Below are 54504 nucleotides of genomic sequence, written 5' to 3'. Positions count from 1 at the left end.
TACCCTAGTCGACGAAGCTGCTTCTCGCCACTGCTTTACGTCGGACTTCCATTTCCCCAGATGCCCGTAGCGCCAGTGCGCTGTACGTAGTCGCTAAAGTCGCGTGCCGGCCGACCCAGTGCCCGTTGTACGCCATCGGTCACGGGCGTGTTGCGGCCATCGAGCACAGACGTGAACAGGTACAGCACCAGATCGATCAACTCCGCGGGAAGTTGTTCCTGTTCCAATGCTTGTCGATAGGCATCCGCTGGTACGGCCACGAATTCGATGTTGCGACGGGTGGAGCGGGCGATCTCGGTCACGGCTTCGGCAAAGGTCAGCGCCCGAGGGCCGGTCAATTCATAGAGCTGGTTGGTGTGTCCGGGTTGGGTCAGTGCGGCGACGGCACATTCGGCAATGTCTTCTGCATCGACAAAGGGTTCGGCGATATTGCCGACGGGGAGTGCGAGTTCGCCTTGCAGAATGGGTTCAAGAAAGTGCGCTTCGCTGAAATTCTGGCAGAACCAACTGGCCCGCAGAATCGTCCAGTCAATCCCGCTGTTTTGTACGACACGCTCGGCCTGTTCCGCTTCGATCTCTCCGCGCCCGGATAACAAAACCAGTTTGCGGACTCTGCTTTTCATTGCCAGGTCGGTGAACGCCTGAATGGTTTCAAGGGCGCCTGGAACGGCGAGATCAGGTTGGAAGGAAATGTAGACCGCATGAGCGCCATCTATCGCCGCGTCCCAGGTTGACCGATCTTCCCAGTCGAAAGGGGGATTCGCGTCACGGGAGCCTCGGCGAACGGCCAAGCCGGCAGCCTCGAGTCGTTGGGTGATTCGCCGCCCGGTTTTGCCCGTGGCGCCAAGGACCAGTGTGATTGGTTGATCGGTTTTCATCGCGTTCATCTCCATCGGTTAATGTGAGTGATACTCACGTTTAAAAGATGATAGATGCTCATGTTTTGTCGTCAACCCAGCGGATCGAATTCCCCGACGTGTGGCATCCGTTATTGGGCGCGGCGAGCGGCGATGCTAAGGTGAGTACATATCACGTTATTGATCGGGAATTCGCTCGTGCGCAAAAAGCCCTCTGAAACCCTCGAACAGCCTGCTGCGCAAGCGGTTCGACGCAATCCCACACAACAACGCAGCCGCGAGCGTCAAGAGCTGATTCTGACCGTGGCGACTCAATTGATTGCGGACAAGGGCTGCGACCAACTCAAGATGAGTGAAATTGCCGAGCATTCCGGGATTTCGATCGGTTCCCTTTATCAGTATTTCCCCGACAAGAGTTCCGTCATCCGCACGCTGGCCGAACGCTACAACGCTGAAAGTCGTCGTTGCATTACGCAGTCGATGGAGGCTGTCGAGGATGCCCAGGGCTTGCAGGTAGCCTATTCGCAGTTGCTCGATCTGTATTATGAGATCGTGATGGCGACACCGGTGATGCGTGACATCTGGTCCGGCATGCAGGCCGACAAGCAGTTGTTGCGACTGGAGCTGGAGGAGAGCCGGGTGGCCGGAGCACTGCTGTCCCAGGCCATGCTTCGCGTATATCCCGATATCGATGTACAGCAGGTTCAGGAATCGGCGTTTTTGATCTGGCACCTGGGTGAGGCGACCATTCGCCTGGCGGTCACTTGTGCACCCGAGGAAGGGCGAGCACTGGTCGAGGCGTTCAAGCGTATGTCCCTGCGCGAGATTATGGAACCCGTGCCCGATTGAGCCCTCGCACTAGTTGATTGGTTTTGTGCAACAAAAATCCCGGCACCAGGCCGGGTCGTGGAAGCGGATAAAAGTCAATCAGGCAGCCAGACACACGGCGACGTCAACGTCACCGTTCGTGCGGCTAGTCAGGCCTGTCCTCGCACCGCAAATCCGTGACGGATCATCTGAACCTGGGCAGAGGCGGGTCGACAGGTTTGAGTGACGACAGCGTGTGCCGAATCAGCGGCGTGTCCTTCTCGATGTCGTTCAGGCGATCACGAATTCTGAGGGCGGTGGGGTGTCCGCCTTGATGATCGACCCAGTCGGCAATTTCCTTGCAGGCCGCGGCCAAGCGGGCCTGACGGGAGTCCAGCAAGGTGAGCAGGGTGGTGATGGACTCTTTTTCGGACATGGGTGACACCTCCGTTCAAGAAACCTGGGTGTGGCAGCAAAAAGCCCGCCAGGAGCGAGCTATCTGCCGTTGGGGTCGCTGATCCTTCAACCCATTCAGTATAGACCCATTAAAAAATGGTAACAGGCCGTCAACTTTGTCGGGCTGTCACTTGTGATTTGGCGTTCAACTGCCGGCAAATGCGCTGGGCGTCTTCTTCAATATCGTAGCCGTCTCCGATGAAGCCTTGGGTTCGGGTATCGGCGATGCGGTACCAGACCGCGGCATCCGGTGGCAGGTGGTCATATTCGCCCGCACGGCGGCCATGGATGATGATCCTGTTGCAACGCTTCACGACGAAAATGTCTTCCATGGCGTCTCCGCCGCTGATTCGTGTACAGATCAACTATAGAAGCCATTGGTGATCGTGCAAAAAATAGGCAGGTCAATTCGTCGGCTCAGGTGCCGCCGGATTTACGCGAGCACCGCGACCGCTTTGATTTGTGCCCAGAGTTGCTGACCAGAATGGACGTTCAATTGGTCGCGGGAATAACGCGTGATCCGTGCCAGCAGCGGCGAGCCTGCGGCGTCCAGGCGAATCAGCACATGGGCGGCGTTGTCGGCATTCATTTCGCTGACCACAGTAACCGGCAAGCGATTGAGAATGCTGCTTTGCTCGGCACTGTGCAGGCTCAGGCTCACATCCCGCGCCTGGACCTTGCAGCGCAGTGTCTGACCCGTATCCATCGGTGTGTGAGGCACACGGATGTTCAGAGTGGTGTCGGGCAATTGCAGGCTGAGCAGTTGATAGTCGGCGTCATAGGCGCTCACGCGACCTTCGATCACCACACCGGCGTCATCCCCCATCGCCAGCGGCAAGTCGAGGCGCGCCAGGGTCTGGCCGGTCGGGCCGCTGGCCAGTGCCTTGCCGTTGCTCAGCAACACGATATGGTCGGCCAGCCGCGCGACCTCATCCTGGGAGTGGCTGACGTACAGCACCGGGATGTCGAGTTCGTCGTGCAGACGTTGTAAGTACGGCAGGATTTCACTTTTGCGCTGGGTATCCAGCGCGGCCAGAGGCTCGTCCATCAACAGCAATCTCGGGCTGGTGAGCAGCGCGCGGGCCATGCCGACGCGCTGTCGCTCACCACCCGAAAGGTGTTGCGGGTGTCGGTCCAGCAGATGGCTGATGCCCAGCAACTCGGTGGCGTGGGCCATGTCGACCCGACGTTGCGACTTGGGAATGCGCTTGAGGCCGAACTGCAGGTTGGCCAGCACCGACAGATGAGGAAACAGGCTGGCTTCCTGGAACACGTAGCCGAGCGCGCGTTTGTGCGGCGCGACGAAGAGCTCGTTTTCGCTGTCTTGCCAGACTTCATCGTTGACCTGGATAAAGCCTTGATCGGCCCGTTCCAGGCCGGCAATGCAGCGCAGGCAAGTGGTCTTGCCGGAGCCTGAGTGACCGTAAAGCGCAGTGACGCCACGCCCCGGCAGTTGCAGGTCGACGTCCAGGGTGAAGCCTGGGTAGCGTAATTTCAGGCGCATTTGAATCATCGATCAGCTCCAGCCCGCTTTGGTTTTTCGGCTGGAATACAGCGCCAGCAAGACGACAAACGAGAACACCAGCATCGCCCCGGCCAGCCAATGGGCCTGGGCATATTCCATGGCTTCGACGTGATCGTAGATCTGCACCGAGACCACGCGGGTCTTCTCGGGAATGTTGCCGCCGATCATCAGCACTACGCCGAACTCGCCGACGGTGTGGGCGAAGCCGAGAATGGCTGCGGTAATGAAGCCGGGGCGGGCCAGGGGCAGCGTCACACTGAAAAAGGTGTCCCAGGGATTGGCCCGCAGCGTCGCGGCCACTTCGAGCGGGCGCGTGCCGATTGCGGAAAATGCGTTTTGCAGCGGCTGAACCACGAACGGCATCGAATACAGGACAGAACCGATGACCAACCCCGCAAAACTGAAGGTGAGGGTGCCAAGGCCGAGTGATTGGCTGAGCTGGCCGATGTACCCGTGAGGGCCGAGCGCCAACAACAGATAAAAACCAATCACTGTCGGCGGCAGCACCAGGGGCAGGGCGACAATCGCCCCGACCGGGCCGCGCAACCAGGAGCGAGTACGCGAGAGCCATAACGCAATCGGAGTGCCGACAATCAGCAAGATGACCGTCGTCAGGGACGCGAGTTTCAGGGTCAGCCAAATGGCGGAATAATCGGCACTCGATAGCGACATTTAGATTTCGTAACCGTAGGACTTGATGACAGCTGCCGCTTTCGGCCCCTTGAGGTAGTCAACCAATGCCTTGGCGGCCGGGTTGTCCTTGCCCTTGTTGAGAATCACCGCGTCCTGTTTGATCGGGTCGTGAAGGCTGGCCGGAACGATCCAGGCCGAACCGCTGGTGATCTTGCCGTCCTTGTAGATCTGCGACAGGGCGACAAAACCCAACTCGGCGTTGCCGGTGGAGACGAACTGATAGGCCTGGGTGATGTTCTGGCCTTCAACGACCTTGTCTTTGACCTTGTCGGTCAGCTCCTCCTTGGCCAGTACCTGGGTCGCCGCCAGGCCATACGGTGCAGCTTTCGGGTTGGCGATGGACAGGTGCTGGTATTCGTTCTTTTTCAGCACATCGCCCTTGGCATCGACGTAGCCTTCTTTGGCCGACCACAGTGCCAGCGTGCCGACCGCGTAAGTGAAGCGCGACCCCTTGACGGTGTCACCTTCGGTTTCAAGTTTTTTCGGGGTGCTGTCGTCTGCCGAGAGGAACACTTCGAACGGCGCGCCGTTTTTGATCTGGGTGTAGAACTGGCCGGTGGCGCCAAAGGATGCGACCAGTTTATGCCCGGTGTCTTTTTCGAAGTCAGCGGCGATGGCCTGGATGGGCGCGGTGAAGTTGGCGGCGACAGCCACCTGGACTTCGTCCGCCTGGGCTGAGCCGAAGGCGAAGATGGCGAGAAAGCTCGCGAGGCAGACAGGGGTAGCGCGTGAGACGCAAATGGCCATGAAACAGCTCCGTTAAAGGCAATTGCAGAAGGTTAGTCGTTATGTACAAAAATATATAGCGAATTACCTTTAAACGGAATGTGCTGTCAAAAAATTGTATACAATTTTAACGCAAGTGCTACTCAGGCGTGACCTAGCAGTCTCGCTAATCCTTCTTCAGCCAGTTGTCGAGTCAGTGCCTCGCTGGTCAGTTCGACCCCGAGGGTAAAGGCCTGGCCGGCCCAGAGGTTGCTGAAGTCCGCCTCACCTTTGGCCCGCAATGGCATCAGCGCGCCACCGGCAAGAGGGAAGGCCGGGGCCTTGGCGCTCATGGGCCCCAGTTCACGCATCACCCGATTGAGGATGCCCCGGGCCGGGCGACCGGTGAACACGTTGGTGACGGCCGTCTCGCTTTCTTTGGCGGTGCGCAACGCTTTGTGATGGGACGGGCTGACCTTGGCCTCTGGCGTGAACAGGTATGCCGTCCCCACCTGCACCGCCGATGCGCCCAGCATGAAGGCGGCGGCGACGCCTCGTGCGTCAGCGATGCCGCCGGCGGCAATCACCGGCACTTTCACCGCATCGACGACTTGTGGCACCAGAGCGAAAGTCCCCACCTGACTGCTCAGGTCATCGCTGAGAAACATCCCGCGATGGCCTCCGGCCTCGTAGCCCATGGCAATGATTGCATCGCAACCATGCTGCTCCAGCCACACGGCTTCTGCGACGGTGGTGGCCGAGGACAGCACTTTCGCACCGGTCGCTTTCACCCGGTCGAGCAGGGATTTTTCCGGCAGGCCAAAGTGAAAGCTCACCACTTCAGGGCGAAACGCTTCAACCACTTCGCAGGCCGCGTTATCGAACGGTGCCCGGTTCGACACCGGGGTTGGCGCATCGAAATCGGCGCCGAGTTCCTGGTAGTAGGGTTGCAGCAGGTTTTTCCAGTCCTGCGCGCGTTGTTCATCAGGGGCTGGAGGCTGATGACAGAAGAAGTTGACGTTGATCGGGCGCTGGGTGTGTTGGCGGATGGTTTTCAGCTCTTCGCGCAGTTGATCGGTGCTGAGCATCGCCGCCGGCATCGAACCCAGGCCGCCGGCGTTGCAGGCTGCAATCACCATGGACGAGTTTGTGGCACCGGCCATCGGCCCCTGAATGATCGGCAGCTCGATCCCGAGCAGGTCAAGAATGCGGGTATCTGGCCATTGGTTCATGTGCTGTGTTCTCCGACGTAGAAGCAGGGCAGGGACGGTAGAACAGGATTTTTAACGCAACGACTGGCGCAAGGCCAGTCGTCATTTCTGCGGGTGAGGCTTTTTTCAGGTTCTTCACGGAATTCCGGGGGAACACCTATAACGAAATATCTGTAGGGGCTGCCGAAGGTTCGGGCCGCGTTCGGACGATCTTTTTGATCTTGATCTTCAGCAATCTCCAGATCGCAAAAGCAAGATCAAAAGATCGCAGCCTTCGGCAGCTCCTGCAGGGGAACGCGTGCACCACCAAACAACGAGGTCGAGCGTTAGCTCGCCTCGCGGTGCTGTTGCGGTGCACGCCCCCTCGTGAGGCCGCGCACGGCCATGGATGGCCGATCGCGGCGGGCCCTGTAGGAGCGAGCTTGCTCGCGAAAAACCTGAGAGCACCGCGGGGTGTCAGGCTCCCCGCTTCATCGTTGACCTCCATCGCGAGCAATCGAGCGTCGACCGGCTGCTCCTACAGGCCGGGCGGCGTTCCGCTCTTCCAAGTGACCCGCCGTCAGGGCGGAACCCTAAGTGGCCGTTACCGCAGCAATGGATATGTACACCAGGAAGAAAATGCTCGGCCGAAAGGTCACCATCGATGGCAAGTCGGATCGCCGCACCGTAGCTTCTACAGGTATCGGTGTTCCCCGGAATTCCGTGAAGAACCTTTTTTCAGCGTCGGTGCAAGCCTCCAGCCCCCACCACCGAAGGAGTGATTCATCGCTTGGGAAGCGTTATGGAATTGGCAGATTGGCTTAAAGTCGAGTACGCCAATCTGCTGTCATGTGTTATTTCAATTGCACCACCACCAGACTGATTCCATTGAGAGGCCGTAATGTTCAAAGGTATTTTGATCGACAAAGACGACAGCGGTTACCGGGCCACGCTGCAAGACATCCAGGACGATCAGTTACCCGAAGGCGATGTCACGGTGCGTGTTGCCTACAGCACGCTGAACTTCAAGGATGGCCTGGCGATCACCGGCAGCAGTCCGGTGGTGCGTAAATTCCCGATGGTGCCGGGCATCGACCTGGCCGGTGTCGTCGAAGTCAGCGGGCATCCGGACTACAAGGTCGGTGACCAGGTCCTGCTCAATGGCTGGGGCGTGGGCGAAGGGCATTGGGGTGGACTGGCGCAGAAGGCTCGCCTTAATGGTGATTGGCTGATTCCGTTGCCCAAGGCTTTCACCGCCGCCCAGGCGATGGCCATCGGTACGGCGGGCTACACGGCCATGCTGTGCATCCTGGCCCTTGAGCACAATGGCGTGACGCCTGAACAGGGTGAAGTCCTGGTCACTGGTGCCAACGGTGGCGTCGGCAGTTTCGCCATCGCGTTACTGAGCAAGCTCGGCTACCGGGTGGTCGCGTCCACCGGACGGACCTCGGAGCACGACTACCTGAAGCAACTGGGCGCTGGCGAAATCATCGACCGGGCCACGCTGTCCGAGCCAGGCAAGCCGTTGGCCAAGGAGCGTTGGGCGGCCGTCATCGACTCGGTCGGCAGCCACACTCTGGCCAACGCTTGCGCCAGCACCAAGGCCAATGGCACGGTCGCGGCCTGCGGTCTGGCGCAAGGCATGGACTTTCCGGCATCCGTTGCACCGTTCATTTTGCGCGGTGTGACCCTGGCCGGTATCAACAGCGTGACCCGGCCCAAAGCCAAACGGGTGGAAGCCTGGAGTCGCCTGGCCAGGGATCTGGATTTCAACCTGTTGCCGCTGATCAGTCACGAAATCGGCTTGAGCGAAGCCATCGACGCCGCGCCGCGCTTGCTGGCCGGGCAGTTTCGCGGGCGCGTGGTGGTGGATGTGAATCGCTGATCACGGCGACTCGCGCTCCAGCAACTGCCGTTTGCGCTCGACACCCCAGCGATAGCCCGACAGATTGCCGTCGCTGCGCACCACGCGATGGCACGGGATCGCCACGGCCAGGCTGTTCGCGCCGCAGGCCTGGGCCACGGCGCGAACGGCTTTCGGCGAGCCGATGCGTTGAGCGACATCGGCGTAGCTGGCAGTGCTGCCAACGGGAATCTCTCGCAGCGCTTGCCAGACACGCTCCTGAAACGCCGTGCCGCGTACGTCCAGCGGCAAATCAAGGCCAATGGCCGGCGCCTCGATAAAGCCGACGACCCTGGCAATCAATTGCTCGAATTCATGATCGGCGCCAATCAGGTTGGCGCGCCGGAACTTGTCTTGCAGATCACAGACCAGTTGGTGCGGATCATCGCCGAGCAGGATTGCGCAGACCCCGCGCTCACTCTGCGCCACCAGAATCGCGCCCAACGAACACTGGCCAACGGCAAAACGAATGTCGTTGTTTTGACCGGCCGCGCGGTAGTCCCCGGGTTTCATCCCGAGCAGTTGGTCTGCCGCTTCATAGAAACGGCTGTTGGAGTTGAAGCCAGCGTCATACAGGGCATCGGTCACCGAGCCGCCGTCTGCCAGTCGCTCGCGAACCTTGCGTGAACGATGGGCATCGGCGTAACCCTTGGGCGTCAGGCCGGTGACGGCTTTGAACACGCGATGGAAGTGAAAGCTGCTCAGGCCCGCCGCCTCGGCCAATTCGCCCAGGGCAGGCAGCGTTTCGGCGGCCTCGATCTGGCGGCAGGCGGCGGCCGCGGTGGCGGCATGTTGCGCGGCGAGTTCGCTCTGATCCTTTGTCGCGCGTTTGCTCGGACGATAACCCGCGGCCCGGGCCTGTTCGGCGCTATCGAAGAATTCGACGTTCTGCGGCTTGGGCAAGCGCGCAAGGCTGCTGGGGTTGCAATAGATGCCTGTGGTCTTCACGGCATAGACAAACTGACCGTCAGCCTTGGGATCGCGCGCGACCACGGCGGCCCAGCGCGGATCGTTTTCGATGGAGATCTTGGTCGATTGGATAGTCATGGCGTCACGTCCATTGAGAGGTTGCCTGCACATTAACCATGGGGCAATTCCCACACACTCCGACGCTTGCGGTCAAATTCGAAGTCTTTATCCGGCGGTACGGAAGGTGAAGTTGATGCGTTGCTCGCCCAGTTTCGGATGATGACCATCCTTGATCGGCAACACACCGTGATAACGCAGGCGATCCACGCCACCCCAGACCACGATGTCGCCATGCAGCAGGGGGATGCGCTGGCTTTTGTCGCCGCGTGCAAAACCACCGAACAGGAACATCGCCGGTAAGCCCAGGGATACCGAAACGATGGGGGCGGTGTAGCAGTGTACGTCTTTATCCTGATGCAATGACATTTTTGCTCCGGGGACGTAGCGGTTGATCAGGCAGGAATCCGGCGCAAAATCGGTGAAACCCGCTGCCAGTGCCGCCGCTTGCGCCAGTTGCAGAAACACCTCGGGCATCATTGGCCAGGGCCGGCCGGTCTGTGGATCATCGCGGGTGTACCGATAACCATTGCGGTCAGTGGTCCAGCCTAATTGGCCGCAGCTGCTCAGGGCGACCGACATGGTAAAGCCGCCGGGCGTGACCATCTGCCGAAACGGCGCGGCCACCAGCACCGCCTCCAGGGCGGGCAGCAAGCGTTCCAGCCAGGGCAGGGCGAAACCTCTCAGTACGTAGGACTGTTCACCGATCTGCTCGCGCCTGGTTTGTTGCTCGGGTTCTGCATCGGCAAACAGATCGAAAGTCAGCGGGTTCATGGGCTCATGACGCATCGTGAAAGATGATTCCAAGGGTATGCCGTTTGCCGCTGTGCAGGCGGCTCACGCCGTGGCGCAGTGTCACGCGATAGTAACCGCGAACGCCTTTGACTGGCCTCTGGTTGACGGCAAAGATCAAGCCGTCGCCTTTCTTCAGGCTGATGACCATCGGGCGTGACTGCATTCGCGGGCGCTGTTCGGTCAGGACAAACTCGCCACCGGTGAAGTCTTCATCGGGTTCCGACAGCAGAATCGCTACTTGTAGTGGGAAAACATGCTCACCGTATAAATCCTGATGCAAACAGTTGTAGTCCTGCGGACCATATTGCAGCAATAAAGGTGTCGGACGGTTCTGACCAGCGGCATGACAACGTTCGAGGAAGGCTTGATGGGTTTGGGGAAAACGGTCGGGCAAACCCATTTGTTCCTGCCAGCGATTGGCGATGAGCACCAGGCGCGAGTAGAGCGCGCTGCGCAAGCGGGCCACAAGTTCCGGTAACGGGTAGCTGAAATACTTGTATTCGCCTCGGCCGAAACCGTGGCGAGCCATCACCACGTGCGAGCGAAAGGGCTCGGTTCGAGGGTACAAGGCGCTGACCTGATCACAAGCCTTGTGGCTCAACAGTGAAGGGATGACGGCGCAACCGTCCTGATCAAGTTGCTGTTCCAGCCGGGGCCAGTCCAGCCTGTCCAGATATTGCTCGCTCATTGCCGGGCCTCTTGTTGTTGAGGTCGCCAGTCTGCAAGGCAAGGATGAAGCAGGCACTCCGCTGCTTGCGGTCGAATTGCGAGTGGGAGCTGACGTCCATTGTCGCTCCGGATCGCGTTACAGCGCTTTGCTGACGCTGATTTCGCTGATGACGTCGTCTTGTCCATGCATGGCATCCAGCGCCGCTTTGGCTTCTTCCGGGGTGCCGTTTTCAAGCTGGGCAAACTCGAAGCGGCGCTCACCGTTGAGTTTGTATTTGATGACGTACTTGGTCGTTTGGGCCACGGTTGTCTCTGCCTGTCTTGTGTTTCGGGTTCGCTGATCAGCTCAGTTTCGTGCTGGAACGGCGAATGATTTTGATCGAGTGGGTCAGGGTGGGTTTGCGCGTCACGCTGATAGCGCGGCGGTTGACGGTGTCGATCGTGATGTTCCAGAAGCCGGTGCTCGGGGCCGTGATGCGGGCCGGGAACGTGTCGAATGCGCCGCCGTGATAGGTGTGACGGCCGCCATTCTTGAAGCTGCGGAAGTTGGCGTCGTTCATCAAGCGGATGTTGCACATTTGGGAGCATTGAATGACGACGATGTCGTCTTCGTTGAGGTGCTCGCGCTGATGGATATATTTCATGAGGCGCCTCCAGAAGGGCTTTTTCTACAAAATCAAAACGATAGCATGGGCGATTGGCGCAGTTTATCAGCCAGAAGGCCTTATTATCCGGCCACTTTGACAATTAAAAACGCTAATTTCACGTTTGATGAGCGATAAAGCAGTTTGTCTCGGAGAAAAAACGCATCTGCGCTGTCCGACCCTCTTTATCGGAGGTTTTGTATGAAGTGGGGTTTTTTGGTTCTTACGCTGGCGGTATTGGTGAGTGGTTGTGCGAATGTCTCGGAAATCAACGAGTCGCTGCCGACCATGAACGTGATTTCTGGCAAGAAGCCCCATGAATATGCGCAATGCCTGAGCGAAAAACTGGCCGACAGTCGTGGCGCCTTGCAAATCGAGCCGCACAAGGATGGGTTGCGTGTCATCGTGCCACTCAAGTATTCCTCGGGCCCGTCTGCCGTATTCGACATTGAAGAGCGCTCGGGTGGCAGCAGCATCAAGCTGCACGAGAGCATGTCCAATGTCCCGGTGCGTCCAATGGACGTACAGAATGCTGCCAACGCGTGCATTTCCGGCTGATAGACTGTCGACCATCAGCACCGATGCCGCCAAAGCCATGCTTTGGCGGCATCGCCATTTCTGGAGTCGAACATGAAGCGAGAGCAGGTCCGGGAGCGCCATGCAGAGGGTTTAATCTCTGCCACCCATGTGATTCAGAATCCGGCGGAGCTGGGGGAATGGATCGTGTTTTTCAAGAAAAGCGCCGGGCGCAGCTATTTCCTGGTGGATGACAATGATGAAGTCGAGTCTTTCAGTCGCCTTGATGATCTGATCGATACCCTGCGCGGGCTTGGCATCAAATTCGCTGAAATTCATCTGTAGGGCGCGGCGCCTTACCTGCAGATCACTACGACATTGCGGCTCTTGTAGTTGCCGATATCGGCGCCGAGGGTCTTGTCGCTCTCCTCGAGCGAGGGCGTGCCATCGGTTCCGACAATCTTGTAGCCGGTGCCGGCACAGGACGCATCGGCCTTTTCGTAGCACGCAGCCCAGGAATTGATTTCCCCTGAGCAATCAATCGACAGGCCTTTTTCTCCGTTGCCCAGGTAGGTTTCTTTCGACGTTGCGCAGCCGCTCAGGGCCAGTATTGCAATCAGGGGCAAAAATTTCTTCATGGAGTGGTCGTCGTCAGGGGGGGGCTAACGCTGAGACAGCGTCATACGCAAAAGGTTATAGCCAAGGGCCACGACTTTCGCATGCGCCCACAAAAAAGCCCTGCGCAATGGCAGGGCTTTTCACCTTGGACGTCGATCAGTTCTTGTCCTTGCCGCGTCGCTTGGGCTCCGGGTGCTCAAGCTCCAGTACCGAGGCCACTTCGATTGCCAGGGCTTCGGAAGGGAAAGGTCCGGCGATATTTTCACCGGTGACACTGGCAACCCACCATTGACCGTCTTTCACCTGATTGATCAGGAACCCGTTGACGCTTTTTGCTTCCGACATCTATTTGCCTCGTTGTCTGGTTCAATCGCGCCATGATACCGCCAAACGCACTCAACGGGTGTCGATGGGCGTATGGTGGTTCGTTCCGGGCGGTTGAATGCCGTGCAATTGCGCAAGTCTGTGCTATGCATAAGGGCTTGCGCAGGGAACTATCGGCAAGATTATTTCTCTATGTTGGCATCGGTTGGCCAGCGCGGGGGCATTGTAAGGTGCACGCCGCCTGATTAGACTGCGCCGAAACTCGTACACGCACAGCCCTTACAAGGACTTATATGATCAAGAAATGCTTGTTCCCAGCAGCCGGCTACGGCACTCGCTTCCTGCCAGCGACTAAAGCCATGCCCAAAGAAATGCTGCCGGTGGTGAACAAGCCACTGATCCAGTACGGCGTTGAAGAAGCACTGGACGCTGGCTTGAACGAAATCTCCATCGTCACCGGTCGCGGCAAACGCGCCCTGGAAGACCACTTCGACATCAGCTACGAGCTGGAAAACCAGATCAAAGGCACCGACAAGGAAAAATACCTGGTCGGCATCCGCCGCCTGTTGGATGAGTGCTCGTTCTCCTACACTCGCCAGACTGAAATGAAAGGTTTGGGCCATGCGATCCTGACCGGTCGGCCGCTGATCGGTGACGAGCCGTTCGCCGTGGTACTGGCGGACGACCTGTGCGTTAACCTGGAAGGTGACGGCGTACTGAAGCAGATGGTCAAGCTGTACAAGCAGTATCGCTGCACCATCGTCGCGATCATGGAAGTCGACCCGCAAGAAACCAGCAAGTACGGTGTGATTGCCGGCGACCTGATTGGTGACGACCTGTACCGCGTACGCAACATGGTCGAGAAGCCAAAGCCGGAAGATGCCCCGTCGAACCTGGCGATCATCGGTCGTTACATCATGACGCCGGACATCTTCAGTCTGATCGAACAAACCGACCCAGGCAAAGGTGGCGAGATCCAGATCACTGACGCCCTGATGAAACAGGCGCAGGATGGTTGCGTGATTGCCTACAAGTTCAAGGGCAAGCGTTTCGACTGCGGTGGCGCCGAAGGCTACATCGACGCAACCAACTTCTGCTTCGAGAACTTCTACAAGACGGGCAAGGCGTACTGATAGCGCTTGAGCTGCTTGTATTGAATTCACCTTCTCAGGTTGTGTAACAACAAACAGATGAAGGCCCAGGCAAACGCCCCGACTTGTTCGGGGCGTTTGCTTTTGTGCGGGCTCAGGTACGCAGGGGAGCGAGAATGTGGGTATCGCCTGACATCCATCGGTAGGCGTTGCGAAAGAAAATTCTGATTTGTTGATTGCCGGCGCAAACGATGATTGTTGCGGCTAAAAACCTCTGTATTAAATGGGATATACCAGAGCCGTGTTGCTTGGCGTGACTAATGTCACGTCAAGGACGCGCTTAAAGTCGCTGGGGTTTTATGAGGAAATGGAGTTTCGTGAATGGCGATAACAGGAAGCGTGACTCTAAAACGGTGGTTGGCTCTAAGCGTCCTGATGCTACCTGTACTTCTGGTAACAATTGACAACACGGTGCTTGGATTCGCATTACCAAAAATTGCCGAGGCCCTGCGTCCAAGCGCTAGCCAGCAGTTGTGGATGATCGATGCTTATTCGCTGGTATTGGCGGGGTTGCTGGTGTCGATGGGTAGTCTGGGAGATCGAGTCGGTCATCGTAAGTTGTTGTTGGCCGGGTCCTTGGGTTTTGCGATTGTGTCGGTGCTAACCGCGTACTCCGATACCGCCGCGCAACTGATTGCCGGGCGAGCCTGTATGGGTATTTTCGGTGCAATGCTGATGCCTTCGACATTGGCGTTGATACGTTCGGTGTTCGAAGATCGAGAGGAGCGCAGGTTGGCAGTCGCGATCTGGGCAACGACATTGACGGTAGGTTCGGCACTCGGTCCATTGGTGGGCGGTGTATTACTGGAATTCTTCAGTTGGGGGTCGATTTTTCTGTTGGCGGTGCCCGTGTTGGTGCCACTGCTGGTGTTGGGGCCTCTGTTGTTGCCCGAATCCGAGCGAGATGCTTCAGGACCGCTGGATCCGATTAGCATCTTGCAATCGATGCTTGCCCTTGGTGCCATCGTTTATGGCATTAAACACAGCGCCAGTAATGGTATCGACTGGATGACGCTGTCAGCGTTTGCAGTAGGCGCAGTTGCGGGCGGGATGTTTGTGCGTCGACAGTTACGTCTGCCAGTGCCGCTGATGGACCTGAGTCTGTTCCGCAGTGGCACCTTTAGCGGCTCTGTCGCGATCAATTTGATGAGTCTCGCGTTTCTCGTCGGCTTCGTATTCTTTACCACTCAGTTCCTGCAGATCGTTCTTCAGATGTCGCCCTTGAGTGCTAGCCTCGCGTTGATTCCTGGTCAGGTCATGGCGATTGTAGTGGGGATGGCGGTCATGCCTGTCGCACGGCGATTACAGGTGCATGTGCTGATACCGATTTTGATGGCGTTTGCTGGAGCGGCGTTTTTGCTGGTCGCCAGCATGGGCGGTAGCCTGACCGTTCTAGTGGTGGCTTTTGCCTTGCTGAACATTGGCGTGGGCGCGATCGCGACGGTGTCCAATGATGTGATTTTATCAGCCGCACCACCGGCAAAGGCGGGCGCCGCGTCGGCCATTAGCGAAACGGCCTATGAAGTGGGCGTAGTTTTGGGGACGACAGTGCTCGGCGGAGTCGTCACCGCCTACTATCGCGGTGCATTGCAGCTTCCGGGATTCCTGAGCGAAGTGCAGATGAAGCTGGCGAGTGAGACGCTGTCAGGCGCCTATCATGTGGCGGCAGGCTTGTCGGGTGATCAAGCAAGGGAATTGATGGCGCAGGCGGGAAGGGCATTCGAAGGTGGAATCGGTTTGGTTTCGTGGGTGACGTTCGGCTTGGCCCTCATGGCGATTTTGATTGCTTGGCGCACTCTGCGGACACCGAAAACGCAATCTGCAGAGGGGCATTGATCGAAAACGAAGATTGGGCCGCGCATCGCACGGCTCGAGCATTTCAGCACAATGCTTGCTCAGCGGCCGTCCGCAGGTATGCTGTTGGCCTGCCGAGGAGATTGAAAATGGCCTACGATTTTGACCTTTATGTGATTGGTGCCGGTTCCGGCGGTGTACGGGCTGCACGCTTTGCCGCCGGGTTCGGCGCGAAAGTCGCCGTGGCCGAGAGTCGCTACCTGGGCGGGACCTGTGTGAACGTCGGCTGCGTGCCGAAAAAATTGCTGGTCTACGGTGCGCACTTTGCCGAAGACTTCGAGCAGGCATCCGGTTTTGGCTGGAGCCTGGATGAGGCGCAGTTCGACTGGCCGACATTGATCGCCAACAAGGACCGCGAGATCAATCGCCTCAATGGCATTTATCGCAACCTGCTGGTCAATAGCGGCGTGACCTTGCATGAAGGTCACGCGAAGATCGTCAATCCGCATCAGGTCGAGATCAATGGCGAGCGCTTTACCGCCAAAAATATCCTGATCGCTACCGGCGGCTGGCCGCAGATTCCGGAGATCCCGGGGCACGAGCATGCCATCAGTTCCAACCAGGCGTTCTTCCTCAAAGAGCTGCCCAAGCGAGTGCTGGTGGTGGGCGGCGGCTATATTGCGGTCGAGTTTGCCGGGATCTTCCACGGTTTGGGTGCGCAGACCACGCTGTTGTATCGCGGTGAACTGTTCCTGCGCGGTTTCGACGGTTCCGTGCGCAAGCATTTGCAGGAAGAGTTGACCAAGCGCGGCATGGACCTGCAATTCAACGCGGACATCGAGCGCATCGACAAGCAGGTCGACGGCAGCCTGAAAGTCACGCTCAAGGATGGTCGCCAACTGGAAGCCGATTGCGTGTTCTATGCCACGGGTCGTCGTCCGATGCTGGACAATCTCGGGCTGGAAAACACGGGGGTCAAACTCGACAGGAAAGGCTTCGTCGAGGTCGATGAGCTTTACCAGACAGCCGAACCATCGATCCTGGCGCTGGGCGATGTGATCGGCCGTGTTCAACTGACTCCGGTGGCGCTGGCTGAAGGCATGGCGGTGGCGCGACGCCTGTTCAAGCCCGAGCAGTATCGTCCGGTGGATTACAAGATGATCCCGACGGCGGTGTTCAGTCTGCCAAACATCGGCACTGTCGGTCTGACCGAAGAAGAGGCCCGCGCAGCCGGCCATGAGGTGGAGGTCTTCGAAAGCCGCTTCCGGCCGATGAAGCTGACCCTGACCGAATGCCAGGAGCGCACGCTGATGAAGCTGGTGGTGGACACCAGGACCGACAAGGTCCTGGGTTGCCACATGGTCGGCCCGGACGCCGGTGAAATCGTCCAGGGCTTGGCGATTGCCTTGAAGGCCGGCGCCACCAAGCGCCACTTCGACGAAACCATCGGCGTGCACCCGACGGCCGCCGAAGAGTTCGTCACCATGCGTACGCCGCTCGCCGGTTAATCGTCCTTCGCTGTGTCTGCCGCTGCCGCAAGGGTCGCGGCCAGACGTACGCGTTCTTCCAGATCCGTCCGGGTTTTGGCCAGATCCATTTCCAGTGACTTGTTGAGCTGCGACTGCTCATCGAAGTTCTGTTTGAGTGCCTGGCTTTCCAGCAGGGCAACACGCAGGCGTTCCTGGAGGAGGGTGCGTTCGGCGTCGACGCGAGTGGCCTGTTCCAGCAACTGATCCTGACGGCTATTGCTTTGCTTGAGCTGTTCTTGCAGCAGGCTCAGCTCGCGCAGCGTGCCGCGGTTTTCAGTCAGCAAGCGTTCATTGTCGCGGTGCAACTGGGTGATTTCATCCTGGCGTACCAGTGCGCTTTGTTGTGCCTGGCGCAGTTCCATCTGTAGTTGTTGCACCTGGCCTTCGTGGCGACTCATTTCCTGTTCGCGCTGTTCCTTGACCGCATTGCGGTAGTGCTCCAGTGCGTCGCGAGTGTGCAGGTGTTTTTCTTCAAGGGAGCGGATCTGCTCGTCCTTGTCCTTCAAGCGCAATTCGAAATCGGCCAGCGCCTGGTTCAGCCCGGCGTTGCGGGTTTGCTCCGATTGCAGCATGGCGCGGGTTTCATGCAGAGCCTCGGATTCCTGAGTCAGCGCCAGGCTCTGAAATTCGTATTGCTGGTGCAGTTCGCTGTTGGCCTCTTGCGCTTGGCCGAGCTGGTGTTCCAGCGTCTTGCGTTGTTCTTCGTACTGCGTGCGCGCCTGATCGATAGGTTCTTGCGCCTGCTCCTTGAGCCGTTGTGCGAGTCGCGCCACCAGCGCCATCAGTTCGTCGTCGATCGGTTCGGACGGCGCTTCGACAGGTTCAAACCTGTCATCGAGCTCCTTGAGATAGCGATGGATCGTGGTTTTTGAGCCGGTATTGCCCATCTCGATGCGTACGGCATCGATGCTGGGGTTTTCGCCGCGGGCGAGGATCGCCAACCGAGCGGCTTGAACCACCGCTTTATTTACACCGCCGCGTGCCATGAGATCTCCCGGGTTTTGATGATGTGGTACGTACCACGTAAATACACATTGTACCATTCAATTGATAAAGTTAAATACTGAATACTATTAACACGGGATATACTGGTATTACCCCGTGTGAGTGAAATTTTGAGGTATTCCTCGCGCTAATTCCGTACACAAACCCTGTAGGAGCGAGCTTGCTCGCGAAAAACTTCAGAGCACTGCGTGCATACAGGCATCCAGCGTGATCGTTAACGATCATCGCGAGCGAGCTCGCTCCTACAGTCGGTCAAAACAGGTTCATTTCCTATGAGCGATCTGGATCGCTATCTGCAGGCTGCGACACGCGACAACACCCGTCGCAGCTATCGCGCGGCCATCGAACACTTTGAGGTGACATGGGGCGGTTTTCTGCCGGCCACCGGCGACAGTGTGGCGCGCTATCTGGTGGCCCATGCCGGTGTGTTGTCGATCAATACGCTGAAACTGCGTTTGTCGGCATTGGCGCAGTGGCACAACAGCCAGGGTTTTGCCGATCCCACCAAGGCGCCGGTGGTACGCAAAGTGTTCAAGGGCATTCGCGCGCTGCACCCGGCCCAGGAAAAACAAGCCGAACCCTTGCAGCTTCGGCATCTGGAACAGGTGGTCAGTTGTCTGGAGCTAGAAGTGCAAACCGCGAGGGCCGAAGGCGATCGACCGGGTTTGCTGCGGGCCAGGCGCGACATGGCGTTGATTCTGCTGGGCTTCTGGCGCGGCTTTCGCAGTGACGAGTTGTGCCGGCTTCAGGTTGAACACGTTCAGGCGAGCGCCGGTTCCGGTATCAGCCTCTATTTGCCGCGCAGCAAGAGCGATCGCGACAACCTCGGCAAGACCTATCAAACGCCGGCCTTGCAGCGTTTGTGTCCGGTGCAGGCTTATATCGACTGGATTACCGAGGCGGCACTGGTGCGTGGACCGGTGTTCCGGGGCATCGACCGCTGGGGGCATTTGGGCGAGGAGGGATTGCACGCCAACAGCGTCATTCCGTTATTGCGCCAAGCGTTGGCGCGGGCGGGTATCGCCGGCGAGCATTACACCAGCCACTCCTTGCGCCGCGGCTTTGCGACCTGGGCGCATCAGAGCGGCTGGGATTTGAAGTCGCTGATGAGCTATGTGGGCTGGAAGGACATGAAGTCGGCCATGCGTTACATCGAAGCCAGTCCGTTCCTCGGCATGGCGCGCATCGCGGAAAGACCGGTGTGATCCTAGAGATCGTTTTCTTCTATTAATACAGTCGGCTAATAGCGAATGCCAATCAGCGGCATGAGGTTTGCCAATGAGCCTTCCGTTCGTCGAGTGAGTAAAGTTCTCTCCATCAACTTCTTAACCCCCTGACGGAGAGTCAACGATGCCTATCATCAACAGCCAAGTTAAACCGTTCAAAGCTGACGCATTCAAAAATGGCGACTTCGTAAAAGTCTCGGACGCTGACCTGAAAGGCAAGTGGTCTGTAGTGTTCTTCTACCCGGCAGACTTCACCTTCGTCTGCCCGACCGAGCTGGAAGACCTGGCTGACAACTACGACGCGTTCCAGAAGCTGGGCGTCGAGATCTACAGCGTTTCCACCGATACCCACTTTGCCCACGCTGCCTGGCACAACACTTCGCCAGCCATCGGCAAAATCCAGTACACCATGATCGGCGACCCGACCCATGCCATCTCCCGCAACTTCGACGTGCTGATCGAAGAGGCAGGCCTGGCTGACCGTGGCACCTTCGTGATCAACCCGGAAGGCCAGATCAAGATCGTTGAGCTGAACGACGGCGGTGTAGGTCGTGACGCTTCCGAGCTGCTGCGCAAGATCAAGGCGGCCCAGTACGTCGCTGCTCACCCTGGCCAGGTTTGCCCAGCCAAGTGGAAAGAAGGCGAGGCCACTCTGGCGCCGTCCCTGGACCTGGTCGGCAAGATCTAAGTCTGTGATCGCTTCATCAGGGCGGAACTCCGCACCTACCCAGTAAGCTGCACCGCCCAATAAAAACGCCCGGGCGAAATTCGCTCGGGCGTTTTTTTATGCCTGCTTTATATGAAACAGCAAAAAGGAAATCGCCCGTATGTTGGACGCCAATCTTAAAGCCCAGTTGAAATCGTACCTGGAACGGGTCACTCAGCCGATCGAGATCGTTGCATCCCTCGACGACGGTGCGAAATCCCAGGAAATGCTCGAACTGTTGAAAGACGTTGCCAGTCTTTCCACGCAGATTACTTTGCTCGACAACGGCGATGATGCACGCAAACCATCGTTCTCGATCAATTGCCCCGGGGCCGATATCAGCCTGCGTTTCGCCGGCATTCCGATGGGCCATGAGTTCACGTCCTTGGTACTGGCTTTGCTGCAAGTTGGCGGCCACCCGTCCAAAGCCAGTGCCGAAGTGATCGAACAGATCCGCTCGCTCAAAGGTGAATTCAGCTTCGAGACTTACTTCTCGCTGTCGTGCCAGAACTGCCCGGACGTGGTCCAGGCGCTGAACCTGATGGCAGTACTGAACCCGAACATTCGCCACGTCGCGATCGACGGCGCGCTGTTCCAGGCCGAAGTCGATGAGCGCCAGATCATGGCGGTGCCAAGCATCTACCTCAACGGCGTGAACTTCGGCCAAGGCCGCATGGGCCTGGAAGAAATCCTCGCTAAAATCGACACCAGCGGCATCGAACGCCAGGCCGAGAAAATCAGCGCCAAGGATGCCTTTGATGTGCTGGTGGTCGGTGGTGGCCCGGCCGGTGCCTCGGCGGCAATCTACGCGGCCCGTAAAGGCATTCGTACCGGTGTCGCGGCGGAACGTTTTGGTGGGCAGGTGCTGGACACCATGGCCATCGAGAACTTCATCTCGGTGCAGGAAACCGAAGGGCCGAAACTGGCCGTGGCCCTGGAAGAACACGTCAAGCAGTACGACGTGGACATCATGAACCTGCAACGTGCCGACAAATTGGTACCGGGCAAAGTGGGAGAGCTGCACGAAGTCCACTTCGCCAGCGGTGCGAAGTTGAAGGCCAAAACCGTGATTCTGGCGACCGGTGCACGGTGGCGTGAAATGAACGTCCCGGGCGAGCAGGAGTACCGTAACAAAGGCGTGGCGTACTGCCCGCACTGCGATGGCCCGTTGTTCAAGGGCAAGCGCGTGGCAGTGATTGGCGGCGGCAACTCCGGCGTCGAAGCGGCCATCGACCTGGCCGGTATCGTGTCCCATGTCACGCTGCTGGAGTTCGATGTGCAGTTGCGTGCCGATGCGGTGTTGCAGCGCAAGTTGCACAGCCTGCCGAACGTCACCGTGATCACCAGTGCTCAAACCACTGAAGTCACCGGCGACGGCCAGAAGGTCAGCGGCCTGCGCTATAAGGATCGTCAGAGCGACGAATTGCGCAGTGTGGAATTGGAAGGAATCTTTGTGCAGATCGGTCTGCTGCCCAACACTGATTGGCTCAAAGGCACCATTGAGTTGTCACCCCGTGGCGAGATCATCGTCGACGCTCGTGGTGAAACGTCGGTGCCGGGTGTGTTCGCCGCCGGCGACGTGACCACCGTGCCATACAAGCAAATCGTGATCGCAGTGGGCGAGGGCGCCAAGGCTTCCCTGAGTGCCTTCGATCACTTGATCCGCACTTCTGCCCCGGCATGAACCCCGACGCTGAAAACAAAAAACCCCATGATTGATCATGGGGTTTTTTTGTCTTGCACGTTACTTGTAGGAGCGAGCTTGCTCGCGATGAACCTGAGAACACCGCGGGGCACCTGCCAACCAGCGTTATCGTTGACGACCATCGCGAGCAAGCTCGCTCCTACAGTGGAGCCGGCTGAATGATCTCGACCCAGTAGGCGTCCGGGTCCTTGATGAATGCCAGGCTCTTCATGCGACCATCGCTCAAGCGTTTCTGGAAATCGCAGCCCAGTGCTTCAAAGCGCTCGCACGCGGCGACGATGTCCGGTACCGAGATGCAGATGTGGCCGAAACCGCGGGGGTCGGTGTTGCCATTATGGTAGGCGAAATCCGGGTCGTTCTCGGTGCCATGGTTGTGGGTCAGCTCCAGAATGCCGGGGATCGATTTCATCCACTCGGTGCGCGTGGCAGCATCGGCCGGGATCTGGTTCTTGTCGACCAGCGCCAGGAAATACAGGCTGAACTCGGCTTCCGGGAAGTCGCGTTTTTCCACCAGCGTAAAACCCAGAATGCGTGTGTAGAAATCCAGGGACTTGGTGATGTCCTTGACCCGCAGCATGGTGTGGTTGAAGACAAACTTCTGCGTGGCGGCGTCCGGCTGGGCGGTGACGCCGGGGAAAGTGTTCAATTCGTGCAGGCTCATGGGCCCTCCGGGAAATATGTGGGCAAACGAATGGCGTCAATGATACGCAAGGGCTCGGACATCACCAAACCCGAACAGTCGGCTATTGCCTGACGGCCGGCCTGGGCCCAGACTTTACGGCTTGATCCGTGAGTGCCCAGTGCAATGATTAGATTCCATAAACTGCTGTTCATTCTGTTAAGCGTGCTTTCGGTGGCTGGCGCTGCGCGTGCCGATGCGCCAGTAGTGACCTGGCCGGAAGGTTGGCAGGTCGAAGTCGTGCCTGAATCGGCGTCGGGGGTGAGTCGCCAGCGGGCGGTCAAAAATGATCAGAATGGATCGCCGCTCATGGTGATGGAACTGACCATGAGCCCGGTGCAAAGCGATCACCAGGTAAATCTCGAAGGCGTATTGCTGGAGATGCGCAAGTCAGTTCAAAAAGACTTCTTTCAGGGCGGGTATCAAAGTGTCTGCACGCGAATTCATGCGACTACGTTGAGTCGACTGGCCGCACTGGAAACAACCTGTACCGTCACGCAAAACGGCAGGCATGTGCTTTCTCAAACATTGGTGGCCGCGGTGGATGTCGATAAGGCCTATGTTCTTTCCTACGCCGGGCAGGCCGAGGCTTATAAGGCGAGCCAGGATGAAATAGACGCTGCCCGTAACAGCTTGAAACTTTAGTAAGCGACAGTGCTTTTTCGATGCATGAAGAAAATTTTAGATATCCAAATGGATTAAGCACAAAGTTGTTGGCAGTCAGGTAGTTGTCTGGCATCTGCCCCGGGCATTTAGATAGCTCATGAAAAAGCCCTGCATAAGCAGGGCTTTCTTGTCGCCGCGAGAATTAGCCGCGCAGCCAGGAATCAACGGTGGCTGCACCGTACTGTTCTTTCCAGGCTTTCAGGCCGCGGTGGTTGCCGCCCTTGGTTTCAATCAGCTCGCCGGTGTGCGGGTTCTGATAAACCTTGACCACGCGGGCGCGGCGGGTTTTAGGTGCTGCTGCCTGCAGCAGGCCGGATTTTGCCGGGTTGGGATCGAGAATGGCGATGATGTCGCGCAGGCTCTTGCCATAGGTTTTCATCAAGCCCTGGAGCTTCTCTTCGAATTCGATTTCTTTCTTGAGCCCGGCATCGTTCTTCAGGGATTCCAACTGCTTGAGCTGTTCTTGAAGGGCCTTTTCGGCTGCACGAAATTCAGCGAGTCTGGACAATATCTTTACTCCAATAGTGTGTTTGGCTGATACCAACCGCAAACAAAGCTATAAGCCAAGAGCCTTGTAGCGACTCGGTGATAGTGGCTCACCTGTCAATTTAGCGCAGGCATGTAAAATTGTAGTAGTTAATTGGCCAAGAGTAAATCCTGTCTTTTTTTTCATGTAGCGGCAGTAGTGTTTTGATTCAAATTGGTGCGTGTCATCGTTGTTTTGTCGGTTAAATTCGTGAGTTAACGGTTGCTTAATGCACTAATGAATTCCGCGCCGGGCAAGGGTTTGCCGAAAAGATAACCTTGCAGGAAGTTGACCTGATGAGCGCTCAGGTAATCACTCTGTTCACGGGTTTCGACACCTTCGGCCACCAGGGCAAGGTCGAGCTTGACCGCCAGTTCGATGATGCTGTCGAGGATGTGGCTGGAGAGCGTGTCGATGCCGATCATGGCGACAAAACTCTGGTCGATTTTCAGGAAGTCCACATTGAACTGCCGCAGGTAGCCAAGGCTTGAGTGACCCGTGCCGAAGTCGTCGATGGCGATTTTCACGCCCAGTTCGCGAAGTTGCTCGAACAGTTGCAGGGTGATGGCCGTGGGCTCGATCAGTTCACGTTCGGTCAGTTCCAGCACCAGATGGATCGAGCCCGGCTCAAACGCATCGAGAAACTCGCGACAGTCTTTGACCAGCTCCAGGTCCTGACAATGGCTGGCGGTGATATTGATGCCAATGTGAAACGGTTTGTTGAATCCGGCGGATTGCGGGGCGAGCAGGGCGGCGGTTTGTCGCATCAGCGAGCGGGTCATTGGTACGATCAGCCCGCAGTGTTCGGCAAACGGGATGAACAGGTCCGGACGCACCAGACCTTCCTTCGGATGTTTCCAGCGCATCAGCACTTCCGCGCCGGACCAGTTTTTGCTGTCGCCATGCACCACTGGCTGAAAATACGGAATGAATTCTTGAGCTTCCAGTGCCCGTTGCATTTCCTGGGTGGGTGCCGATGAGCGTTTTTGCAGGAAGTGACCGATTGACCCGGCAATCACACCGAAGAAAATCAGCAAACTGAACAATGGTGGGTATTCGTTTCGCATGTATCGCCAGGTTTCGCCTTCGGGAAAGCCGGCTTCCACGGCAAACGCATAGTGCCGGGAGGCCAATCGACTTTGCGCAACGGGCAGGTCAGGCGCTGCGCCCCTGTGAACCTTGCCGTCGGCGGCTATCCAGTCCGGGCCTACTTGCAGCAGGAGCAAGGTCTTGCGGCCGATCAAGCGCAGAATATGACTCAAGTGATGACCATAGAGGGTCGTCAGTGCACCTTTTTTTCCTTCGCTCAGGCGGTATACCAGCAAGGCGGTGTCGGGCGTTACCGGATTGCCGTTCATGAGCTGTAAGGCGCCCTGGGAGTAGTCACCGGGGTTGACCTTTTCCTGGTAGTCGCCGAACAGAGAGCTGCAATAGAGGTTGTTGTTCCACACCAGATTGGTTGAACTCACGAATGGGCGGCGAGTGACCTGCTCGCGCAGGGCCAGACTGACGTCAGCGCAACTTTGGCCCGCCAGTGGCAGCAGTTCACGAGCGGCCTGGGCAGAGTTGTCGAGCATCAAGTCGAACTGGCGAACCGCTTCTTCCGCGGTTTGTTCGGCGTTGTGTTTGAGCGCACGCCCTGCTTGCATGTACAGAATGGCGGCCCCCAGCAGCACCGGGAGCAATCCACTGATCAGGGTGACAGCCATGCTTGTGCTGCGACTGCGGGTTTTGGCTTTCAGCGGCATTCGCGAATCCTGTCACGAAGAAGTAAGGCTCTCAAACACTGGCAGGGCAAAACGCCTCCCATGAAGAGTTCGGGTACGGGTCATGATAGTTGGCGCTTGGCGGTTATGCCGCTCAACGCAAGTCAAGGCTTTCGGCCAGTTTGATAAAAGCCAGCGTCGCGGGTGATGCCTGGCGTCGATCGAGCACCGCCAGGCCGACCTGGCGCAACACTGCCGGCGACAGCGGTTTTTTCACACAGCGGCCGTCAATTCGATTGGGCAATGAACCTTCGGCTACTACCGTCACCCCGTCGCCACGAGCGACGACATCCAGAGTACTCATCAACTGTGAGCAGCGATAACGGATGTTGGGCGTCAGTCGGGCCGCCGTGAACAGGCGTGAAACCAGCTCCGAAGAACCGGCCTCGGTCAGCACAAACGGGAAATCGCACAGGTCCTTCAGGTTCAGCCTGTCATGAACCGCCAGCGGGTGGTCGGTGGGCAGCAGCGCGACCATCTGGTCTTCGATCAACGCGACCGTGTCGAAACGCTCCTCGGGCAACACCACAAAGCCGATGTCGATCCGTCGTTCCTCCAGCCATTGGAGCACTTGGCGGTCGGGGCCTTCGTCGATATGCACCTCGATGCCAGGATGGGCAGCGCGGAACTGCTGCAGAATCAACGGCAGCAATTTGATCGATGAGGTCGGGCCGAAGGAGCCGATGCGTAGCGTGCCGCGTTTCATGCCCCTCGCATCGGCCGCTTCCTGGCGCAGGGTGTTGGCCAGGCCGAGCATCGCTCGGGCGCGCAGTAATAACTGCTGGCCAATGTCGCTTAACTCGACCCGGGATTGATGGCGGCGCAACAGCTCGACACCCAACTCCAGTTCCAGGGACTTCAAGGCATGGGACACCGCCGATTGGGAAATACCCAGGCGATTGGCTGCTGCCGTGAAGCCTTGGAGTTCGGCCACGAGGGAGAAAATCTCCAGTTGAGTGAGGGTCATGAGTGTTTGCTCATTTTACGATGACTGGGTATTAACCCAATGATACGTCATCTCTCCAACATCCGGTCCTGCAATCCATGACGATCTGTGCGCAAAGCCTGGCAAAACCCTCGGATCTGCCGGTGTATCTGAAACTGGCGGCGGTCACCATGGTGTGGGGTGGCACCTTCGTCGCCGGGCGCTATCTGGCCGGCGGCCTAAGCCCGTTATTGGCGGCCAGCCTGCGGTTTCTGCTGGCCAGCGTGGCGTTGCTGCTGTTTATACGCATGGCACGGACGCCGCTGGTCCGGCCCAGCCCACGGCAATGGCTGCAATTGTTGTTGCTTGGCTTTTTCGGGATCTTTTTCTACAACTTGTGCTTCTTTTACGGCCTGCATTACATCAATGCCTCACGGGCGTCCTTGATCGTGGCGCTGAATCCGGCGGTGATCGGCCTCGCTTCCTGGCTGCTGTTCAAGGAGCGTTTGACCCGGGCCAAGGTCGTCGGCATTGCGATCGGCATGGCAGGCGCGAGCATGGTGATCGTCAGTCGCGACCCGCAACTACTGGCCGGCGGTGTCGGTGCGGGTGCGGGGGCCTGGCTCGGCGACTTGCTGATTTTTGGTTGCGTCCTCGGTTGGAGTGTCTACTCGCTGTTCTCCAGGGAACTGAATCACAGCCTGGGGCCGGTGCAAACCGTGACCTGGTCGATCCTGTTGGGCACCGTCATGCTCTGGATTACCTGCATCGTGCGCGGTGAGGTGAGTGTCGCCGCGATCGCTCAACTCGGTGCGCAGCAATGGATGAGTCTTTTGTACCTGGGCGTGCTGGGGTCGGCGCTGGCTTACATTGCCTACTACGACGGCATCCGCAAAATCGGCGCGACCCGTTCCGGGGTGTTCATTGCCTTGAACCCGCTGACGGCGGTGATCCTTGGCGCGCTGCTGCTGGATGAGCCGCTGACGCTGGCCATGTGCCTGGGAGGCGGGCTGATTCTGGCGGGGATTTTCCTGTGCAATAAACCCCTTGCACGAGCAGGGAGAAAGGGGATTTGATACAGAAGGCGGACAAATTGATTTACGCTGTGTAGAATTGGTTTACGCATACAATAATAATCGTCTTCTGGCAGCAGAAGCCTCGCCCGCAAGAGCCTTGGGTCGACAATGAAGATATTCGGGTTTCAACTGATCTACGGTGACTTTCTCGCCCGCAGCGTGCGGGGCATCTCCTGTGCGCCACCCACCGGTCTCAGCATTGCTTACAACTAACCTTTTGTTAATTGATAAAGAATGATGAGGCGCCGACCATGGCAGATTTATACGAAAACCCAATGGGCCTGATGGGCTTTGAATTCATCGAGCTCGCATCGCCGACCCCGAACACCCTGGAGCCGATCTTCGAGATCATGGGCTTCACCAAGGTGGCGACCCACCGTTCCAAGGACGTGCACCTGTATCGCCAGGGCGCGATCAACCTGATCCTCAACAACGAACCTCACAGCGTGGCCTCGTACTTTGCGGCCGAGCACGGCCCGTCGGTGTGCGGCATGGCGTTCCGCGTCAAGGATTCGCAAAAGGCCTACAAGCGCGCCCTGGAACTCGGTGCCCAGCCGATCCACATCGAAACCGGCCCGATGGAGCTGAACCTTCCGGCGATCAAAGGCATCGGTGGTGCGCCGCTGTACCTGATCGACCGTTTCGGCGAGGGCAGCTCGATCTATGACATCGACTTCGTGTTCATCGAAGGCGTTGACCGCCATCCGGTCGGTGCCGGCCTGAAGATCATCGATCACCTGACCCACAACGTGTATCGCGGTCGCATGGCCTACTGGGCCAACTTCTACGAGAAGCTGTTCAACTTCCGCGAGATCCGTTACTTCGACATCAAGGGCGAGTACACCGGCCTGACCTCCAAGGCCATGACCGCGCCGGACGGCATGATCCGCATCCCGCTGAACGAGGAGTCTTCCAAGGGCGCCGGGCAGATCGAAGAGTTCCTGATGCAGTTCAACGGCGAGGGCATCCAGCACGTTGCGTTCCTGTCCGATGACCTGATCAAGACCTGGGACCACCTGAAAAGCATCGGCATGCGCTTCATGACCGCGCCGCCGGAGACCTACTACGAGATGCTCGAAGGCCGTTTGCCGAACCATGGCGAGCCGGTTAACGAATTGCAAGCGCGGGGCATTTTGCTGGACGGTTCGTCCGAGTCGGGCGACAAGCGTCTGCTGCTGCAGATCTTCTCGGAAACCCTGATGGGGCCGGTGTTCTTCGAATTCATCCAGCGCAAGGGCGACGACGGTTTCGGCGAAGGTAACTTCAAGGCACTGTTCGAATCCATCGAGCGTGACCAGGTGCGTCGTGGTGTTCTCTCCACTGACTAAACCGTTACACCGATAAAAACTGTGGGAGCGAGCAAGCTCGCTCCCACAGTTTGTTTCCTACATTTGTTTTGTGTGTGCTTAAGGCCTGCGCTGCCGCACCAGATGCTTGAACCCTTCGAACATCAGCACCAGCACGGCCATCCAGATCGGGATGTAGGTCAGCCATTCGCCGGACTTGATGCTTTCTCCCAGCAGCAATGCCACTCCCAGCAGCAACACCGGTTCGACGTAGCTCAACAAGCCGAACAGGCTGAACGGCAGCAGGCGACTGGCAATGATGTAGACCACCAGCGCCGACGCACTGATCACGCCGAGCAGCGGGATCAGCAGCGACAACCAGGGATGCTGGTCAAACACAGCGAAACCTTGTGCGCCACTCTGGATGAACCAGAACGCCACCGGCAGCGTCAATGCCATGTCCAGCCACAAGCCGCCGAGATTGTCCGCCGCCAGCCGTTTGCGCAGGATGAAGTAGGCCGGATAGCCAATGCAGACCAGCAAGGTCGCCCAGGAAAAACCACCGACCTGATACACCTCGTTGATCACGCCCAGGCAGGCGAACACCACGGCGATTTTTTGCAGATAAGACAGGCGCTCGCCGTAGGCCAGGCGACCGGTCAAGACCATGGTCAGCGGCAGCAGGAAATAGCCCAGTGATACGTCGAGGCTGTAGCCATTGAGCGGCGCCCACATGAACAACCACAGTTGCACGCCGAGCAGGGCAGAGGAGGCGATCAGTGCACCCATCAGTTTCGGGTTGGCAATGGCGCGCCGAACGATCTCCAGCACGCGCTTCCACTCGCCGGACGCCACCATGAACACGGTCATGCACGGCACGGTCAGCAGCATGCGCCAACCGAAGATTTCCACGCCGCTCAACGGGGTGAGCAGCGACGTGTAGTAATACATGACGGCAAACAGCACCGAGGCTGAAACCGATAGAGCGATACCTTTAGACAAGCTGTCCTCGCGTGATTTTGAGTGAGAGTGAAACGGGCGAAGAGGATACGTGGTTTTTCAGACGAATATTGACCGATCAATCAACCCGGCACCTGTAGGAGTGAGCCTGCTCGCGATAGCGATCTTCCAGTCAACATCTCTGTTGAATGTAATACCGCTATCGCGAGCAGGCTCACTCCTACAATGGTTATGTGTTTGTTCAGTTGCTGCGTGGTGTACGCCCCGACACAAAATGACTCACATCATTGAACCCCGGTGTCGATGCATGCCCCGGCGTCACCAGCGAATCGATGAATGCCTCGTCCTCTGCTGTGATCTTCACCGCCTGCGCCTTAGTGTAGGCGTCCCACTGCGCTTCGGTACGCGGCCCGACAATGGCCGAGGTAACGGCGCTGTTGTTCAGCACCCAGGCAATCGCGAACTCGACGATGCCGACGCCGCGGCCCTGGGTGTACTGCTGGATTTGCTGGGCGATATGCAGGGACTCGACGCGCCATTCTGTTTCCAGGATGCGTTTATCCTGGCGTCCGGCACGGCTGTTGGCGTCCGGTTTCACATCAGGCGCGTATTTGCCGCTGAGCACCCCGCGCGCCAGCGGGCTGTAAGGCACCACGCCCAGACCGTAGTTTTGCGCCGCCGTGATCTGCTCGGATTCAGCCTGGCGGTTGACGATGTTGTACAGCGGCTGGCTGATCACCGGCCGGTCAACGCCAAGTTTGTCGGCCACGCGAATGACTTCGGCGATGCGCCAGCCACGGTAGTTCGACAGGCCCCAATAACGGATCTTGCCCTGGCGAATCAGATCGCCGATGGCCGAGATCGTGACTTCCAGCGGCGTGTTGTGGTCTTCGCGGTGCAGGTAATAGATGTCGAGGTAATCGGTGCCCAGGCGCGTCAGGCTGGCATCGATGCCGTTGAACAGGTGTTTGCGGCTCAGGCCGCTGCGGTTGGGGACGCCGTCCACAGGACCGAAGCCGACCTTGGTCGCCAGCACCCATTCATGGCGACGGCTGGCGATGGCCTCGCCGACGATCTCCTCGGAGCGGCCATTGGTGTAGACGTCGGCGGTGTCGATGAAATTGATGCCCTGGTCCCAGGCCTTGTCGATGATCCGCAGGGAATCTTCGGTGCTGGTCTGTTCGCCGAACATCATGGAGCCCAGGGTCAGGGTGGACACCTGCAACCCCGAATGACCCAGCGTGCGATAGCTCATGAGCAAATCCTTTTACCAGTGGGAAAGGCTCAATCAGATACCAGAACCATTGCCGGGAGCAAACGCAAATCTCAAACACACTCGAATCAACTGTAGGAGCGAGCCTGCTCGCGAAGAACTTCAGGACACCACGTTTATCCAGGATAAACGCGTTATCGTTGACGCCCATCGCGAGCAGGCTCGCTCCTACAGTGGTCAGGTGGTGCTTAGGCGCGCAGGGTACGGGTCATGCGCAGCGCCAACAGACTGCCGCAGACAATCACGCCCGCCAGCAGATACAGCGCCGCATCGGTCGAACCGGTGCTGTCCTTGACCCAACCCACCAGGTACGGGCTGAGGAAGCCGGCCATCTGGCCCATTGAGTTGATCAGCGCCAGGCCACCCGCGGCGGCACCCGCACTGAGCAGGGCCGTCGGCACCGGCCAGAACATCGGCAGGCCGGTGAGGGCGCCCATGGTGGCGATGGTCAGGCCGAGAATCGCGATGGCCGGGTTGGCGGCGAAGTTCACCGCAATCAACAGCCCCAGCGCGCCCATCAACATCGGCACCACCAAGTGCCAGCGGCGTTCTTTGCGCAGGTCCGCCGAACGGCCAATCATCAGCATGAAAACGGCGGCCAGCAGGTACGGAATCGCACTGAGCCAGCCGATCACCAGGTTATCGCTGAAGCCCAGGTTCTTGATGATCGACGGCAACCAGAAGTTGATCGCGTACACGCCACTCTGGATGCAGAAGTAGATCAGGCCGAAAGCCCAGATCGCCGGGTTCTTGAACACCGCCAGCAGTGAATCGGACGTGGTTTTCGGTTTGTTCGCCAGATCTTCGGCGTGGTCGGCTTCCAGCACCGAGCGCTCGAACGGGGTCAGCCATTTGGCATTGGCGTAACTGTCGCTGAGCAGGAAATAAGCCAGCGCACCGAGGATCACGGTTGGAATGCCTTGCATCAGGAACATCCACTGCCAGCCGGCGAGACCGCCCTGGCCTGCGCCGAAGTGGTTGAGAATCCAGCCGGAGAACGGGCTGCCGAGCAGACCGGATACCGGGATCGCCGACATGAACAGCGCCATGATGCGGCCACGGCGGAAGGTCGGGAACCACTGCGAGAGATACAGCACCACGCCCGGGAAGAAGCCGGCTTCGGCAGCGCCGGTGAACAGGCGCAAGGTGTAGAACTCGGTCGGGCTGGTGACGAACAGCAGGCAGGTCGACAACGTGCCCCAGGTGATCATCATCAGTGCAATCCAGCGCCGTGGGCCGAATTTGGTCAGGGCCAGGTTGCTTGGCACACCACACAGCACGTAACCGATAAAGAAGATACCGGCACCGAGGCCGTACACGGTTTCGCTGAACTTCAGCGCGTCGAGCATCTGCAGCTTGGCAAATCCAACGTTGACCCGGTCGAGGTAGTTGAACAGGTAGCAGATGAAAATGAAGGGGATCAAACGCAGGGTGATGCGCTTGTAGACGGCGTTTTTGTCGTCAGCGATGGCGTCGGACGCTACGGCGCTCTGTGTCATGGCGGCTCTCTCTTTATTATGATTTTTTGCGATGCAAAGGGTAACGTTGATCGCCCAGAGAGTCTCGACCACCCTCAGGGTGGCTGTCTTTGTGCCTGAGCACAGGGTTTGCAACCAAGGCCTGTGCGGGTGAACAACCCGTTCCATCACCGTCTTCAAGGATCACTTGCATGTTCGAACTCGATCACGACCTGGCCCAGGACATCGTCGACCGGGCGATGGCTATCCTGCCGTACAACGTCAACGTCATGGATAGTCAGGGCCTGATCCTGGGCAGCGGCGAGCCGGAGCGGGTCAATACCCGGCATGAAGGCGCGCAACTGGTCCTGGCCAACGGCCGCGTGGTGGAGATCGATGCGCAGACGGCGATTCATCTAAAGGGTGTGCAGCCGGGCATCAACCTGCCGCTGATGCTGGACCAGCGCCTGATCGGCGTCCTGGGCATCACCGGCGAACCCGAGCAACTGCGCACCTACGCCGAACTGGTGCGCATGACCGCCGAGATGCTGGTGGGCCAGCGTAACCAGCAGGCCGAACAGCAATGGCGGCGCCAGCGCTGCGATGATCTGCTGGCGTTGTTGCTCAGCGAAGCCGGGGATGCTCCGCGACTGGTCGATGAAGCGCAGCAGTTGGGCCTCAAGCCACAAATGACCCGGGTGCCGTACTTGTTCGAACTGGGCCTGGAACACGCTCCAGGGCAAACCGTCGAGGCACTCAGTGCCTGGTTGACCAGCCGTCACCCCGACAGTTGGTGCGTGAGCTCGGCCAAAACTTCATTGCTCTGGTGCCGGCCGGCCAGCCAGTCGGTCGATAACGAGCGCTTGCTGGACAAGCTCGATGGCCTTGGCTGGAACATCCTGCGTATCGCCGTGGGTGGGCAAGCCGACGGGCTGGCGGGATTGCGCCGCTGCTATCGCCGGGTCGGTGACTTGCTGGCCTACGGACGCGAGGTGTTGCCGCGCTCCCGATTGCTGACGCTGAACCGCTATCGGCTGCCGGTGATGCTCTGGCGCCACCGCAACGACGACGCCCTCGACGAATTGCTCAACCCACTACGCAAGGTCATTGCCAAGGACAGCAACGGCCAGTTGCTGGCGACCCTGCGCAGCTGGTGCGAACACGACGGCCAGAGCCAGGCTTGCGCCGATGCACTGGGCATTCATCGCAACAGCCTGCGTTATCGGATGGAGCGCATTGCCGAGCTGAGCGGGGTTGACCCACTCAGACTGGACGGCATGCTCGCGTTGTATCTGGGCGTGCAACTGCTTCCACAAACTGAACAACGCGATTCCATGTAGGAGCTGGCTTGCCAGCGAAGAGGCCAGCGGATTTTGCGTTGACCTTGAGGACGCCTTCGCTGGCAAGCCAGCGCCTACAGAGGTCAGCGTGAATGATCGGGTTTTGTGGAAATGAACAATAATCCTCATCGGCGCTTGTGCAGCGGACCGGCGTTATTGTGCATGGCGGCTGGCAGCATGTGGGCATTGGAACTGGAGAATTCCCATGAAAATCGTGATCGCCCCCGATTCGTTCAAGGACAGCCTCAGCGCTCAAGGCGTGGCCGACGCCATTGCATTGGGATTGGCGCAAGTCTGGCCTGATGCCCAACTGATCAAATGCCCGATGGCCGACGGCGGGGAAGGGACTGTCGAGTCGATTCTTGCCGCCTGCGAAGGCGAACAGCGCCGCACCGTGGTTCGCGGGCCGTTGGGAGCAACGGTGGATGCCGCCTGGGGCTGGTTGCCGCAGAGCCACACCGCGATCATCGAAATGGCCGAGGCCAGCGGTTTGCAGTTGGTCCCGGTGGCGCAACGGGATGCGTGCATCAGCAGCACTTTCGGTACCGGGCAATTGATCCGCGCCGCACTGGATGCCGGTGCGCAACGGGTGATCCTGGCGATTGGCGGCAGTGCGACCAATGACGCCGGCGCCGGTGCCATGCAAGCCTTGGGCGTGAAACTGCTGGACGCCCGGGGGCAGATGCTGTCACCGGGCGGCCTCGCCCTTGCGCAATTGGCCCGCATCGACCTGAGTGACATGGATCCGCGTCTGGCGCGGGTACGCTTTGACATTGCCGCCGACGTCAACAACCCGTTGTGCGGCCCCCACGGCGCCTCGGCGATTTTCGGCCCGCAGAAAGGTGCCTCGCCGGCGCAGGTCGAACAACTGGACCGCGCCTTGGGGCACTTTGCCGACCATTGCGCGACAGCCTTGGGCAAGGACGTTCGGGATGAGCCGGGCAGCGGCGCGGCGGGTGGCCTGGGGTTTGCCGCCAAAGCGTTCCTGGGGGCGCAGTTCAAGGCCGGGGTCGAGGTGGTTGCCGAACTCGTGGGCCTGGCCGAAGCGGTTGCAGGCGCCGATCTGGTGATCACCGGGGAGGGGCGTTTCGATGCGCAAACCCTGCGCGGCAAGACGCCGTTTGGTGTGGCGCGCGTCGCCAGCCGGCAAGGCGTGCCGGTCATCGTCATCGCCGGCACCCTGGGCGACGGTTATCAGGCGCTCTATGAGCACGGCATCGATGCTGCGTTTGCCCTGGCGAGCGGACCGATGACCCTGGAGCAAGCCTGCGCCGAGGCGCCGCGCTTGCTGCGTGAGCGAGCGACCGACATTGCTCGCGTCTGGCGGATGGCCGTTCGCTGCGGCTGAGGGTTTTTCACAAAAGCCCCGATGGCAGTTTTAGTGGTGGAATTGCACGCCATGGTGGCGCGTTTCGTGATTTGAGGTAGGGTTGTGGCTTGGAGCACCCGCGCGACAGGAGACAGACATGCGCTATTCAGCCTTGACCCAGCGAATCGCCGGTGATGGAGCGGCGGCCTGGCAGATTCACGATCGAGCGCTGCAATTGCGCGAACAGGGTGTCGACGTCCTGCTGCTGTCAATTGGCGATCCCGACTTCGATACGCCGCAACCGATTGTCCAGGCGGCTATCGCCAGCCTGTTGGCCGGTGATACTCATTATCCTGAAGTACGCGGCAGTCGGGGGCTGCGCGACAGCATTGCCCGCCGGCAGCGCCAACGCAGCGGTCAGGCGGTGGATGCCGGGCATGTGATCGTCTTTCCAGGCGCGCAGTGCGCGGTGTATTCGGTGGCGCAATGCCTGCTCGATCCGGGCGATGAAGTGATCGTCGCCGAGCCTATGTACGTGACCTATGAAGGTGTGATCGGCGCGTGTGCGGCCACAGTGGTCCCGGTGCCAGTGCGTCCGCAGAACGGGTTTCGCGTCGACCCGGCGGATGTCGCGGCACGGATCACGCCGAAGACTCGCGCCATCCTGCTCAACAGTCCGAACAATCCATCCGGCGCCAGTTTGTCACTGGCGATCTGGCAGGAGCTGGCGGCGCTGTGCATTCGTCACGATTTGTGGCTGATCAGCGACGAGGTCTACAGCGATCTACTGTACGAGGGCGAGCACATCAGCCCCGCGAGCCTGCCTGGCATGGCCGAACGAACGGCGACGATCAACAGCCTGTCCAAATCCCACGCCATGAGCGGTTGGCGGGTGGGCTGGGTGATCGGGCCCAAACCTATGGCCGAGCATCTGGTGAACCTGTCGTTGAGCATGCTGTTCGGCATTCCGGATTTTGTGCAGAACGCCGCGCAATTGGCGTTGGACCGTGACCTGCCGGAAGTGGCCTCGATGCGCGAAGAGTATCGCCAGCGTCGTGACCTGGTGTGTGCAAGTCTGGGCCAATGTCCGGGCCTCAAGCCGATTCGTCCGGATGGCGGAATGTTCGTGATGGTCGATGTACGCCAGACCGGGTTGTCGGCCCAGCACTTCGCCGAACGGCTGCTGGAGGGCCATGGCGTCTCGGTGCTGGCCGGCGAAGCGTTCGGGCCGAGCGCGGCGGGGCATATCCGCATTGGGTTGGTGGTGGATCAGATGAAGCTGGCTGATGCCTGTCGGCGAATTGCATTGTGTGCGACGAATTTGCTGGAGGCGCGGCGGGCCTGAGGTCGTTGTGTTGCATGTGCGGGCCCCATCGTCGGAACGCCGCCCGGAGCAGGCTCGCTCCCACAGGAATACGCATTCCAATGTGGGAGCGAGCCTGCTCGCGAAAGCTATCTATAAAACATCCAATCCCTCAAGCCTTCCACGCTTGAGCGTTCACCAGATTGGCCGGCCGTTCACCCGCCAGCGCCGCCAGCAGGTTGTCCACCGCGCATCTGGCCATGGCCTCCCGTGTTTCATGGGTGGCCGAGCCGATGTGCGGTGTCGCCACCACGTTGTTCAACTGCAACAACGGCGAATCCTGATTCAATGGTTCGCGTTCGAATACATCCAGCCCCGCCGCGCGAATCTGGCCCGTGCGCAAGGCTTCTAACATTGCCATTTCGTCGACCACCTTGCCCCGGGAAATGTTGATGAAGATGCTTTCGGGCCGCATCAGCGCAAACTCCTCTGCACCGATCAGCCCTTCGGTTTCAGCGGTCAGCGGCAACGTCAGGCATATGAAATCCGCCTGTTGCAACAGCTCGGTCAGACTGCGGTACTGCGCATTGAACCGCAGTTCCACCGCCGGTTTTGGCGAATGGCTGTGATAAATCACCGGCATGCCGAAACCGCAGTGCCCGCGCTGGGCCAGCGCCTCGCCAATACGACCCATGCCAATGATGCCCAGGGTTTTACCGTGCACGTCGCTGCCGAAATGCGTGGGGCCGATGTTGCGGGTCCAATTGCCTTCGCGAATCATGTTTGCCAGTTCCACGACGCGCCGGGCCGTTGCCAGGATCAGCGCGAAACCCGTGTCGGCGGTGGTTTCTGTCAATACATCCGGCGTGTTGCTGAGCAGGATGCGCCGCTCGGTCAGGTAGTCGATGTCGTAGTTATCGACGCCCACCGAGACGCTGGCAATGGCTTGGAGGTTGGGCGCCAGATCGAGCAGTTCGGCATCCAGTTTCAGGCTGGCACCCAGCAAGCCGTGGGCGCGGGGCAGGGCATCGCGCAGTTTGCCCAGGCCCTCGGCATCAAGGCTTTCGATCAGCGTCACTTCGGCCTGCTCGTGCAGGCGAGCCATCAACAGCGGCGAGAGTTTCTTGTACAGGACGACCTGCTTTTTCATCTTCGAGATCTCAACTTCAATTCAGGAATGTGCCGTGGCGGTGCGCGTTACTGTGGCCGCGGGCCGCTCCCGATCGCTGGCGCCGGGCTTGAGGAAAATGGTCAGCAGCACCGCGAACATCAGCGCGCCGCTCATCAACAGGTACGAGGCGCCGGGCGAGCCGGTGGAGCTGTTCAGGTAACCGACCAGATAGGAACCGCCAAAGGATCCGAGGGCGCCCATGCTGTTGATCAGCGCCATGGCACCGCCCGCGACGTTGGCCGGGAGGATCTCCGGAATGATTGCGAAGAACGGTCCGTAAGGCGCGTACATGCAGGCGCCGGCAATCACCAGCAGGGTGTAGGACCACCAGAAGTGTTCAGCACCCAAGGCGTAGGAACCATAGAAGGCAATCGAAGCAATCAGCAGTGGCGGCCAGACGAAACGTTTACGTTTTTGCAGTTTGTCCGAACCCCAGGACACCAGCAGCATGCCGATCACCGCCGCCAGGTACGGCAGCGCCGACAGCCAGCCGGCCTGAATCATGTCCATCTGCGCGCCAGCCTTGAGGATCGACGGCAGCCACAACACGAAGCCGTACACGCCAATGCTCCAGCAGAAAAACTGCAGGGCCAGGATGATCACTTTGGGTGAGCGGAACGCTTCGGCGTAGTTCTTCACGGCCTTGATGCCGACCTGTTCGGCGGCCAGTGCGCTTTCCAGGTCTTGTTTTTCCTGGTCGTTGAGCCACTTGGCTTGTGACGGGCGATCATCGGCCAGGCGCCACCAGATGAATGCCCACAACACCGCTGGCAAACCTTCGACGATGAACATCCAGCGCCAGCTGTAGTGCTGCACCAGATAGCCCGAGACCACCGACATCCAGAGCATGGTCACCGGGTTGCCGAGGATCAGGAAGGTGTTGGCCCGCGAGCGTTCGGCACGGGTGAACCAGTGGCACAGGTAGATCAGCATCGCCGGCATCACTGCGGCTTCGACCACGCCGAGCATGAAGCGGATGACGATCAGCCAGTAGGCATTGGAGACAATCCCGGTCAACGTCGCCAGGCTGCCCCAGAGGATCAGGCTGACGAAAATCAGCTTCTTCACACTGTGTTTCTGCGCGTAGATCGCACCGGGTACCTGGAAGAAAAAGTAGCCGAGGAAGAACAGCGCGCCGAGCATCGACGACAGGCCTGGTGTGATCATCAGGTCCGCCGCCATGCCGGACGCGGCGGCGAACCCATAGTTGGCGCGATCCAGATACGCCAGGCTATAGGTGATGAACACGATGGGCATGATGTACCACCAGCGGCGGGTGGCGAGTGTTGCGGTTTTCATGGTGGTGCTCCTGAGCTTGTTGTTTTTGTCGCAGCAGGTAACGGTTTAAATCTTCAGTGACTGGGCGGGCCTCATCGCGGGCAAGCCCGCTCCCACAGGGATCTGTGGTGGCCATTAAATTCATGTTCGACACATACCCCCTGTGGGAGCGAGCTTGCTCGCGATGGCGGCCTCAAATTCGCTGACCACTTCGGATCGGGTCGGCAACCCCTCCATATCCCCCCGGCTTTGCACCGCCCGGCTGCCAATCCAGTTGGCGCGTTTCACGGCCTCGACAACGCTTTGGTTTTCCAACAGCGCGCTGATCATGCCGACGGCAAAACCATCGCCGGCACCCACCGTATCGACCACCGTTTCCACCGGCACGCCAGCCACGAAACCCTGATCAACATGTGTGCGGTAGTAAGCCCCGTGCGGGCCAAGCTTGATCGCCACGGTTTCGGCGCCCTGGTCGAGGTAGAAGGCGGCGATGTCGGCCGGGTCTTCGAAACCGGTCAGCAAGCGACCTTCGCTCAACCCCGGCAGCACCCAATGGGCGAGGGCGGCGAGGCGGTTGATCTCGGTGATCATTTGTTGCTCGCTGGCCCACAGGCGCGGGCGCAGGTTCGGGTCGAAGGACACACTGCGTCCGGCCTCGCGCATGCGGGTCATCAATTCGAACGACATCTGCCGCGCCGACTCCGACAGCGCCGGAGGAATGCCGGTGGCGTGCAGGTGTCGGGCCTTGAGCAATTGGGGCACGATCGAGTGCGGCGACAGGTGACTGGCCGCCGAACCACGGCGGAAGTACTCGACCACCGGATCGCTGCCATCGTCGGTGCGGGACTTGAGTTGAAAACCGGTCGGGTGGGCGGTGTCGATGTCGATGTGGCGGCAATCCAGGCCTTCTTTTTCCAGGGTATCGACCACGAACCGGCCCAGCGAATCGGCACCGACGCGGCTCAGCCATGCCACGTTGAAGCCCAGTCGGGAAAGGCCAATGGCGACGTTGCTGTCAGCGCCGGCAATACGTTTGTGAAAAACGCCGACGCTGGCCAGATCACCCGCCTGCTCGGCGACGAACATCGCCATGGTCTCGCCGAAGGACAGAATATCGATCTCAGACATGGGCACTCTCCCGTTGCGATTGGCCGAGGTGGGCGAGGGCGGCGACGTGCTCGGTGGTCAGTTGCACCAGGTCATCGCCTTGCAGCGGATATTCCGCGGCCCGCATAACGCCCTGGGCCATGTGTTGCAGCAGGTGTTCCCACTGTTGCAGGTCACTGGCGGCGGGCGGGATGGCGACCAGTTTGCCGTCGGCACGGCGCGTGACCGCTTTGCAGTGCACATAACCGACATGACGACCGAGCAACCGTGCGGCGCTGGCGGCGGACTGGTCCTGCCAGTGCCAGTTGCCGATATCGAAGGTCATTTTGATCGGCAGCTCGTGCCGCTCGACGTCCGCGAAAAAGCGCTGGAAGGGTTCAATACGGCCGCCGTGCAGGGTCTGGTCGTTTTCCACCAGCAACTGCACGGCGCTTTCGCCCAGCACTCGGGCGAGGGTTTGCAGATCGTTGTTGTCGGTGAAATAGCCCAACGACACTTTCAGCCATTTGGCGCCGAACGCCTGGGCGCGTTGCAGGGCCGTGATCAGTTCGGGGTTGGGCCTGGATTGCCCGGCCAGCCATAGCTCCGTGGGTGATGAATACACGCTCTGCAGGCCTTCTGCCTGAGTGGCATCGGCCAGTTGAGCGGGGTCCTCGATGGTCAGCAGTTCTTCACGCCACTCAATGCGCGTGGCGCCGGCGGCGGCGAGAATCTCGATGAAGCTGCCCTGGCCGCGTTGACGCACAAGGTCGGCGCCGTAGCTGGAAAGGCTGATGGAAACGGCTGGTCTATTCATTGTTTTTCTACCTCTGAAACCGGTTTCATTTTTGTTCAAATTTTTTTTGTGATGCTAGTCAGAGCCCCATCGCGAGCAGGCTCACTCCTACAATGGGCCTATATTCACAAATCCACTGTAGGAGCGAGCCTGCTCGCGATGGCGTCTTAACATTCAACGCAAATTCCCAAGGGTCGACCCCCGCACAACCAGCCGCGCCGAAAAATCCAGCGTCCGCACCGCCCCGTCATCCCCGCGCAGCCGCTTGAGCAGACACTCGAACGCACTGGCGCCCATCTCGGTAGTCGGCTGCGCGAGGGCGGTAATGCCGCTGCCCACCAACGGGTACCAATCCAGGTCATCGAGGGCGATCAAGCCCACGTCGTCGAACAGGTTGCACTGGAGTTCACGCAACGCATGTGTGCTGGCGAGCGCCGCAACCCCGTTCGCGCAAAACAACGCCTTAGGGCCGGGGCCAGGCGTGTCGAGGAAGGATTTCAGCTGTGCGGTCAGCTCGCTGCCGGTTTCGATGTGCGTGCCGCGAAGTGCCGGGCGTTGCCCGATTTGCGCCTTGAAGCTGCTGACCCGCTCGATTCGCGAACTGGTGCCGTCGAAGGGCTCGGTGACCAACAACACATCGCGATAACCGCGCTCTTCAAGATGGGCGAGGGCCATCTCGATGGCCTGCGGGTTGTTCAGCCCGACCATATCGCTTTCAAGGTGCTCCACCTTGCGATCCACCAATACCATGGGCATTTCCCGGTGCAGTTCGTGCAATTGATCGCGGTGATGACCGAGGGTGTTCACGATCAGGCCTTCGATGTTGTACGAGCGCAGCAGGGCCAGGTGCTGGCGCTCTTGCTCGTCATCGCGGTCGGTGTTGCACACCACCAGGCTATAGCCGTGCTGACGGCAGGCGGTTTCCACCCCGTGCATCACGGCAATTGAATAAGGGTTGCGGATATCGGCCACCAGCATGCCGATCAGGCGGGTGCGCCCGCGTTTGAGGCCGCGGGCCATCTGGTTCGGGCGGTAGCCGAGTTCGGCAATGGCCTGTTCGATGCGCTGGGCAATGGCATCGGAGAGCAGGGCGCGATCATCGCCAATGAACCGCGAAACGCTGGCCTTGGAGACCTTGGCGTGTTCGGCCACGTCGAGCATGGTCACGCGGCTGCGCTGGGCGGCGGAGAAATCGTTCACGGTCTGAAACCTTCTTATTGGATTTATAAGGTCGAGTGCTTCGTGAGATAGCGCTGAAACCGGTTTCAGAAGACACCAAAAGTCAATTCGCCGTCAAGCCCCGGATGGTTGATTGTCGAACAATGACCGATAAGCGGCGCTCAGGCCAACACGCTCAACCACGCAGAACCCAGCAATAACAGGCCCATGCAGCGGTTCAAGCGTTGAATGGCACGGGGTGAGCGCAACCAGCGGCTTGAACCGGCACCGAGCGCCGCCCAAGCCGCGAGACATGGCAGGGAAACCAGAAAAAAACCCAGCGACAAATACATCACCTGCACGGCGCGATGCTCGCCATCCCCGGCGAATACGCTGACCACCGCCAGCGCCATCATCCAGGTTTTCGGGTTGACCAGTTGCAGGCTGGCGGCGCCCATCCACCCGAGGCGCGCTTCGCTGTTGCCGGCGGCAATGGCTGTCGCCGGGGCGCTGAAAATCTGCCAGGCCAGATAACTCAGCCACGCCACACCGGCCCATTGCATGACGCCTTGCACGGCGGGCCACGCGGTCAATGATGAACCGATGCCGGTGCCCACCAGCAATACGAGGGTCGCAGCACTGGCGCAGGCGCCGACAATGATCGGCACAGCCGCGACCCACCCGTATCGAGCGCTGTTGCTCAGCACCAGAATATTGGTCGGGCCGGGGGTGATCGAGGCTACGAAGGCAAACAGCAGGAAAGGCAATAAAGTCGGGAATGAGGGCAGCATCGCGGGCTAACTCCGGTGAAGATCAGTGAAGTCGATCTTCACAACCCCGGGCTTATCTGTCTGGAAGATTTGAGCAGCGCTTGCGGTACAGCGCCGGTGTCAGGCCATAGGCGCGCATGAACCAACGCCCCAGATGGCTCTGATCGGCAAAGCCCAGCGCCATTGCCACCGCCGCCGGTTGTTCGCCACGGGCCAGCAGGCGGCGGGCGGTTGCCAGGCGCAGCTGCACCAGATACGCGTGGGGCGCCATGCCATAGGCAGCCTTGAACGCACGGGTCAGGCGAAAGCGATCGACGCCTGTGACGGCGGCCAGTTGATCGAGGCCGATGTCGTATTGCGCATTGGCATGCAGGTATTCCCGGGCTTTGTGTGCCACCCGCGGCAGACGCGGGTCCTGGCCATCGCGGGCGCGCCAGTGCAAGTGGCTGGTCAGGCGCTCGAGCAAACCGTCGAGGGCGGTCTGGCGGACGATCTTCAGTTCACCGCGATGCAGGGTTTCAAACGCCAGGCTGGTGGCCTGGGCCAGACGCGCATCGCAGGCCAGGGTGGCGGCGAAGCTCAATTGGCTGTTGTCGGGGGCATGATCGAACACGGCGCCGAGTTCGCGTTGCAACCACTGCGGGTCGAGGTACAGCATGCGGTAGGTGAAACCGTCGGCGGTCGGTGCTTCACCGTCATGGATGTCACCGGGTTCCAGCAGAAACACCTTGCCCGGCGTGCTCTGGTGCCTGGCCCGTCGGCAATTGAATTGCTGGACCCCTTGTTCGGTGACGCCCACCAGATAACTGTCGTGCCAGTGCGGGTCATAGGCGTGACCTTCGAAATGCGCGCGCAGGGTCTCGATGCCGGTGTCGGCATCCCGGGCCAGATCGATCCAGTTGTGAGCGCTCATGGGGTACCTGCGAATCGGTTTTGCCGGGCTATTTAACGCCTTGACCGAGGGCCATGCCTAGAACGTTTGTGCAGTCATCAGCCGAACAGGCCGGCGGCGATGTTGATCGAGAACCCGAGAATGGCAGTGTTGAACAAAAAGCCGATCAGCGACTGCGCCAGCACGATCTTGCGCATGCCTGGCGTGGCCACGCCGACATCCGAAGTTTGCACTGCCACGCCGATGGTGAACGAGAAGTACAGGAAGTCCCAGTAGTCGGGCGTCGTCAGGCCTTCGGCAAAGCGCAGCGCCGGCTCCTTGCCATTCCAGATGTAGTACAGCCGCGCGTAATGCAGGCTGAAGATGACGCCGATCAGCAACCATGAGCCGATGACGGTCAGCGCGGTGAAGCCGTAACGCATCAGTTTGCGGGTGGTTTCCAGGTCTTTGCTGCCGGCCAGTTCGAAGGTGATGGTCGCCAGGCTGGCCAGTGCCGCAATGCACACCAGCGCCAGCACCAGCCCGGCATTTTCGTCCTCGATTTCGGCGATGCGTTTTACGTCAGTCGCTTTCGAACGCACGGTGAGCCAGAACATCAGCAACAGGTAGATCCAGACGCCGGCATTCCAGCCGATGAGGATCTTGCTGATCGGCGAATCGGCCGGAGCCAGAATGCCCACCGCGATGCCCAGCAGGATGGCGGCGGACAGGCGAGGGTGGGTGCGTGCGAGGAAGATCATGGAGGCTCGACGGGTTGGGTCTGTGCAATCACCTTAGCCCAGGTACCCCCAATCTTGAAATCCCAGAGATCCCTGTAGGAGCGAGCCTGCTCGCGATGGCGGCGTGTCATTCAACAAACATGTTGAAAGTGATGGCCTCATCGCGAGCAGGCTCGCTCCTACAGGGGCATGCGGAGTTGATCAGTGGCGCTTGCGCACCAGCTTCATCACCACCACAAAAAACACCGGCACGAACACCACGGCCAGGGTCGCCGTGATCATCCCGCCGATCACCCCGGTGCCGATGGCCTGCTGGCTCGCCGAACTGGCGCCAGTGGCAATCGCCAGCGGCACCACGCCAAGAATGAACGCCAGCGAGGTCATGACAATCGGCCGCAACCGCAGGCGTGCCGCTTGCAGGGTTGCGTCGATCAGGTCGTGGCCTTCGTCGTACAGGCTCTTGGCGAACTCGATGATCAGGATCGCGTTCTTTGCCGACAGGCCGATGATGGTGATCAGCCCGACCTTGAAGAACACATCGTTGGGCATCCCGCGCAAGGTCACCGCCAGCACCGCGCCGAGCACACCCAGCGGCACCACCAGCAGCACCGAGGTCGGGATCGACCAGCTCTCGTACAACGCCGCCAGGCACAGGAACACGATCAACAGCGACAACCCCAGCAGGATCGGTGCCTGGCTGCCGGACAACCGCTCCTGCAACGACAACCCGGTCCATTCCTGGCCCAGGCCAGCCGGACCTTGCGCCACCAGCCGCTCGATCTCGGCCATGGCCTCTCCGGTGCTGTGGCCCGGCGTCGGTTCACCGGAAATGCTGATTGCCGGGTAGCCGTTGTAGCGGGTCAACTGCGCCGGGCCCTGAGTCCACCTGGCTTGCACGAAGGCCGACAATGGCACCATTTTTTCGTGGGTGTTACGCACGTGAATCTTCAGCAGGTCAGCCACCTGACTGCGCTGGTCACCCTCGGCCTGCACCACGACGCGCTGCATCCGCCCCTGATTGGGAAAGTCGTTGATGTAGGCCGAGCCCACGGCCGTGGACAGCACGTTGCCGACGTCGGCAAAGGACACGCCCAGTGCGTTGGCCTGCTTGCGGTCGACGATCAGTTGCACCTGTGGTGCCTCGGCCAGGGCGCTTTCGCGCACGTTCATCAGGATCGGACTTTTTTCGGCCGCCGCGAGCAGGTCGGTGCGAGCCTCCATCAACTTCGCATGACCGAGGCCGCCGCGATCCTGCAGGCGGAACTCGAATCCGCTGGAGGTACCCAGGCCATCCACGGGCGGTGGCAATACGGCAAATGTCACTGCGTCCTTGATCTGGCTGAGCGCAACGTTGGCTCGGTCGGCAATCGAGCTGGCCGAATCGTCGCTGCCACGCTCGGACCAGTCTTTGAGCGTGCTGAACGCCAACGCCGCATTCTGCCCGCTGCCGGAGAAGCTGAATCCGAGAATCACCACGCTGTCACGAATGCCCGGCTCCCCGGCGTTGTGCGCTTCAACCTGCTCGGCCACCTGCACTGTGCGGTTCTTGCTCGCGCCCGGTGGCAATTGAATGTCGGTGATGGTGTAACCCTGGTCTTCCACCGGCAGGAACGAGGAGGGCAGGCGACTGAAGCACACGGCCAGACCCACCAGCAACACGCCGTAGATCAGCAGGAAACGCCCGCTGCGTTTCAGTGCATAGGCAACCCAGCCTTGATAGCGTTCGGTCAGTTGCTCGAAGCGGCGGTTGAACCAGCCAAAGAAGCCGGTCTTTTCGTGGTGTTCGCCCTTGGCAATCGGCTTGAGCAACGTCGCGCACAGGGCCGGGGTCAAGGTCAGGGCGAGGAACGCCGAGAACAGGATGGACGTGGCCATCGACAGCGAGAACTGCTGGTAGATCACCCCGACCGAGCCCTGCATGAACGCCATCGGAATGAACACCGCGACCAGCACCAGGGTGATGCCGATGATGGCCCCGGTGATCTGCCGCATGGCCTTGCGCGTGGCTTCCTTGGGCGACAAGCCCTCGGTGGCCATGATCCGCTCGACGTTCTCCACCACCACGATGGCGTCGTCCACCAGAATGCCGATGGCCAGCACCATGCCGAACATGGTCAGCACGTTGATCGAAAATCCAAGCGCCAGCATCGTTGCAAAGGTGCCCATCAGCGCCACCGGCACTACCAACGTCGGAATCAGTGTGTAGCGGATGTTTTGCAGGAACAGGAACATCACCGCGAACACCAGCAACATCGCCTCGCCGAGGGTGTAGACGACCTTGGTGATCGAGACTTTGACGAAGGGCGAGGTGTCGTACGGGATCTTGTATTCGACGTTCGCCGGGAAGTAGCGCGACAGCTCATCCATCTTCGCCCGCACCAGGGTCGCGGTGTTCAGGGCGTTGGCTCCGGGCGACAACTGCACGCCGACGGCGGTGGACGGCTTGCCGTTCAGGCGCGTGGAAAACTGGTATTCCTGGCTACCGATCTCGACCCGCGCCACATCGCTGATGCGCACGGTAGAACCGTCCGGATTGGCCTTGAGGACGATGTCGGCAAACTCTTCGGGGGCCGATAGCTGACCCTTGACCAGAATGGTTGCGGTGATTTCCTGAGTGGTGCGGGTCGGCAGATCGCCGATGCTGCCGGCCGACACCTGGGCGTTTTGCGCGACGATGGCGGCGTTGACGTCCGCCGGTGTCAGGTTGAAGGCGAGCAGCTTCCGCGGGTCGATCCAGATCCGCATCGCCCGCTCGGCGCCATACAACTGTGCCTTGCCGACGCCGTCCAGGCGCTTGATTTCGTTCATCACATTGCGCGCCAGGTAATCGCTGAGCGCTACGTCGTCGAGTTTGCCGTCGCTGGAGGTGAGGCTGATCAACAGCAGGAAACCGGAGGAGACTTTCTCCACCTGCAAACCTTGCTGGATCACCGCTTGGGGCAGGCGTGACTCCACGGCTTTCAGGCGGTTCTGCACATCGACCTGAGCCAACTCCGGGTTGGTGCCCGGCTGGAAGGTGGCCTTGATGGTCGCGCTGCCGAGGCTGCTCTGGGATTCGAAATACAACAGGTGATCGGCGCCGTTGAGCTCTTCCTCGATCAGGCTGACCACGCTCTCGTCCACGGTTTGCGCCGAAGCGCCCGGGTACACGGCATAGATTTCGACTTGTGGCGGCGCAACATTCGGGTATTGCGCCACCGGCAGTTGCGGAATGGCCAGCGCACCGGCCAGCAGGATGAACAGGGCAACCACCCAGGCGAACACCGGGCGGTCGATAAAGAACTGCGGCATAAAAAAGCGTCCTGCTTACTGACCAGTCACCTGGGCAAGTGGAAGAGGGGTGTCGTCGATCTGCACTTTCTCGCCGACGCGAGCGTGCTGCAGACCCTCGATGACGATGCGGTCGCCTGCTTTCAGGCCGCTGGTGACGATCCAGCGATCGTTCTGCACGGCGCCCAGTTCGACCGGTTGCTGGCCGACCCGCTGTTCGCCGTCGAGCAGCAGCACCTGGGCGATGCCTGCGCTGTCGCGCTGGATGGCCCGTTGCGGCACGCTGATGCCCTGCTGGTTGACCGCTTGTTCCAGGCGTACGCGCACGAAACTGCCGGGCAGCAAGTCAAGGTCGGGGTTGGGGAACTCACTGCGCAGAATGATCTGGCCGGTGCCCGGGTCGACGGTGATGTCGCTGAACAGCATTTTGCCCGGCAGCGGGTAGAGGCTGCCGTCATCCTGAATCAGCGTGGCCTTGGCCTGGTCCTGGCCGACCTGCTGCAACTGGCCGGAGCGGAAGGCGCGGCGCAGTTCGTTGAGTTCGCGGGTGGACTGGGTGAGGTCGGCGTGAATCGGGTTCAGTTGCTGAATCAGCGCCAGCGGCGTGGTTTCGTTCTGCCCGACCAGCGCGCCTTCGGTGACCAACGCGCGACCGATACGCCCGGAAATCGGCGCCGTGACTGTGGCATAACCGAGGTTCAACCGGGCGCGCTCCACTGCTGCCTTGTTGGCGGCGACGTCGGCGGCGGTCTGCCGGGCGTTGGCCCGGGCGTTGTCGTAGTCTTGACCGCTGATGGCCTTTTCGTCGATCAACTGGGCGTAGCGCTGTTCCTGCAATCTGGCCTGGAACGCATTGGCCTCGGCCTTGCGCAATGCCGCTTCAGCGCTATCCAGGTCAGCCTTGAACGGCGCCGGGTCGATGCGGAACAACACATCGCCCTGTTTTACGTCACTGCCTTCACGGAAGGTCCGCTGCAAGACCACGCCGGCCACGCGGGCACGCACTTCGGCCATGCGCGGCGCAGCAATCCGTCCGCTCAGTTCACTGCTGATGGTCAGTGGCCGCGCTACGATGGTCTCAATGCGCACCGTGGCCAGCGGCGCCTGTTCCTCGGCATTCGTGGACTTGTCACACGCACCCAGTGTCAACGCCAGAGCAATCAGACTGAGCCTGGCAAGCAGATTCTTCGACATGTAATACCCCAATAAAGACCCCCAGCATCCTACTGGGCGAAGGCGAGGGTAGCGGTGAAGCTTTGTTGGTGCTGTGTGAAATTGTGTAAGGGTTTTACTCGGGTGGGCGTGAGGGCGTATATCCTTCAGTCCTTGAATTTTATAGCGCCAGATAGATTGCTATCGCGAGCAAGCTCGCTCCCACAGGGATTTGATGTGAACACAAATGTTGTGAACACCACCGACCACTGTGGGAGCGAGCTTGCTCGCGATGGCGGCGTATCTGGCGCCACAGCTCTTTCTGGAAACACCCCATGCCCAACATCCTCCTGGTCGAAGACGACACCGCCCTCGCCGAACTGATTGCCAGCTACCTGGAACGCAACGGTTATTCCGTCAGCGTGATCGGTCGTGGTGACCATGTGCGCGAACGTGCGCGGCTCAATCCGCCGGACCTGGTGATCCTCGACCTGATGCTGCCCGGCCTCGACGGCTTGCAGGTCTGCCGTCTGCTGCGTGCCGATTCGGCGACCTTGCCGATCCTGATGCTCACCGCCCGCGACGACAGCCACGACCAGGTCCTGGGCCTGGAAATGGGCGCCGACGACTACGTGACCAAACCCTGCGAGCCGCGGGTGCTGCTGGCCCGGGTGCGGACCTTGTTGCGCCGCAGCAGCCTCAGCGAGCCGCAGACCGCTAACGACCGCATTCTGATGGGCAACCTGTGCATCGATTTGTCCGAACGCACCGTGACCTGGCGCGAGCAATTGGTGGACCTGTCCAGCGGTGAGTACAACCTGCTGGTGGTGCTGGCCCGGCATGCCGGTGAGGTGTTGAGTCGCGACCAGATCCTGCAACGCCTGCGCGGTATCGAGTTCAACGGCACCGACCGTTCGGTGGACGTGGCGATTTCCAAGCTGCGGCGCAAATTCGACGACCACGCCGGCGAGGCGCGCAAGATCAAGACCGTGTGGGGCAAGGGTTACCTGTTCAGTCGTTCCGAGTGGGAATGCTGAGCCGATGTTCAGAATCCTCTTTCGTTTGTACCTGGTGACCATCGTCTCGTTCAGCGCGGCGATCTATCTGGTGCCTGATCTGGTGATCAAGGTGTTCCACGAGCGCTTTGTCACCTACAACCTCGATTACTCCCGCGGATTGCAAACGCTGATCGTCAAACAGTTTCACGCAGCCCCGACCGGGCAGTGGCCAGCCCTGGCGGCTGAAATGGACAAGGACTTCAAACCACTGCACATCGTGCTCAGTGGCAATGACGACAGCAGCCTGACGCCTGATGAACAGCAGCGCTTGCGCCGCGGCGAGAACGTTGTGCGCGTCGGCGACTGGGGCTGGCGCACGCTGGCAGTCGCACCGCTGAATGAGCGCACCGTGGTGCAAATGGTCGTGCCACCCGATCCGCTGGACGTCAACCTGTTGTACTGGAGCATCAACGTGCTGATCGGCGCGACCATGCTCGCGTGTCTGTTGCTGTGGCTGCGCCCGCACTGGCGTGATCTGGAGCGCCTCAAGGGCGCGGCCGAACGCTTTGGCAAGGGCCAGTTGAGCGAGCGCACGCAAATTTCCCCGAGTTCCAACATCGGCAGCCTGGCCAGCGTTTTCGACACCATGGCCGGCGACATCGAGAACTTGCTCAACCAGCAGCGGGACTTGCTCAATGCGGTGTCCCACGAGTTGCGCACCCCGTTGACGCGCCTGGATTTCGGCCTGGCGCTGGCGCTGTCCGACGACTTGCCGGCGGCCAGCCGCGAGCGCCTGCAAAGCCTGGTGGCGCACATTCGGGAACTCGATGAACTGGTGCTGGAGTTGCTGTCCTACAGTCGCCTGCAAAACCCGGGGCAGTTGCCCGAGCAGGTCGAGGTGTCGCTGGATGAGTTCATCGACAGCATCCTTGGTAGCGTCGACGAAGAGCTGGAATCCCCGGAAATCGTCATCGACGTGCTGCTCCACGGCCAGCTCGAACGCTTCAGCCTGGACCCGCGCCTGACCGCTCGCGCCCTGCAAAACCTGCTGCGCAACGCCATGCGCTACTGCGAGAAGCGTATCCAGATCGGTGTTCAGGTGTATGTCGGCGGTTGTGAGATCTGGGTCGACGATGACGGCATTGGCATTCCGGATGACGAGCGTGAGCGGATTTTCGAACCGTTCTACCGCCTCGACCGCAGCCGCGACCGCGCCACGGGTGGTTTCGGTCTGGGGCTGGCGATCAGCCGCCGCGCGCTGGAGGCCCAGGGCGGCACGCTGACGGTGCAAGCCTCGCCGCTGGGCGGGGCGCGGTTTCGCTTGTGGTTGCCGGCTTCGGCCTGATTGCGACAAGCGGCAGCTTCTTCTGTCAACTTTGACAGTAGCAAGACGCTGCGCTTGCGCGTTTCATTGGTCTGCGACCTTAAGAGATGGCGGTAGGCTGGAGGAAAAGAATGAGCGCGCCAACAATAAGAATCAGCGGGCGAGGCACGATCAGTGCCATCCGGGATGTCAAAGTCGAGAGTGTGTCGACAAAATTCGCGATGGTCCTGCCCGATGGCGGCTATAGCAGATTGGCGATCAGGATCGGACCCAACATCACAGCAGAGGGTCGCGCCTGTTTTCTGGTTGGCGATGCAGTGAAATATACGATGACGAAGAGGGCAGATGGAGAGCTGCTGAGCGCACACGACCTTGAGCGGGTGTGCATCGATTTCTGGACAACGTGATGGCCTGCGGGGTCTTTTCCGGTCCCGCAAGCCATTGTCTGTGCTTCAAGCGCTCAACCGACTGCGCAACAGCTTCGCCATCTCCTCCAGATCCGCCATCGGCTGATGCCCGATCAGCATCCAGGCGTGTTCCATGTCAGCCCAATACACGATGTTCATCTCGCGCCGCTGTTCCCGGGCGAAATGGCGGCTGCCGCTGTTGGAGCGGGTGACGCACAGCGCCATGGGGCCGTGCGCCGGATCGAGGTAGGTGATCTGGGCGATGGGCACACCGTCGTACTCGAGGATTTGCGCGCGCTTGAACTCGGCACGGGGCAGGCTCAGTTTTGCCGGCGCGAGGTCCAGGCCCAGACGCTCATCGATGGTTCGCAGTTGTGCCCGTTGCGCGGCTTCATCACTGGTTAAATGATCCAGCGTTTGCGGCACGTAGAGCGCCATGTAATCGGCCACCTCACCGCGCCAGTTGTGTGTCAGCCGACTCGCCTGCCAGCCGAGAAACAACCGGTCCGCCAGCACGCCGCCGGCCAACAGTGCGGCCGCGGCGGCAAGGAACCAGCGCCGGTTGGGCCCGGGGCGGACGGGTGAGGGCAGCGTCGCGAGCATGGCTTGCAGGCGATCCATCGGCGCCTGTCGGGCCAGTTCATCGTAGGCGTCCTTGAACGGCAGGCTGCTGCGATCGAGCCATTGCAGGCGCAGGCCGAGCATCGGATCAGCAATGATGGCCGCGTCGATGCGCGAGCGCTGCTCGGCATCGAGTTGGTTGTCGAGGTAAGCCACCAGTTGTTCGTCCGAGGTTCTCGTACTCATCAATGTTCTCCTCGGTAAGGGTGCGGCACCGCGTGCAACGGCGGATATTCGGCCAGTTTCGCCCGAGCGGCTGCCAGGCGACTCATCACCGTGCCGATGGGCACTTGCAGCACGTCGGCGACTTCGCGGTAGGACAAGCCTTCGACGTAGGCGAGAAACACTGTTTCGCGCTGGGTCTCGGGCAACGCATCGACGCGACGGATGACCTGTGCCGCCAACACATGGGTCTGCGCCACGGATTCACCATCGAACGACAAGGCCTCATCGGCATTCACCTGGCCCTGACCCTGACGCACCCGCTGGGAGCGGATTTCGTTGAGCCAGATCGAATGCAGAATGCTCAGCAGCCAGCGGTCCATGCGCGTTCCCGCCACGAATTGCCCGGCCCGCTCCAGCGCTCGCACGCAGGTGGCCTGCACCAGGTCATCGGCAACATGCCGTTGACGGGACAACAGCAGGCCGTAGCGCCATAAACGCGCCAGATGCTGGTTCAGTTCCGTTCGTATTGTCTGATCGCTGGCGATGGCGACCTCCGTCCGCTCAGGTTTTCGATGAGTCGTTGATGGCTTCGGCCAGGTCCTGGTACTCCTCGCACTGGGTATTGCCGCAGATGGATCTGATCTGCTGCAGTTGCTCCTGCGCGAGGTCCAGCCGGCCTTTGATCACATAGGCCTCGCCGAGGTATTCGCGGACTTGCGCGTACTGCGGGTCGAGACTCACCGATTGCAGGTAATAGCCGATGCCTTCGTCGGTACGCCCTAGTTTACGCGTAGCGTAGCCGCGATAGTTCAGTGCTTTTGCCGTGTTTGGCTGTTTAAGCGTGTCGAGAAGGGCCAGGGCTTCTTCGTATCGACCGTCCTTGGCCAATTGCCAGGCATAGTTGGTGCGATCTTCGTCCGGCACCAGGTTGCTGGTCTGCCTGACGCACCGATGCGATCGGGTATCCAGCACCTGACCTTTCGGGCAGTTGGGCCGGCTGGGCATGTCGTCACCGCCGCCGCCACCGTTGGCCAGGGCGAGGGAGCCGGACAACGCAACGGTCAGCAACAGCGGGGTCATCAGAACGGCAAAACGAATATTCATGGGCTTTGCTCCAGAGGTTCATGCGTTTCAGATCAGGTCGCGCCCCGTCAGGCGCAGTGCAAGGTCGATGTGATGAGAACACTGCAGCATGAACAATTATTCGTTGTGGGAGGATCAATCCAGCAAACGAATCGGAGCCCCTGCCGCCCAGGCCTGGATGTCCTCGATCATCTGCGAGAAAAACAACTGGTAGTTCTGTTGGCTCACGTACCCGACATGAGGCGTTGCCAGCACGTTATCCAGAGTCCGGAACGGATGGTGCGCAGGGAGCGGCTCCTGCTCGAAGACGTCCAGTGCGGCAGCGGCCAGCCGTTGTTTCTGCAGTGCCTTGATCAACGCCGCTTCATCGACAATCGGTCCGCGAGCGGTGTTCACCAGCAGCGCCGTGGGTTTCATCCAGCCCAGTGCCTGTGCATCCACCAGGCCCCGACTGCGCTCGCTGAGCACCAGGTGCACCGACAGCACGTCGGCTTGTTCGAACAGTTCCTGCTTGCTGACATAGGTCACACCGACTTGTGCTGCACGTTCGGCCGTGAGGTTTTCACTCCAGGCGATCACGCGCATGCCGAACACCTGACCGAACTGTGCGACGCGCTGGCCGATGCTGCCCAGGCCGAGGATGGCCAGCGTCTTGCCGTGCAGGTCACCGCCCAGGCCTTGTTGCCACTGGCCGGTACGCAGGGCATTGGCTTCGACCACCAGATTGCGGGTTGCGGCCATGATCAGCGCCCAGGTCAGTTCCGGTGCGGCGTGTTTGTAGCTGTCGGTGCCGCTGACCTGAATGCCCAGCGCAGCGGCGGTTTTCAGGTCCAGGGCGGCATTGCGCATGCCGCCGGTCACCAGCAGTTTGAGCTTCGGCAAGCGGCGCAGCAGGTCTTCATCGAAACGGGTGCGTTCGCGCATCACGCAGATCACCTCGAACCCGGCCAGGCGCTCGGCCAGGGATGGGTTATCGGTGGGGTAGTCATGGAGAAAACTCACCTGGCCGACGCTGTCCAGCACCGACCAGTCCACCACATCCCGCGCCACATCCTGCCAATCATCAAGCACTGCAATCTGCACGGGCATCAGCCTTTCCTCTTCAACGCACGGGGTTGGTCTTGTTCAGCCAGGCGAGCAGGGCCTGGTGGAATTCTGCGGGTTCTTCCATCTGTGGCGCGTGGCCCATGCCAGGGAATTCGAC

General features: G+C 59.9%; 56 protein-coding genes (1 of these 56 only partly in view). 19 read left to right on the top strand and 37 right to left on the bottom strand.

Annotated features, from left to right (window positions below; all coding sequences use genetic code 11):
- Nucleotides 1-35: 35 nt before the first annotated feature.
- Entirely contained in the window at nucleotides 36-878 is an 843-nt protein-coding gene (locus ACM6IK_RS01645; RefSeq protein ID WP_414872865.1) for an NAD(P)H-binding protein, read from the bottom strand.
- Between the two features lie 177 nt (nucleotides 879-1055).
- Between ACM6IK_RS01645 and ACM6IK_RS01640 the strand changes: the two genes are divergently transcribed.
- Nucleotides 1056-1706 (top strand): TetR family transcriptional regulator, encoded by a 651-nt coding sequence (locus ACM6IK_RS01640; protein ID WP_414872864.1) that lies wholly within the window; start codon nucleotides 1056-1058, stop codon nucleotides 1704-1706.
- 163 nt (nucleotides 1707-1869) lie between these two features.
- On the opposite strand, the gene ACM6IK_RS01635 is transcribed toward ACM6IK_RS01640, so the two are convergent.
- The 6 genes from ACM6IK_RS01635 to ACM6IK_RS01610 all read right to left on the bottom strand — a co-directional run bounded on the left by ACM6IK_RS01635 (nucleotide 1870) and on the right by ACM6IK_RS01610 (nucleotide 6275).
- Nucleotides 1870-2100: a hypothetical protein gene (locus tag ACM6IK_RS01635; RefSeq protein WP_056724476.1), complete on the bottom strand. Its 231-nt coding sequence runs from the start codon at nucleotides 2098-2100 to the stop codon at nucleotides 1870-1872.
- 130 nt (nucleotides 2101-2230) lie between these two features.
- Nucleotides 2231-2452: a hypothetical protein gene (locus ACM6IK_RS01630; RefSeq protein ID WP_414872863.1), complete on the bottom strand. Its 222-nt coding sequence runs from the start codon at nucleotides 2450-2452 to the stop codon at nucleotides 2231-2233.
- A gap of 101 nt (nucleotides 2453-2553) precedes the next feature.
- Complete coding sequence (modC, locus tag ACM6IK_RS01625; protein WP_414872862.1) at nucleotides 2554-3633, bottom strand: molybdenum ABC transporter ATP-binding protein; 1080 nt, start codon at nucleotides 3631-3633, stop codon at nucleotides 2554-2556.
- Nucleotides 3634-3636: 3 nt separating this feature from the next.
- On the bottom strand, nucleotides 3637-4317 hold the full coding sequence (gene modB / locus ACM6IK_RS01620; RefSeq protein ID WP_414872861.1) for a molybdate ABC transporter permease subunit: 681 nt from the start codon (nucleotides 4315-4317) through the stop codon (nucleotides 3637-3639).
- Complete coding sequence (modA, locus tag ACM6IK_RS01615) at nucleotides 4318-5085, bottom strand: molybdate ABC transporter substrate-binding protein (RefSeq protein ID WP_414872860.1); 768 nt, start codon at nucleotides 5083-5085, stop codon at nucleotides 4318-4320.
- Between the two features lie 122 nt (nucleotides 5086-5207).
- The gene (locus ACM6IK_RS01610) at nucleotides 5208-6275 is read right to left on the bottom strand and encodes an NAD(P)H-dependent flavin oxidoreductase (RefSeq protein ID WP_414872859.1); all 1068 of its coding nucleotides are present in this window, start codon (nucleotides 6273-6275) and stop codon (nucleotides 5208-5210) included.
- An 859-nt stretch (nucleotides 6276-7134) separates the two neighbouring features.
- On the opposite strand from ACM6IK_RS01610, the gene ACM6IK_RS01605 reads away from it, so the two are divergent.
- Complete coding sequence (locus ACM6IK_RS01605) at nucleotides 7135-8118, top strand: MDR family oxidoreductase (protein ID WP_414872858.1); 984 nt, start codon at nucleotides 7135-7137, stop codon at nucleotides 8116-8118.
- Here the strand turns inward: ACM6IK_RS01605 and ada are convergent, their stop codons facing one another.
- The 5 genes from ada to ACM6IK_RS01580 form a co-directional block, all read right to left on the bottom strand.
- Nucleotides 8119-9183 (bottom strand): bifunctional DNA-binding transcriptional regulator/O6-methylguanine-DNA methyltransferase Ada, encoded by a 1065-nt coding sequence (ada, locus tag ACM6IK_RS01600; RefSeq protein WP_414872857.1) that lies wholly within the window; start codon nucleotides 9181-9183, stop codon nucleotides 8119-8121. It abuts the gene before it with no gap.
- A gap of 87 nt (nucleotides 9184-9270) precedes the next feature.
- Nucleotides 9271-9951 carry a DNA oxidative demethylase AlkB gene (gene alkB, locus ACM6IK_RS01595; protein ID WP_414872856.1) on the bottom strand — a complete coding sequence of 227 codons (681 nt, stop codon included), beginning with the start codon at nucleotides 9949-9951 and terminating at the stop codon, nucleotides 9271-9273.
- The gene (locus ACM6IK_RS01590; protein WP_414872855.1) at nucleotides 9941-10645 is read right to left on the bottom strand and encodes a 2OG-Fe(II) oxygenase; all 705 of its coding nucleotides are present in this window, start codon (nucleotides 10643-10645) and stop codon (nucleotides 9941-9943) included. The genes alkB and ACM6IK_RS01590 overlap by 11 nt, the downstream gene beginning before the upstream one ends.
- 117 nt (nucleotides 10646-10762) lie before the next feature.
- Nucleotides 10763-10930, bottom strand: a complete 168-nt coding sequence (locus tag ACM6IK_RS01585) for a hypothetical protein (protein WP_414872854.1) — start codon at nucleotides 10928-10930, stop codon at nucleotides 10763-10765.
- Nucleotides 10931-10967: 37 nt separating this feature from the next.
- Complete coding sequence (locus ACM6IK_RS01580) at nucleotides 10968-11270, bottom strand: DUF1883 domain-containing protein (protein ID WP_108217427.1); 303 nt, start codon at nucleotides 11268-11270, stop codon at nucleotides 10968-10970.
- A gap of 201 nt (nucleotides 11271-11471) precedes the next feature.
- Between ACM6IK_RS01580 and ACM6IK_RS01575 the strand changes: the two genes are divergently transcribed.
- Both ACM6IK_RS01575 and ACM6IK_RS01570 read left to right on the top strand, forming a co-directional pair.
- Nucleotides 11472-11828 (top strand): hypothetical protein, encoded by a 357-nt coding sequence (locus ACM6IK_RS01575; RefSeq protein WP_414872853.1) that lies wholly within the window; start codon nucleotides 11472-11474, stop codon nucleotides 11826-11828.
- Between the two features lie 72 nt (nucleotides 11829-11900).
- Nucleotides 11901-12131 carry a hypothetical protein gene (locus tag ACM6IK_RS01570; RefSeq protein WP_108217429.1) on the top strand — a complete coding sequence of 77 codons (231 nt, stop codon included), beginning with the start codon at nucleotides 11901-11903 and terminating at the stop codon, nucleotides 12129-12131.
- Between the two features lie 11 nt (nucleotides 12132-12142).
- Here ACM6IK_RS01570 and ACM6IK_RS01565 read toward each other — a convergent pair whose 3' ends face one another.
- Both ACM6IK_RS01565 and ACM6IK_RS01560 read right to left on the bottom strand, forming a co-directional pair.
- Entirely contained in the window at nucleotides 12143-12424 is a 282-nt protein-coding gene (locus tag ACM6IK_RS01565; RefSeq protein ID WP_414872852.1) for a hypothetical protein, read from the bottom strand.
- 136 nt (nucleotides 12425-12560) lie between these two features.
- Nucleotides 12561-12749, bottom strand: coding sequence for a hypothetical protein (locus ACM6IK_RS01560; protein WP_414872851.1), 189 nt, complete (start codon nucleotides 12747-12749; stop codon nucleotides 12561-12563).
- A 272-nt stretch (nucleotides 12750-13021) separates the two neighbouring features.
- On the opposite strand from ACM6IK_RS01560, the gene galU reads away from it, so the two are divergent.
- The 3 genes from galU (at nucleotide 13022) to gorA (ending at nucleotide 17181) form a co-directional block, all read left to right on the top strand.
- Nucleotides 13022-13861 carry a UTP--glucose-1-phosphate uridylyltransferase GalU gene (gene galU / locus ACM6IK_RS01555; RefSeq protein ID WP_093220174.1) on the top strand — a complete coding sequence of 280 codons (840 nt, stop codon included), beginning with the start codon at nucleotides 13022-13024 and terminating at the stop codon, nucleotides 13859-13861.
- Nucleotides 13862-14200: 339 nt separating this feature from the next.
- On the top strand, nucleotides 14201-15715 hold the full coding sequence (locus ACM6IK_RS01550) for an MFS transporter (protein WP_414872850.1): 1515 nt from the start codon (nucleotides 14201-14203) through the stop codon (nucleotides 15713-15715).
- 107 nt (nucleotides 15716-15822) lie between these two features.
- Entirely contained in the window at nucleotides 15823-17181 is a 1359-nt protein-coding gene (gene gorA / locus ACM6IK_RS01545) for a glutathione-disulfide reductase (protein WP_414872849.1), read from the top strand.
- Here the strand turns inward: gorA and ACM6IK_RS01540 are convergent.
- Nucleotides 17178-18188 (bottom strand): DNA-binding protein, encoded by a 1011-nt coding sequence (locus ACM6IK_RS01540; protein WP_414872848.1) that lies wholly within the window; start codon nucleotides 18186-18188, stop codon nucleotides 17178-17180. The genes gorA and ACM6IK_RS01540 overlap by 4 nt on opposite strands.
- A 291-nt stretch (nucleotides 18189-18479) precedes the next feature.
- On the opposite strand from ACM6IK_RS01540, the gene ACM6IK_RS01535 reads away from it, so the two are divergent.
- From ACM6IK_RS01535 to ahpF, 3 genes are all read left to right on the top strand, one after another.
- On the top strand, nucleotides 18480-19412 hold the full coding sequence (locus tag ACM6IK_RS01535; protein ID WP_414872847.1) for a site-specific integrase: 933 nt from the start codon (nucleotides 18480-18482) through the stop codon (nucleotides 19410-19412).
- Between the two features lie 145 nt (nucleotides 19413-19557).
- Nucleotides 19558-20121: an alkyl hydroperoxide reductase subunit C gene (gene ahpC / locus ACM6IK_RS01530; protein WP_007975937.1), complete on the top strand. Its 564-nt coding sequence runs from the start codon at nucleotides 19558-19560 to the stop codon at nucleotides 20119-20121.
- Between the two features lie 139 nt (nucleotides 20122-20260).
- Complete coding sequence (ahpF, locus tag ACM6IK_RS01525) at nucleotides 20261-21823, top strand: alkyl hydroperoxide reductase subunit F (protein WP_414872846.1); 1563 nt, start codon at nucleotides 20261-20263, stop codon at nucleotides 21821-21823.
- 160 nt (nucleotides 21824-21983) lie between these two features.
- On the opposite strand, the gene gloA is transcribed toward ahpF, so the two are convergent.
- On the bottom strand, nucleotides 21984-22505 hold the full coding sequence (gene gloA / locus ACM6IK_RS01520) for a lactoylglutathione lyase (RefSeq protein ID WP_414872845.1): 522 nt from the start codon (nucleotides 22503-22505) through the stop codon (nucleotides 21984-21986).
- Between the two features lie 144 nt (nucleotides 22506-22649).
- On the opposite strand from gloA, the gene ACM6IK_RS01515 reads away from it, so the two are divergent.
- Nucleotides 22650-23168 (top strand): DUF4946 domain-containing protein, encoded by a 519-nt coding sequence (locus ACM6IK_RS01515; RefSeq protein ID WP_414872844.1) that lies wholly within the window; start codon nucleotides 22650-22652, stop codon nucleotides 23166-23168.
- Nucleotides 23169-23331: 163 nt separating this feature from the next.
- Here ACM6IK_RS01515 and ACM6IK_RS01510 read toward each other — a convergent pair whose 3' ends face one another.
- The 3 genes from ACM6IK_RS01510 to ACM6IK_RS01500 form a co-directional block, all read right to left on the bottom strand.
- The gene (locus ACM6IK_RS01510; RefSeq protein ID WP_008051761.1) at nucleotides 23332-23697 is read right to left on the bottom strand and encodes a histone-like nucleoid-structuring protein, MvaT/MvaU family; all 366 of its coding nucleotides are present in this window, start codon (nucleotides 23695-23697) and stop codon (nucleotides 23332-23334) included.
- A 233-nt stretch (nucleotides 23698-23930) separates the two neighbouring features.
- A complete protein-coding gene (locus tag ACM6IK_RS01505; protein WP_414872843.1) occupies nucleotides 23931-25463 on the bottom strand; it encodes an EAL domain-containing protein in 1533 nt (510 codons plus the stop codon).
- A gap of 112 nt (nucleotides 25464-25575) precedes the next feature.
- Nucleotides 25576-26448 carry a LysR substrate-binding domain-containing protein gene (locus ACM6IK_RS01500; protein ID WP_414872842.1) on the bottom strand — a complete coding sequence of 291 codons (873 nt, stop codon included), beginning with the start codon at nucleotides 26446-26448 and terminating at the stop codon, nucleotides 25576-25578.
- A 77-nt stretch (nucleotides 26449-26525) separates the two neighbouring features.
- Here ACM6IK_RS01500 and ACM6IK_RS01495 point away from each other — a divergent pair, with 77 nt between their 5' ends.
- Both ACM6IK_RS01495 and hppD read left to right on the top strand, forming a co-directional pair.
- A complete protein-coding gene (locus tag ACM6IK_RS01495) occupies nucleotides 26526-27482 on the top strand; it encodes a DMT family transporter (RefSeq protein ID WP_414872841.1) in 957 nt (318 codons plus the stop codon).
- A 251-nt stretch (nucleotides 27483-27733) separates the two neighbouring features.
- Nucleotides 27734-28810 (top strand): 4-hydroxyphenylpyruvate dioxygenase, encoded by a 1077-nt coding sequence (hppD, locus tag ACM6IK_RS01490; protein WP_414872840.1) that lies wholly within the window; start codon nucleotides 27734-27736, stop codon nucleotides 28808-28810.
- 78 nt (nucleotides 28811-28888) lie between these two features.
- Here hppD and rarD read toward each other — a convergent pair whose 3' ends face one another.
- The 3 genes from rarD to ACM6IK_RS01475 form a co-directional block, all read right to left on the bottom strand.
- Nucleotides 28889-29770 (bottom strand): EamA family transporter RarD, encoded by an 882-nt coding sequence (gene rarD, locus ACM6IK_RS01485; RefSeq protein WP_414872839.1) that lies wholly within the window; start codon nucleotides 29768-29770, stop codon nucleotides 28889-28891.
- Nucleotides 29771-29969: 199 nt separating this feature from the next.
- Complete coding sequence (locus ACM6IK_RS01480) at nucleotides 29970-30983, bottom strand: aldo/keto reductase (protein WP_414872838.1); 1014 nt, start codon at nucleotides 30981-30983, stop codon at nucleotides 29970-29972.
- A gap of 206 nt (nucleotides 30984-31189) precedes the next feature.
- On the bottom strand, nucleotides 31190-32500 hold the full coding sequence (locus tag ACM6IK_RS01475) for an MFS transporter (protein ID WP_414872837.1): 1311 nt from the start codon (nucleotides 32498-32500) through the stop codon (nucleotides 31190-31192).
- A gap of 170 nt (nucleotides 32501-32670) precedes the next feature.
- Here ACM6IK_RS01475 and ACM6IK_RS01470 point away from each other — a divergent pair, with 170 nt between their 5' ends.
- The 3 genes from ACM6IK_RS01470 to ACM6IK_RS01460 all read left to right on the top strand — a co-directional run bounded on the left by ACM6IK_RS01470 (nucleotide 32671) and on the right by ACM6IK_RS01460 (nucleotide 36452).
- Nucleotides 32671-33798, top strand: coding sequence for a sugar diacid recognition domain-containing protein (locus ACM6IK_RS01470; protein ID WP_414872836.1), 1128 nt, complete (start codon nucleotides 32671-32673; stop codon nucleotides 33796-33798).
- A 205-nt stretch (nucleotides 33799-34003) separates the two neighbouring features.
- Complete coding sequence (locus ACM6IK_RS01465) at nucleotides 34004-35146, top strand: glycerate kinase (RefSeq protein WP_414872835.1); 1143 nt, start codon at nucleotides 34004-34006, stop codon at nucleotides 35144-35146.
- A gap of 118 nt (nucleotides 35147-35264) precedes the next feature.
- The gene (locus ACM6IK_RS01460) at nucleotides 35265-36452 is read left to right on the top strand and encodes a pyridoxal phosphate-dependent aminotransferase (RefSeq protein WP_414872834.1); all 1188 of its coding nucleotides are present in this window, start codon (nucleotides 35265-35267) and stop codon (nucleotides 36450-36452) included.
- Between the two features lie 130 nt (nucleotides 36453-36582).
- Here ACM6IK_RS01460 and ACM6IK_RS01455 read toward each other — a convergent pair whose 3' ends face one another.
- The 10 genes from ACM6IK_RS01455 to ACM6IK_RS01410 form a co-directional block, all read right to left on the bottom strand.
- Nucleotides 36583-37560 carry a 2-hydroxyacid dehydrogenase gene (locus tag ACM6IK_RS01455; RefSeq protein WP_414872833.1) on the bottom strand — a complete coding sequence of 326 codons (978 nt, stop codon included), beginning with the start codon at nucleotides 37558-37560 and terminating at the stop codon, nucleotides 36583-36585.
- Nucleotides 37561-37581: 21 nt separating this feature from the next.
- Complete coding sequence (locus tag ACM6IK_RS01450; RefSeq protein WP_414872832.1) at nucleotides 37582-38880, bottom strand: MFS transporter; 1299 nt, start codon at nucleotides 38878-38880, stop codon at nucleotides 37582-37584.
- 120 nt (nucleotides 38881-39000) lie between these two features.
- On the bottom strand, nucleotides 39001-39987 hold the full coding sequence (locus tag ACM6IK_RS01445; protein WP_414872831.1) for a sugar kinase: 987 nt from the start codon (nucleotides 39985-39987) through the stop codon (nucleotides 39001-39003).
- Nucleotides 39980-40762, bottom strand: coding sequence for a sugar phosphate isomerase/epimerase family protein (locus tag ACM6IK_RS01440; RefSeq protein WP_414872830.1), 783 nt, complete (start codon nucleotides 40760-40762; stop codon nucleotides 39980-39982). Before ACM6IK_RS01440 ends, ACM6IK_RS01445 begins: the two co-directional genes overlap by 8 nt.
- A gap of 153 nt (nucleotides 40763-40915) precedes the next feature.
- Entirely contained in the window at nucleotides 40916-41941 is a 1026-nt protein-coding gene (locus ACM6IK_RS01435; RefSeq protein WP_414872829.1) for a LacI family DNA-binding transcriptional regulator, read from the bottom strand.
- Between the two features lie 140 nt (nucleotides 41942-42081).
- The gene (locus ACM6IK_RS01430) at nucleotides 42082-42690 is read right to left on the bottom strand and encodes a LysE family translocator (protein WP_414872828.1); all 609 of its coding nucleotides are present in this window, start codon (nucleotides 42688-42690) and stop codon (nucleotides 42082-42084) included.
- A 52-nt stretch (nucleotides 42691-42742) separates the two neighbouring features.
- On the bottom strand, nucleotides 42743-43582 hold the full coding sequence (locus ACM6IK_RS01425; protein WP_414872827.1) for an AraC family ligand binding domain-containing protein: 840 nt from the start codon (nucleotides 43580-43582) through the stop codon (nucleotides 42743-42745).
- Nucleotides 43583-43659: 77 nt separating this feature from the next.
- A complete protein-coding gene (locus ACM6IK_RS01420) occupies nucleotides 43660-44301 on the bottom strand; it encodes a DUF1345 domain-containing protein (protein WP_108217454.1) in 642 nt (213 codons plus the stop codon).
- 180 nt (nucleotides 44302-44481) lie between these two features.
- Nucleotides 44482-47571, bottom strand: coding sequence for a multidrug efflux RND transporter permease subunit (locus ACM6IK_RS01415; protein ID WP_414872826.1), 3090 nt, complete (start codon nucleotides 47569-47571; stop codon nucleotides 44482-44484).
- 15 nt (nucleotides 47572-47586) lie between these two features.
- A complete protein-coding gene (locus ACM6IK_RS01410; protein WP_108217456.1) occupies nucleotides 47587-48744 on the bottom strand; it encodes an efflux RND transporter periplasmic adaptor subunit in 1158 nt (385 codons plus the stop codon).
- A 293-nt stretch (nucleotides 48745-49037) separates the two neighbouring features.
- Between ACM6IK_RS01410 and ACM6IK_RS01405 the strand changes: the two genes are divergently transcribed.
- The 3 genes from ACM6IK_RS01405 to ACM6IK_RS01395 all read left to right on the top strand — a co-directional run bounded on the left by ACM6IK_RS01405 (nucleotide 49038) and on the right by ACM6IK_RS01395 (nucleotide 51431).
- Nucleotides 49038-49739 carry a response regulator transcription factor gene (locus ACM6IK_RS01405; protein ID WP_007970971.1) on the top strand — a complete coding sequence of 234 codons (702 nt, stop codon included), beginning with the start codon at nucleotides 49038-49040 and terminating at the stop codon, nucleotides 49737-49739.
- Nucleotides 49740-49743: 4 nt separating this feature from the next.
- Nucleotides 49744-51045: an ATP-binding protein gene (locus tag ACM6IK_RS01400; RefSeq protein ID WP_414872825.1), complete on the top strand. Its 1302-nt coding sequence runs from the start codon at nucleotides 49744-49746 to the stop codon at nucleotides 51043-51045.
- Nucleotides 51046-51155: 110 nt separating this feature from the next.
- Nucleotides 51156-51431 carry a hypothetical protein gene (locus ACM6IK_RS01395; RefSeq protein ID WP_414872824.1) on the top strand — a complete coding sequence of 92 codons (276 nt, stop codon included), beginning with the start codon at nucleotides 51156-51158 and terminating at the stop codon, nucleotides 51429-51431.
- Between the two features lie 45 nt (nucleotides 51432-51476).
- Here ACM6IK_RS01395 and ACM6IK_RS01390 read toward each other — a convergent pair whose 3' ends face one another.
- The 5 genes from ACM6IK_RS01390 to ACM6IK_RS01370 form a co-directional block, all read right to left on the bottom strand.
- Nucleotides 51477-52238, bottom strand: coding sequence for an anti-sigma factor family protein (locus tag ACM6IK_RS01390; protein WP_414872823.1), 762 nt, complete (start codon nucleotides 52236-52238; stop codon nucleotides 51477-51479).
- Complete coding sequence (locus tag ACM6IK_RS01385) at nucleotides 52238-52720, bottom strand: sigma-70 family RNA polymerase sigma factor (protein ID WP_414872889.1); 483 nt, start codon at nucleotides 52718-52720, stop codon at nucleotides 52238-52240. The genes ACM6IK_RS01390 and ACM6IK_RS01385 overlap by 1 nt, the downstream gene beginning before the upstream one ends.
- A 58-nt stretch (nucleotides 52721-52778) precedes the next feature.
- On the bottom strand, nucleotides 52779-53321 hold the full coding sequence (locus tag ACM6IK_RS01380; RefSeq protein ID WP_414872822.1) for a tetratricopeptide repeat protein: 543 nt from the start codon (nucleotides 53319-53321) through the stop codon (nucleotides 52779-52781).
- Between the two features lie 114 nt (nucleotides 53322-53435).
- On the bottom strand, nucleotides 53436-54389 hold the full coding sequence (locus tag ACM6IK_RS01375; protein WP_414872821.1) for a D-2-hydroxyacid dehydrogenase family protein: 954 nt from the start codon (nucleotides 54387-54389) through the stop codon (nucleotides 53436-53438).
- A gap of 13 nt (nucleotides 54390-54402) precedes the next feature.
- Nucleotides 54403-54504, bottom strand: the 3' end of a protein-coding gene (locus tag ACM6IK_RS01370; protein WP_414872820.1) for an alpha/beta fold hydrolase. The gene runs 924 nt beyond the window's last position; only the last 102 of its 1026 coding nucleotides appear in the window; the start codon falls outside the window, past its right edge; it ends in the stop codon at nucleotides 54403-54405.

This window comes from Pseudomonas sp. IT-196MI5 (assembly GCF_949767415.1).
Lineage (GTDB): Bacteria > Pseudomonadota > Gammaproteobacteria > Pseudomonadales > Pseudomonadaceae > Aquipseudomonas.
This window is presented reverse-complemented; position numbering and strand designations above follow the sequence as displayed.

Bases quoted from the DNA above. Each gene is read 5' to 3' on its own strand.
- ACM6IK_RS01645 (WP_414872865.1), bottom strand. From the start codon at position 878: ATGAAAACCGATCAACCAATCACACTGGTCCTTGGCGCCACGGGCAAA.
- ACM6IK_RS01635 (WP_056724476.1), bottom strand. From the start codon at position 2,100: ATGTCCGAAAAAGAGTCCATCACCACCCTGCTCACCTTGCTGGACTCC.
- ACM6IK_RS01630 (WP_414872863.1), bottom strand. From the start codon at position 2,452: ATGGAAGACATTTTCGTCGTGAAGCGTTGCAACAGGATCATCATCCAT.
- modC (WP_414872862.1), bottom strand. From the start codon at position 3,633: ATGATTCAAATGCGCCTGAAATTACGCTACCCAGGCTTCACCCTGGAC.
- modB (WP_414872861.1), bottom strand. From the start codon at position 4,317: ATGTCGCTATCGAGTGCCGATTATTCCGCCATTTGGCTGACCCTGAAA.
- modA (WP_414872860.1), bottom strand. From the start codon at position 5,085: ATGGCCATTTGCGTCTCACGCGCTACCCCTGTCTGCCTCGCGAGCTTT.
- ACM6IK_RS01610 (WP_414872859.1), bottom strand. From the start codon at position 6,275: ATGAACCAATGGCCAGATACCCGCATTCTTGACCTGCTCGGGATCGAG.
- ACM6IK_RS01605 (WP_414872858.1), top strand. From the start codon at position 7,135: ATGTTCAAAGGTATTTTGATCGACAAAGACGACAGCGGTTACCGGGCC.
- ada (WP_414872857.1), bottom strand. From the start codon at position 9,183: ATGACTATCCAATCGACCAAGATCTCCATCGAAAACGATCCGCGCTGG.
- alkB (WP_414872856.1), bottom strand. From the start codon at position 9,951: ATGCGTCATGAGCCCATGAACCCGCTGACTTTCGATCTGTTTGCCGAT.
- ACM6IK_RS01590 (WP_414872855.1), bottom strand. From the start codon at position 10,645: ATGAGCGAGCAATATCTGGACAGGCTGGACTGGCCCCGGCTGGAACAG.
- ACM6IK_RS01580 (WP_108217427.1), bottom strand. From the start codon at position 11,270: ATGAAATATATCCATCAGCGCGAGCACCTCAACGAAGACGACATCGTC.
- ACM6IK_RS01575 (WP_414872853.1), top strand. From the start codon at position 11,472: ATGAAGTGGGGTTTTTTGGTTCTTACGCTGGCGGTATTGGTGAGTGGT.
- ACM6IK_RS01570 (WP_108217429.1), top strand. From the start codon at position 11,901: ATGAAGCGAGAGCAGGTCCGGGAGCGCCATGCAGAGGGTTTAATCTCT.
- ACM6IK_RS01565 (WP_414872852.1), bottom strand. From the start codon at position 12,424: ATGAAGAAATTTTTGCCCCTGATTGCAATACTGGCCCTGAGCGGCTGC.
- ACM6IK_RS01560 (WP_414872851.1), bottom strand. From the start codon at position 12,749: ATGTCGGAAGCAAAAAGCGTCAACGGGTTCCTGATCAATCAGGTGAAA.
- galU (WP_093220174.1), top strand. From the start codon at position 13,022: ATGATCAAGAAATGCTTGTTCCCAGCAGCCGGCTACGGCACTCGCTTC.
- ACM6IK_RS01550 (WP_414872850.1), top strand. From the start codon at position 14,201: ATGGCGATAACAGGAAGCGTGACTCTAAAACGGTGGTTGGCTCTAAGC.
- gorA (WP_414872849.1), top strand. From the start codon at position 15,823: ATGGCCTACGATTTTGACCTTTATGTGATTGGTGCCGGTTCCGGCGGT.
- ACM6IK_RS01540 (WP_414872848.1), bottom strand. From the start codon at position 18,188: ATGGCACGCGGCGGTGTAAATAAAGCGGTGGTTCAAGCCGCTCGGTTG.
- ACM6IK_RS01535 (WP_414872847.1), top strand. From the start codon at position 18,480: ATGAGCGATCTGGATCGCTATCTGCAGGCTGCGACACGCGACAACACC.
- ahpC (WP_007975937.1), top strand. From the start codon at position 19,558: ATGCCTATCATCAACAGCCAAGTTAAACCGTTCAAAGCTGACGCATTC.
- ahpF (WP_414872846.1), top strand. From the start codon at position 20,261: ATGTTGGACGCCAATCTTAAAGCCCAGTTGAAATCGTACCTGGAACGG.
- gloA (WP_414872845.1), bottom strand. From the start codon at position 22,505: ATGAGCCTGCACGAATTGAACACTTTCCCCGGCGTCACCGCCCAGCCG.
- ACM6IK_RS01515 (WP_414872844.1), top strand. From the start codon at position 22,650: ATGATTAGATTCCATAAACTGCTGTTCATTCTGTTAAGCGTGCTTTCG.
- ACM6IK_RS01505 (WP_414872843.1), bottom strand. From the start codon at position 25,463: ATGCCGCTGAAAGCCAAAACCCGCAGTCGCAGCACAAGCATGGCTGTC.
- ACM6IK_RS01500 (WP_414872842.1), bottom strand. From the start codon at position 26,448: ATGACCCTCACTCAACTGGAGATTTTCTCCCTCGTGGCCGAACTCCAA.
- ACM6IK_RS01495 (WP_414872841.1), top strand. From the start codon at position 26,526: ATGACGATCTGTGCGCAAAGCCTGGCAAAACCCTCGGATCTGCCGGTG.
- hppD (WP_414872840.1), top strand. From the start codon at position 27,734: ATGGCAGATTTATACGAAAACCCAATGGGCCTGATGGGCTTTGAATTC.
- ACM6IK_RS01480 (WP_414872838.1), bottom strand. From the start codon at position 30,983: ATGAGCTATCGCACGCTGGGTCATTCGGGGTTGCAGGTGTCCACCCTG.
- ACM6IK_RS01475 (WP_414872837.1), bottom strand. From the start codon at position 32,500: ATGACACAGAGCGCCGTAGCGTCCGACGCCATCGCTGACGACAAAAAC.
- ACM6IK_RS01470 (WP_414872836.1), top strand. From the start codon at position 32,671: ATGTTCGAACTCGATCACGACCTGGCCCAGGACATCGTCGACCGGGCG.
- ACM6IK_RS01465 (WP_414872835.1), top strand. From the start codon at position 34,004: ATGAAAATCGTGATCGCCCCCGATTCGTTCAAGGACAGCCTCAGCGCT.
- ACM6IK_RS01460 (WP_414872834.1), top strand. From the start codon at position 35,265: ATGCGCTATTCAGCCTTGACCCAGCGAATCGCCGGTGATGGAGCGGCG.
- ACM6IK_RS01455 (WP_414872833.1), bottom strand. From the start codon at position 37,560: ATGAAAAAGCAGGTCGTCCTGTACAAGAAACTCTCGCCGCTGTTGATG.
- ACM6IK_RS01450 (WP_414872832.1), bottom strand. From the start codon at position 38,880: ATGAAAACCGCAACACTCGCCACCCGCCGCTGGTGGTACATCATGCCC.
- ACM6IK_RS01445 (WP_414872831.1), bottom strand. From the start codon at position 39,987: ATGTCTGAGATCGATATTCTGTCCTTCGGCGAGACCATGGCGATGTTC.
- ACM6IK_RS01440 (WP_414872830.1), bottom strand. From the start codon at position 40,762: ATGAATAGACCAGCCGTTTCCATCAGCCTTTCCAGCTACGGCGCCGAC.
- ACM6IK_RS01430 (WP_414872828.1), bottom strand. From the start codon at position 42,690: ATGCTGCCCTCATTCCCGACTTTATTGCCTTTCCTGCTGTTTGCCTTC.
- ACM6IK_RS01425 (WP_414872827.1), bottom strand. From the start codon at position 43,582: ATGAGCGCTCACAACTGGATCGATCTGGCCCGGGATGCCGACACCGGC.
- ACM6IK_RS01420 (WP_108217454.1), bottom strand. From the start codon at position 44,301: ATGATCTTCCTCGCACGCACCCACCCTCGCCTGTCCGCCGCCATCCTG.
- ACM6IK_RS01415 (WP_414872826.1), bottom strand. From the start codon at position 47,571: ATGCCGCAGTTCTTTATCGACCGCCCGGTGTTCGCCTGGGTGGTTGCC.
- ACM6IK_RS01410 (WP_108217456.1), bottom strand. From the start codon at position 48,744: ATGTCGAAGAATCTGCTTGCCAGGCTCAGTCTGATTGCTCTGGCGTTG.
- ACM6IK_RS01405 (WP_007970971.1), top strand. From the start codon at position 49,038: ATGCCCAACATCCTCCTGGTCGAAGACGACACCGCCCTCGCCGAACTG.
- ACM6IK_RS01400 (WP_414872825.1), top strand. From the start codon at position 49,744: ATGTTCAGAATCCTCTTTCGTTTGTACCTGGTGACCATCGTCTCGTTC.
- ACM6IK_RS01395 (WP_414872824.1), top strand. From the start codon at position 51,156: ATGAGCGCGCCAACAATAAGAATCAGCGGGCGAGGCACGATCAGTGCC.
- ACM6IK_RS01390 (WP_414872823.1), bottom strand. From the start codon at position 52,238: ATGAGTACGAGAACCTCGGACGAACAACTGGTGGCTTACCTCGACAAC.
- ACM6IK_RS01380 (WP_414872822.1), bottom strand. From the start codon at position 53,321: ATGAATATTCGTTTTGCCGTTCTGATGACCCCGCTGTTGCTGACCGTT.
- ACM6IK_RS01375 (WP_414872821.1), bottom strand. From the start codon at position 54,389: ATGCCCGTGCAGATTGCAGTGCTTGATGATTGGCAGGATGTGGCGCGG.